At 66.2% G+C, this 57321-nt stretch carries 50 protein-coding genes, 1 tRNA gene and 1 pseudogene (2 of these 52 cut by a window edge); 37 read left to right on the forward strand and 15 right to left on the reverse strand.

All coding sequences use genetic code 11. The annotated features are described in order from the left end of the window. The 3 genes in view from C8261_RS04695 to rpoS are tightly spaced (at most 11 nt apart) and all read left to right on the forward strand, a layout consistent with a single transcriptional unit that may run on beyond the window. On the forward strand, positions 1-31 hold the 3' portion of the coding sequence (locus tag C8261_RS04695; protein ID WP_107492510.1) for a protein-L-isoaspartate(D-aspartate) O-methyltransferase. It extends 626 nt beyond the left edge of the window; 31 of the gene's 657 nt are visible here — the last part of the coding sequence; its start codon lies beyond the left edge, outside the window; its stop codon occupies positions 29-31. Between the two features lie 11 nt (positions 32-42). Continuing rightward, a complete protein-coding gene (locus tag C8261_RS04700; RefSeq protein WP_235864838.1) occupies positions 43-942 on the forward strand; it encodes a M23 family metallopeptidase in 900 nt (299 codons plus the stop codon). Between the two features lie 10 nt (positions 943-952). After that, a complete protein-coding gene (rpoS, locus tag C8261_RS04705; RefSeq protein ID WP_107492512.1) occupies positions 953-1885 on the forward strand; it encodes an RNA polymerase sigma factor RpoS in 933 nt (310 codons plus the stop codon). An 18-nt stretch (positions 1886-1903) separates the two neighbouring features. On the opposite strand, the gene mltB is transcribed toward rpoS, so the two are convergent. The 4 genes from mltB to C8261_RS04725 are packed head-to-tail and all read right to left on the reverse strand — an operon-like array spanning position 1904 to position 6711. After that, positions 1904-2896 (reverse strand): lytic murein transglycosylase B, encoded by a 993-nt coding sequence (gene mltB / locus C8261_RS04710; protein WP_107492513.1) that lies wholly within the window; start codon positions 2894-2896, stop codon positions 1904-1906. Continuing rightward, entirely contained in the window at positions 2893-4833 is a 1941-nt protein-coding gene (locus tag C8261_RS04715) for a transglutaminase TgpA family protein (RefSeq protein WP_107492514.1), read from the reverse strand. The genes mltB and C8261_RS04715 overlap by 4 nt, the downstream gene beginning before the upstream one ends. Next, positions 4823-5794: a DUF58 domain-containing protein gene (locus C8261_RS04720; protein WP_107492515.1), complete on the reverse strand. Its 972-nt coding sequence runs from the start codon at positions 5792-5794 to the stop codon at positions 4823-4825. The genes C8261_RS04715 and C8261_RS04720 overlap by 11 nt, the downstream gene beginning before the upstream one ends. Continuing rightward, positions 5791-6711 (reverse strand): AAA family ATPase, encoded by a 921-nt coding sequence (locus C8261_RS04725; RefSeq protein WP_107492516.1) that lies wholly within the window; start codon positions 6709-6711, stop codon positions 5791-5793. Before C8261_RS04725 ends, C8261_RS04720 begins: the two co-directional genes overlap by 4 nt. A 143-nt stretch (positions 6712-6854) precedes the next feature. Here C8261_RS04725 and C8261_RS04730 point away from each other — a divergent pair, with 143 nt between their 5' ends. The 3 genes from C8261_RS04730 (at position 6855) to bamC (ending at position 9912) form a co-directional block, all read left to right on the forward strand. Continuing rightward, positions 6855-7781 (forward strand): histone deacetylase family protein, encoded by a 927-nt coding sequence (locus C8261_RS04730; protein ID WP_107492517.1) that lies wholly within the window; start codon positions 6855-6857, stop codon positions 7779-7781. Positions 7782-7866: 85 nt separating this feature from the next. Further along, on the forward strand, positions 7867-8745 hold the full coding sequence (dapA, locus tag C8261_RS04735) for a 4-hydroxy-tetrahydrodipicolinate synthase (RefSeq protein WP_107492518.1): 879 nt from the start codon (positions 7867-7869) through the stop codon (positions 8743-8745). A gap of 36 nt (positions 8746-8781) precedes the next feature. Then, positions 8782-9912: an outer membrane protein assembly factor BamC gene (gene bamC, locus C8261_RS04740; protein ID WP_107492519.1), complete on the forward strand. Its 1131-nt coding sequence runs from the start codon at positions 8782-8784 to the stop codon at positions 9910-9912. A 95-nt stretch (positions 9913-10007) separates the two neighbouring features. Here bamC and C8261_RS04745 read toward each other — a convergent pair whose 3' ends face one another. The 3 genes from C8261_RS04745 to C8261_RS04755 all read right to left on the reverse strand — a co-directional run bounded on the left by C8261_RS04745 (position 10008) and on the right by C8261_RS04755 (position 12117). After that, the gene (locus C8261_RS04745; protein WP_107492520.1) at positions 10008-10337 is read right to left on the reverse strand and encodes a hypothetical protein; all 330 of its coding nucleotides are present in this window, start codon (positions 10335-10337) and stop codon (positions 10008-10010) included. A gap of 170 nt (positions 10338-10507) precedes the next feature. Continuing rightward, on the reverse strand, positions 10508-10993 hold the full coding sequence (locus C8261_RS04750; RefSeq protein WP_107492521.1) for a DUF7931 domain-containing protein: 486 nt from the start codon (positions 10991-10993) through the stop codon (positions 10508-10510). A gap of 2 nt (positions 10994-10995) precedes the next feature. Beyond that, on the reverse strand, positions 10996-12117 hold the full coding sequence (locus C8261_RS04755; protein ID WP_107492522.1) for a cupin domain-containing protein: 1122 nt from the start codon (positions 12115-12117) through the stop codon (positions 10996-10998). Positions 12118-12283: 166 nt separating this feature from the next. Here C8261_RS04755 and rlmD point away from each other — a divergent pair, with 166 nt between their 5' ends. From rlmD to C8261_RS04770, 3 genes are all read left to right on the forward strand, one after another. After that, complete coding sequence (gene rlmD, locus C8261_RS04760) at positions 12284-13588, forward strand: 23S rRNA (uracil(1939)-C(5))-methyltransferase RlmD (protein ID WP_107492523.1); 1305 nt, start codon at positions 12284-12286, stop codon at positions 13586-13588. A gap of 144 nt (positions 13589-13732) precedes the next feature. Beyond that, positions 13733-13820: transfer RNA gene (locus C8261_RS04765), tRNA-Ser, on the forward strand. 30 nt (positions 13821-13850) lie between these two features. Beyond that, positions 13851-14741 (forward strand): SIR2 family NAD-dependent protein deacylase, encoded by an 891-nt coding sequence (locus tag C8261_RS04770; RefSeq protein ID WP_107492524.1) that lies wholly within the window; start codon positions 13851-13853, stop codon positions 14739-14741. On the opposite strand, the gene C8261_RS04775 is transcribed toward C8261_RS04770, so the two are convergent. After that, on the reverse strand, positions 14738-15901 hold the full coding sequence (locus C8261_RS04775; RefSeq protein ID WP_107492525.1) for an HD-GYP domain-containing protein: 1164 nt from the start codon (positions 15899-15901) through the stop codon (positions 14738-14740). The genes C8261_RS04770 and C8261_RS04775 overlap by 4 nt on opposite strands. A gap of 73 nt (positions 15902-15974) precedes the next feature. Then, positions 15975-16991, reverse strand: coding sequence for a class I SAM-dependent rRNA methyltransferase (locus C8261_RS04780; protein ID WP_107492526.1), 1017 nt, complete (start codon positions 16989-16991; stop codon positions 15975-15977). 143 nt (positions 16992-17134) lie between these two features. On the opposite strand from C8261_RS04780, the gene C8261_RS04785 reads away from it, so the two are divergent. The 13 genes and pseudogenes from C8261_RS04785 to C8261_RS04850 form a co-directional block, all read left to right on the forward strand. Further along, positions 17135-17740 carry an rRNA large subunit pseudouridine synthase E gene (locus C8261_RS04785; RefSeq protein ID WP_107492527.1) on the forward strand — a complete coding sequence of 202 codons (606 nt, stop codon included), beginning with the start codon at positions 17135-17137 and terminating at the stop codon, positions 17738-17740. 34 nt (positions 17741-17774) lie between these two features. After that, the gene (locus C8261_RS04790) at positions 17775-18233 is read left to right on the forward strand and encodes a DUF192 domain-containing protein (RefSeq protein ID WP_181358845.1); all 459 of its coding nucleotides are present in this window, start codon (positions 17775-17777) and stop codon (positions 18231-18233) included. Between the two features lie 134 nt (positions 18234-18367). After that, the gene (gene flhB / locus C8261_RS04795) at positions 18368-19507 is read left to right on the forward strand and encodes a flagellar biosynthesis protein FlhB (protein ID WP_107492528.1); all 1140 of its coding nucleotides are present in this window, start codon (positions 18368-18370) and stop codon (positions 19505-19507) included. Between the two features lie 19 nt (positions 19508-19526). Continuing rightward, complete coding sequence (gene flhA / locus C8261_RS04800) at positions 19527-21623, forward strand: flagellar biosynthesis protein FlhA (protein WP_107492529.1); 2097 nt, start codon at positions 19527-19529, stop codon at positions 21621-21623. A gap of 196 nt (positions 21624-21819) precedes the next feature. After that, complete coding sequence (gene flhF, locus C8261_RS04805; protein WP_107492530.1) at positions 21820-23304, forward strand: flagellar biosynthesis protein FlhF; 1485 nt, start codon at positions 21820-21822, stop codon at positions 23302-23304. Between the two features lie 2 nt (positions 23305-23306). Further along, the gene (locus C8261_RS04810; protein WP_107492531.1) at positions 23307-24107 is read left to right on the forward strand and encodes a MinD/ParA family ATP-binding protein; all 801 of its coding nucleotides are present in this window, start codon (positions 23307-23309) and stop codon (positions 24105-24107) included. A 128-nt stretch (positions 24108-24235) separates the two neighbouring features. Further along, entirely contained in the window at positions 24236-25009 is a 774-nt protein-coding gene (locus C8261_RS04815; protein ID WP_107492532.1) for an RNA polymerase sigma factor FliA, read from the forward strand. 28 nt (positions 25010-25037) lie between these two features. Beyond that, positions 25038-25778 (forward strand): flagellar motor protein, encoded by a 741-nt coding sequence (locus C8261_RS04820; protein ID WP_107492533.1) that lies wholly within the window; start codon positions 25038-25040, stop codon positions 25776-25778. Positions 25779-25849: 71 nt separating this feature from the next. Continuing rightward, positions 25850-26674, forward strand: a complete 825-nt coding sequence (motD, locus tag C8261_RS04825) for a flagellar motor protein MotD (protein WP_107492534.1) — start codon at positions 25850-25852, stop codon at positions 26672-26674. Positions 26675-26736: 62 nt separating this feature from the next. Next, a complete protein-coding gene (locus tag C8261_RS04830) occupies positions 26737-27207 on the forward strand; it encodes a bacteriohemerythrin (RefSeq protein WP_107492535.1) in 471 nt (156 codons plus the stop codon). 506 nt (positions 27208-27713) lie between these two features. After that, on the forward strand, positions 27714-28262 hold the full coding sequence (locus C8261_RS04840; protein WP_219905142.1) for a helix-turn-helix domain-containing protein: 549 nt from the start codon (positions 27714-27716) through the stop codon (positions 28260-28262). Beyond that, the gene (locus tag C8261_RS04845; protein ID WP_181358846.1) at positions 28225-29022 is read left to right on the forward strand and encodes a nucleotidyl transferase AbiEii/AbiGii toxin family protein; all 798 of its coding nucleotides are present in this window, start codon (positions 28225-28227) and stop codon (positions 29020-29022) included. Before C8261_RS04840 ends, C8261_RS04845 begins: the two co-directional genes overlap by 38 nt. A 185-nt stretch (positions 29023-29207) precedes the next feature. Beyond that, positions 29208-29848: pseudogene (locus C8261_RS04850) on the forward strand (IS3 family transposase); the annotation flags it as partial. Positions 29849-29927: 79 nt separating this feature from the next. Here C8261_RS04850 and parC read toward each other — a convergent pair. Further along, positions 29928-32279, reverse strand: a complete 2352-nt coding sequence (gene parC, locus C8261_RS04855) for a DNA topoisomerase IV subunit A (RefSeq protein WP_107492538.1) — start codon at positions 32277-32279, stop codon at positions 29928-29930. Positions 32280-32389: 110 nt separating this feature from the next. On the opposite strand from parC, the gene C8261_RS04860 reads away from it, so the two are divergent. Further along, complete coding sequence (locus C8261_RS04860; RefSeq protein WP_107492539.1) at positions 32390-32854, forward strand: phosphate-starvation-inducible PsiE family protein; 465 nt, start codon at positions 32390-32392, stop codon at positions 32852-32854. Positions 32855-32906: 52 nt separating this feature from the next. On the opposite strand, the gene C8261_RS04865 is transcribed toward C8261_RS04860, so the two are convergent. The 5 genes from C8261_RS04865 to flgA all read right to left on the reverse strand — a co-directional run bounded on the left by C8261_RS04865 (position 32907) and on the right by flgA (position 36756). Continuing rightward, a complete protein-coding gene (locus tag C8261_RS04865) occupies positions 32907-33116 on the reverse strand; it encodes a hypothetical protein (protein WP_107492540.1) in 210 nt (69 codons plus the stop codon). Then, a complete protein-coding gene (locus C8261_RS04870; RefSeq protein WP_107492541.1) occupies positions 33113-35092 on the reverse strand; it encodes a DNA topoisomerase IV subunit B in 1980 nt (659 codons plus the stop codon). The genes C8261_RS04865 and C8261_RS04870 overlap by 4 nt, the downstream gene beginning before the upstream one ends. A gap of 79 nt (positions 35093-35171) precedes the next feature. After that, entirely contained in the window at positions 35172-35642 is a 471-nt protein-coding gene (locus C8261_RS04875; RefSeq protein WP_268987171.1) for a flagella synthesis protein FlgN, read from the reverse strand. Further along, positions 35639-35953 (reverse strand): flagellar biosynthesis anti-sigma factor FlgM, encoded by a 315-nt coding sequence (gene flgM, locus C8261_RS04880; RefSeq protein WP_107492542.1) that lies wholly within the window; start codon positions 35951-35953, stop codon positions 35639-35641. Before flgM ends, C8261_RS04875 begins: the two co-directional genes overlap by 4 nt. 101 nt (positions 35954-36054) lie before the next feature. Continuing rightward, a complete protein-coding gene (gene flgA, locus C8261_RS04885; RefSeq protein ID WP_107492543.1) occupies positions 36055-36756 on the reverse strand; it encodes a flagellar basal body P-ring formation chaperone FlgA in 702 nt (233 codons plus the stop codon). Between the two features lie 262 nt (positions 36757-37018). Here flgA and flgB point away from each other — a divergent pair, with 262 nt between their 5' ends. The 14 genes from flgB to C8261_RS04955 all read left to right on the forward strand — a co-directional run. Then, a complete protein-coding gene (flgB, locus tag C8261_RS04890) occupies positions 37019-37420 on the forward strand; it encodes a flagellar basal body rod protein FlgB (protein ID WP_107492544.1) in 402 nt (133 codons plus the stop codon). 16 nt (positions 37421-37436) lie between these two features. Further along, a complete protein-coding gene (gene flgC, locus C8261_RS04895; RefSeq protein ID WP_107492545.1) occupies positions 37437-37847 on the forward strand; it encodes a flagellar basal body rod protein FlgC in 411 nt (136 codons plus the stop codon). Between the two features lie 43 nt (positions 37848-37890). Continuing rightward, a complete protein-coding gene (locus tag C8261_RS04900; protein WP_107492546.1) occupies positions 37891-38565 on the forward strand; it encodes a flagellar hook assembly protein FlgD in 675 nt (224 codons plus the stop codon). A gap of 15 nt (positions 38566-38580) precedes the next feature. Further along, positions 38581-39963 (forward strand): flagellar hook protein FlgE, encoded by a 1383-nt coding sequence (gene flgE, locus C8261_RS04905; protein WP_107492547.1) that lies wholly within the window; start codon positions 38581-38583, stop codon positions 39961-39963. A gap of 25 nt (positions 39964-39988) precedes the next feature. Then, positions 39989-40723 carry a flagellar basal-body rod protein FlgF gene (gene flgF, locus C8261_RS04910; RefSeq protein ID WP_107492548.1) on the forward strand — a complete coding sequence of 245 codons (735 nt, stop codon included), beginning with the start codon at positions 39989-39991 and terminating at the stop codon, positions 40721-40723. A 201-nt stretch (positions 40724-40924) separates the two neighbouring features. After that, positions 40925-41707, forward strand: a complete 783-nt coding sequence (gene flgG, locus C8261_RS04915) for a flagellar basal-body rod protein FlgG (RefSeq protein ID WP_107492675.1) — start codon at positions 40925-40927, stop codon at positions 41705-41707. 10 nt (positions 41708-41717) lie between these two features. Then, positions 41718-42416 (forward strand): flagellar basal body L-ring protein FlgH, encoded by a 699-nt coding sequence (locus C8261_RS04920; protein ID WP_107492549.1) that lies wholly within the window; start codon positions 41718-41720, stop codon positions 42414-42416. 23 nt (positions 42417-42439) lie between these two features. After that, a complete protein-coding gene (locus C8261_RS04925; protein WP_107492550.1) occupies positions 42440-43561 on the forward strand; it encodes a flagellar basal body P-ring protein FlgI in 1122 nt (373 codons plus the stop codon). Positions 43562-43571: 10 nt separating this feature from the next. Then, the gene (gene flgJ, locus C8261_RS04930) at positions 43572-44561 is read left to right on the forward strand and encodes a flagellar assembly peptidoglycan hydrolase FlgJ (protein ID WP_107492551.1); all 990 of its coding nucleotides are present in this window, start codon (positions 43572-43574) and stop codon (positions 44559-44561) included. Between the two features lie 85 nt (positions 44562-44646). Further along, entirely contained in the window at positions 44647-46653 is a 2007-nt protein-coding gene (gene flgK, locus C8261_RS04935; protein WP_107492552.1) for a flagellar hook-associated protein FlgK, read from the forward strand. Between the two features lie 11 nt (positions 46654-46664). Beyond that, the gene (gene flgL, locus C8261_RS04940) at positions 46665-48038 is read left to right on the forward strand and encodes a flagellar hook-associated protein FlgL (RefSeq protein ID WP_107492553.1); all 1374 of its coding nucleotides are present in this window, start codon (positions 46665-46667) and stop codon (positions 48036-48038) included. Positions 48039-48249: 211 nt separating this feature from the next. Next, positions 48250-51363, forward strand: a complete 3114-nt coding sequence (locus tag C8261_RS04945) for a hypothetical protein (protein WP_146161645.1) — start codon at positions 48250-48252, stop codon at positions 51361-51363. 765 nt (positions 51364-52128) lie between these two features. Continuing rightward, positions 52129-56628, forward strand: a complete 4500-nt coding sequence (locus tag C8261_RS04950; protein WP_107492555.1) for an O-linked N-acetylglucosamine transferase family protein — start codon at positions 52129-52131, stop codon at positions 56626-56628. After that, positions 56625-57321, forward strand: partial view of a tetratricopeptide repeat protein gene (locus tag C8261_RS04955; protein ID WP_107492556.1) — the 5' portion only. It continues 1436 nt past the right edge of the window; only the first 697 of its 2133 coding nucleotides appear in the window; the start codon lies at positions 56625-56627; the stop codon falls past the right edge of the window. The genes C8261_RS04950 and C8261_RS04955 overlap by 4 nt, the downstream gene beginning before the upstream one ends.

Genomic DNA, 57321 nt, shown 5'->3' on the forward strand with positions numbered 1-57321 from the left:
CTTCGTGCCTTTGCTGACGGGAACGGAATGAAAGGGATGAGGATGTCTGCAAGCGTATGGCGGGTGGCCGCAATGGCTGCCGCAGTGGCGCTGCTCAGTGGGTGCGCGGCGAAGACCGCCGCACCGGTGCGGGATGCAACGCAGCCGCCGCCGGCGGTGCCGACGACCGCTGCCATCAGCGGCACGGTCTATCACGTGGTGCGTCAGGGCGATACGCTGATGGCGCTGTCGCGCATGTACGGTGCCAGTGTGGCCGATCTGGTGGCGTGGAACGGCTTGTCCAATCCCAACCAGATCGTCGTCGGCCAGCAACTGCGGGTGGCCCCGCCTGCCGGTGCGGTGGCACAGGCGATGGCCATCCCCGACACCACCGACCTGCGCCCGCTGGCCCCCGCCGCGGTTGATGCCGGGCCGCCCACCTTCGATGCCCCGCGCGGCGGCCGCCAGCCCTACAGCGATCAGGCCTGGGCAGCGCTGGGCGGACAGGCCCAGCAGCAGGCGGCGCTGCCGCCGCCGTCTGCCCCGGCGACGACACCGGAGGCTGCAGCGGCCAGCGGGGCGTGGTCGTGGCCGGTGGCCAGCGGCCCCATCCTGCTCGGCTTCGACCAGCCCAAGGGTGAAGATGGCAAGCTAACCAACAAGGGCATCGACATCGGCGGCACGCCGGGCACCCCGGTGCTGGCCGCAGCGCCGGGAACCGTGATGTATGCCGGCAGCGGCTTGCGTGGTTTCGGAAAACTGGTCATCATCAGGCACGAGTCGGATTACCAGACCGTGTATGCCCATAACCAGCAGCTGCTGGTCAAGGAGGGCGACACGGTAGCCGGCGGCCAGCAGGTGGCCGAACTGGGCAGTACCGACGCCGACAAGCCGATGCTGCATTTCGAGATCCGTCGTCAGGGCAGGCCGCTGGATCCGCTGCAATACCTGCCCGCACGCTGACGAGGAGGCTATGCACGATCCGGTGATGTCTGAAGACGCAGAGAATACGGAACCGGATCTGCCCCTCGAGGTGGAGGTCTTCGCTGAACCTGCCGCCGTGCCGGAAAGCGAATTCCTCAGCGACGTCACCCAGATCTATCTCAACGAGATCGGCGCCAACCCCCTGCTCAACGCGCAGGAAGAGGCGGCGCTGGCGCGGCGGGTGCGCGCGGGCGATTTCGACGCCCGGCAGATCATGATCGAGCGCAACCTGCGGCTGGTGGTGAATATCGCCAAGCATTACCTCAACCGCGGCATTCCCCTGCTCGATCTGGTCGAGGAGGGCAATCTCGGCCTCATGCACGCGCTCGACAAGTTCGATCCCGAGCGCGGTTTCCGCTTCTCCACCTATGCGACGTGGTGGATCCGCCAGAACATCGAACGCGCGATCATGAACCAGTCGCGCACCATCCGCCTGCCGGTGCATGTGGTCAAGGAACTCAACCAGGTGCTGCGTGCCCAGCGCCACCTGGAGGCGGCCGGCAATGGCGAGTTCTCCCTTGAAGAGGTCGCCCGCCGTCTCGACCGCCCGGTCGAGGAGGTGCGCGCGATCCTCGCCCTCAGCGAACACACCGCCTCGCTCGATGCGCCGCTGGACATCGACCCTTCATTGTCGATCGGCGAATCGCTGGCCGACGAGCACGCCGAAACGCCCGAGGCGCAGATCCATTCCGACGAGGTCGAGGCCCTGGTGCGCGAATGGATAGCCATGCTCAACGACAAGCAGCGTCTGGTCATCCACCACCGCTACGGTATCGATGAATGCGAGGTGATGACGCTGGAGGAGCTCGCCAGCCAGCTCGACCTTACCCGCGAGCGCGTCCGCCAGATCCAGCTCGAGGCGCTCGGCCAGTTGCGCCGCATCCTGCGCCGGCGCGGCATCTCCAAGGACGTGCTGCTGTAGCGGACGGGCGGCGCGCGCTCAGCGCCGCTGGCGTGCCGCGCGCAGCGCCTCGGCGAGTTCGAACACCGACATGGCGTAGAAGCTGCTGCGGTTGTAGCGCGTGATCACGTAGAAGTTGCGGTACCCCAGCCAGTACTCGGTTTCCGCGCCCGGAGTGGGCAGGTCCACCAGAGTGGCGGTATCCGCCGCAGCGCCTCCGTCGACACGGGTAACGCCGGCAGTGGCGAGGGTTTCAGGGCTCAGGCTGGGGTCGATGCCGGCATCGATCAGGGGCCGCGCATCGACACCGGGCTGCAGGCGGGCGCGTTCGGCGATCGGCTGGCCGGGCAGCCAGCCATGCAGGAAGAGGTAGTTGGCGACGCTGCCGATGGCGTCGACGGGGTCGCTGTCGAAATCGATGCGGCCGTTGCCATCGAAATCCACCGCAAAGTTGCGCACGCTGCTGGGCAGGAACTGCGGGTAGCCCACCGCGCCGGCAAATGAGCCGTAATAGCTGAACGGGTCGCGCTGCTGTTCGCGGGCGAGCAGGAGCAGGTTCTCCAGTTCGCGGCGGAACAGCGGTGCACGCGGCGGATAGTCGAAGGCCAGGGTGGCGAGGGCGGAGAAGGTCTCGAAGTTGCCGGTATGGCGGCCGTAGAGGGTTTCCACACCGATGATGGCGACGATGATCTCTTCCGGAACACCGTACTCGGCGCTGGCGCGTGCCAGGCTGTCGCGATGCTGCTGCCAGAACGCCACGCCGCCGTCGACACGGCTGCGGTCGAGGAAGCGCGCGCGGTAGTTGTGCCAGGAGCGCGTGCCGGGCGTTGCCGGCGGGCGGATCAGCTCGATCGCACGGGGCAGGTGGCGGGCCCGTTCGAGCAGGGCGTAGAGCTCGGCATCGTCGAAGCCATGCGCGCGCATGTCGCGGACGAAGTCGTGCGCCTCCTCGCGCTGCGCGAAGGAGGCGGCAGCGCCCAAGGGGAGGCACAGCAGCAGGGTGCAGATCAGACGGCGGGGGAAGGCGCTCATTGCAGTTTCAGTCTCCGGATGCGTTGCGCGAGGGCGCGCACTGCGTCGCCGTCGGCGGGTGGACGATAGCGCAGGCGCGCATACTCGGTGGCGATGGCGTGCACTTCCTGCGCCTGCGCGGGGCAGGCGCCGGCGAGGCGGCGGCCGTAATCGAGCGGCCCTTCCCAGGCCTGGCGGCGGTGCCCGCGGCCCGCACCCTTGGCGCACAGTGCCGCCCACGCGCGGTCGAGGGCGTCGCCGCGGCGCGGGCGGGCGTAGGCCCAGGCGAGCAGGGCGACGACGAGCAGGGCAATGCCGGCGCTCATCAGCAGCGCCAGTCGTTGCCAGCCGGTATCGCCGATGCCGAAGCGCTGCAGCAGTTCGTGCTGGCGTTCGCGGTCGTAGCCCAGCACCCACTGGTTCCAGTGGTTCGAGGCGGCCTCCCAGCGCTGGCGGATCTGGCGCAGCCAGGAAAACTCCGCGCGCATCAGCAGCGGCAGTACGGTGCCGGCGGGCAGGGCCTCCGCCAGGCCGGTACTGATGCGCGCCGGGGCGGCCAGTGCGGTGGGGTCGACACGCCGCCAGCCCTCGCCGGGCAGCCATACTTCCGCCCACGCATGGGCATGCGACTGGCGCACCACCAGCACGCCGTCTACGGGGTTGAGCTCGCCACCCTGGTAGCCGGTGACCACGCGCGCGGCGAGGCCGGCGGCGCGCAGGGTGAACACGAAGGCCGAGGAGAAGTGTTCGCAGAAGCCGGCGCGACTGTCGAAGAGGAAGTCATCGACGCTGTCCGCGGCTGCCAGCGGCGGGTTCAGCGTATACACGTAGCGGGCGTCGCGGAAATGCTCGAGGGTGCGCTGCAGGATCTCTGCGGGGGTGGCACCGGGCGCGGCGAACTGGGCTGCCAGCGCCCGTGCGCGCGGGTTGCCGGTGCTGGGCAGGCGACGGGCGGCGGCGAGCACGGCCGCATCTTCCTGCGCGCCGGGGCGGGTTTGCGGGCGGGCCTGGAGGTCGATACGGATGCGCTCGCGCAGTGGACGGGTACTGAGCAGCTTGTAGTCGCTGGCGTAGCGTGAGCCGGGCGGGGCCTGGTCGGTGTAGTCGAGGGCGAGCAGCCAGTGGCGGTTGTGCGGTTCGAGAGTGAGGCGGTAGCGGTAGGCGGGTCCTGCTGCGACGTAGGGCGGTTGCGCGGCAGTGGAGAAGCGCGCCTCGCGCCAACTGCGGCCGTCGAACTCGCTCAGTACCGGACCGCGCCAGTAGCGCTCCTCGGGCGGCGGCAGGGGGCCGTCGAAAGCGGCCCGGAAGGCGATTGCCTCGGAGAGGATGAGTTCGCTGATCGAGCCCGGCGCCATGGTGTCGGAGAGTCCGCTGAGGCCGCTGTGGGCATCTGCCGGCAGGCCCCACAGCGGCCCCGGGATGCGCGGAAAAAAGATGAACAGCACCACCATCAGCGGCAGGGCCTGGGCGAGCAGCATGGCGCCGCTGCGCAGGCGCACGCGCACTGGCTGGGCGCCGAGGTGCAGGCTCTGCAGGGTCACGGTGGCGGCCAGGGTGCCGCACAGGGCGAGTGCAGCGATGGCGAGGGTCTGGTCGTTGAGGAACAGCCCCAGCTGGAGGAAAAAGGCCAGCAGGATCACCGCACGCGCATCGCGGCTGCTGCGGCTTTCGAGCAGTTTCAGGCACAGCAGGGCGGCGAGCAGGGCGATGCCGGGATCCTTGCCGAAGAAGTGACCGAAGTGCAGTTTGATGGCGGCTGCGGCGGCAAGTGCGATGAACAGCAGCAGCATGCGCGGCAGCGCCCGGCGTGCACGCGCGGCTTGCCACAGCGTGGCGCCGAGCAGGATCGCGCACAGTGCGCTCAGCCACGATGGCAGCCAGAGCGTGTGGGGGGCGACGGTAAGGCAGGCGGTGGCGATCAGCCAGTGCCGCGTGTCACGTTGCAGCTCAGCGCGCATCGCCGCCTCCATGGAGGGCGAGGGCGCGCAGCACGGCGTGCAGGTGGGCGCTGCCGGTGCCGCAGGCGATATGGCTGCCGGGCAGTTGCAGGGCGTAGCTGCGTCCCTCGCCGTGCGCGGCCAGTGCCCAGGCGGCGAGGCGGGCGAGGCGGGCCTCGTCGTCGGCCATGGCGCCGAGTCCGGACCAGTCCAGGCACAACTCGCCGCCCTGGATGCCGGCAAACTGCTTGGTCAGCAAGGGGCCGCCGCGGGCGGCGACCTTCCAGGCGACGTGTCGGGGAGAGTCGGCGTAGTGATGTTCGCGCAGGCCGGCGAAGTCGTCGTCGCCACTGCGGCGCAGCATGCCGCCGCGGTCGCCGGCGCTGGCTGGCGGAAGCGGTGGGGGGGAGGCTTCGGGGCGGGGGAGCACCAGGCAGTCGAGCTGCGGTCGCAGGACCGTCCATGCCCTTACCAGCCCCAGCGGGTAGCGCGTTTCCAGGGTGATGCGACCGAGGGCCAGCCAGCCCCGGCGGGTGGTGGGGCGGTCGAGCAGCACGGTGGCGGTTTCCCCGGCGGCAAGGTCGAACACGCTGGGCTGGCCACCGCCGGCCTTCATGCTGAGCGCCCAGCGCGGGGTGGGGCGGGGATTGTGCACATGGATGGCGAACTGTGCGCTGTCGCCGCGGAACACGGCCTCGGCGTGGCCGGGGCGGATTTCGAGATGGAGGAGGTTGCGAAAGGCGTGGATGAGGCTCACCAGCGCCACGCTGCCAAGCAGGAAGGTAAGTGCGTAACCAAGGCTGAGGCCGTAGTTGATCGACGCCACCAGCATCACCAGCAGGGCGCCGCCGTAGGCCCAGCCTGCGGCACTGGGCAGTACGTAGATGCGCCGCTGACCGAGGCGGATGGGGCCTGCTTCGGCCTGCGCGGTGCGCCACAGGCGGTCGCCGAGGCGCTGGCGCAGCGTTGCGCCGGTGCTCATCCGGGCAGGGCGACCGCCTCGAGGGTGGTACGCAGGTGTTGCGACGAGGCGTTGCGACCGTCTGCGGCCAGATGCAGGCGGTGGCCGGCAACGGCTTCGAACACCGCCTGGACGTCTTCCGGGAGGACGTGATCGCGCCCGTCGATGAGTGCCCAGGCGCGCGCCGCGGCGAGCAGTGCAAGGCCCGCGCGCGGGCTCAGGCCGGCGCTGAAGGCGGGGCTCTGGCGGGTGGCGGCAAGAAGGCGGTGGACGTAATCGGCGAGGCGCTCGGCGACCTGCACCTGGCGGGCGTCGCGCTGCAGGTCGACGAGGTCCTGTGGGGTGATCACCGCGGCGCTGCGCTGCAGCAGCTCACGGCGGTCCTCGCCCATCAGCAGGGCACGCTCCGCGGCCGGGGCGGGGTAGCCGAGGCGGATGCGCATCAGGAAGCGGTCGAGCTGGCTTTCCGGGAGCGGAAAGGTGCCGATCTGGGTGGTCGGGTTCTGCGTCGCGATGACAAAAAAAGGCGCGGGCAGGGTGAAGGTCTGGCCGTCGGCGGTGACCTGCTGCTCCTCCATGGCTTCGAGGAGCGCGCTCTGGGTCTTCGGGGTGGCGCGGTTGATTTCGTCGGCGAGGATGAGCTGGGCGAACACCGGCCCGGGATGAAAGCGGAAGGCGCTGTTGTCGCGGTCGAACACCGAGACGCCGAGGATGTCGGCGGGCAGCAGGTCGCTGGTGAACTGGATGCGTTGATAGTGCAGGCCGATCAGGCGGGCGATGACGTGGGCCAGGGTGGTCTTGCCGACGCCGGGGACATCCTCGATCAGCAGATGGCCGCCGGCTACGGCGCAGGTCAGCGCCAGGCGAAGTTCGTGTTCCTTGCCGAGGATGATCCGGGAGGCCGCTTCGAGCAGCTGCTGGGCGCGTTGGTGGGGCATATTATGGAGCTGTGAAATTCCGCTGGAAGCGGTGATAATAGACGCAAACAGACCATCAGTCCGTGCGCCGCCTTTCAAGCTGCGGGTTTGAAGGCAGGCGACGCGGTAAAGTTCGCGCTCAGGACAGAGAGGGGAGAGGGAGTATGACCACCACAGCGTTCATCACGCATCGCGAATGCTGGCTTCACGACATGGGCACTTTCCATCCGGAGTGCCCTGATCGCCTGGGGGCGATCAACGACCGCCTGATCGCCGCCGGGCTTGATCTCTACCTTTCCTTCTACGATGCGCCCTGTGCCAGCGATGAGCAGATCACCCGTGCGCACCCGGCGACCTATCTCGACGAGCTGAAGGCCAACGTGCCCGAGCACGGCATCCGTCACCTTGACCCCGACACGGCAATGAGCCCCAACACCATGAAGGCGGCGCTGCGTTCGGCGGGCGCCGGCGTGCTGGCCACCGACCTGGTGATGAAGGGCGAGGTCGAGAACGCCTTCTGCGCCGTGCGCCCGCCCGGTCATCATGCCGAGCGCGCGAAGGCCATGGGCTTCTGCTTCCTCAACAACATTGCCATTGCCGCCCACCATGCGCTCGCCGCGCATGGCCTGGAGCGTGTCGCCATCGTGGACTTCGACGTCCACCACGGCAACGGCACCGAGGACATCTTCCGTGACGATCCGCGGGTGATGATGGTGAGCATCTTCCAGCACCCCTTCTACCCCTACAGCGGGGCCGACAATCCACCGGCGCACATGTGCAACGTGCCGGTGCCGGCAGGCACCCGCGGCGACGCCTTCCGCCAGATCGTCAGTGACATGTGGCTGCCCGCGCTGCGCAAGCATCAGCCCCAGGCCATCTTCATCTCCGCCGGTTTCGATGCCCATTACGAGGACGACATGGGTTCCTGCGGACTGGTCGAGGCCGACTATGTGTGGGCGACCGAACAGATCAAGGCGGTGGCCGCTGAATGCGGGCACAAGCGCATCGTCTCGGTGCTCGAGGGCGGCTATTCGCTGTCCTCGCTGGCGCGCTCGGTGGTCTCCCACATCAAGGCCCTGGCCGACCTGTGAACGGCTGCCGCAACGCAGCAGCCTTGCCACTGGCCGTTCACTCGCGATCGGTTAGAATGGCGCTTTTACTGTTGCGGCCAACGCCATGATCAGCGGATCCCTAGTCGCCATCGTCACGCCGATGCATGAGGATGGCAGTCTCGATTTCGACAGCCTGCGCAAGCTCCTCGACTTCCACGTCGCCGAAGGCACGGACGGCGTCGTCGTGGTCGGTACCACCGGCGAGTCGCCCACCGTCGATGTCGATGAGCACTGCGAGCTCATCAAGGTCACCGTCGAACACGTCGGCGGGCGCATTCCGGTGATTGCCGGCACCGGCGCCAACTCCACGGCCGAGGCCATCGAGCTGGCGCGTTTCGCGCAGATCGCCGGCGCCGATGCCCACCTCTCGGTGGTGCCCTACTACAACAAGCCCGGCCAGGAAGGCCTCTACCGCCACTACCGCAGCATTGCGGAGGCGGTCGAACTGCCGCTGATCCTCTACAACGTGCCCGGGCGCACGGTGGCCGACCTGGCCAACGACACGACGCTGCGTCTGGCGCAGATTCCCAACATCGCCGGCATCAAGGATGCCACCGGCAACATCGACCGTGGCAGCGATCTCATTGCCCGCGCCCCCGAGGGTTTTGCGCTCTACAGCGGTGACGACATGAGCGCGGCCTACTTCATGCTGCTCGGCGCCCACGGCAACATCTCGGTCACCGCCAACGTGGCGCCACGCCTGATGCACGACCTGTGTGCCGCCGCGCGCGCCGGCGACGGCCTGCGGGTGCGCGAACTCAATGCCCGTCTGGTCGGTCTGCACCGCCACCTGTTCTGCGAGGCCAATCCCATTCCCGTGAAGTGGGCGGTGGCGCAGATGGGTCTCATCCCCGCCGGCATCCGCCTGCCGCTGACCCCTCTCGACCCGGGCATGCACGAACGCGTACGGCTGGCCATGCGCCAGGCCGGCGTTGAAGTCTGATCCGCATCTCACCGTTTCCAGGATTGCAGGAACTCCATGAACCGCTCCTCGCGTACCGCTGTTTCACTGCTGGCCCTGTCGCTGGCGCTGGCCGGGTGCTCCGCACTCGAAACCAAGAAGATCGACTACAAGAGTGCGAGCAGCCTGCCGCCGCTCGAAATTCCCCCCGACCTCACCGCGCCCACCCGCGATGACCGCTATGCCGTGCCCGATGTCTCGCCGCGCGGTGTGGCGACCTATTCGGCCTATTCGGCCGACCGTGAGGCCGGCCCGCGCGGCAGCGCCGTGGAGGTGATTCCCGCCGTCGAGCAGATGCGCATCGAGCGCGCCGGCACGCAGCGCTGGCTGGTGGTGCCGGGCGATCCGGAGCGGCTGTGGCCGCAGATCAAGGATTTCTGGCTGGAACTGGGCTTCATCCTCAGTATCGACCGCCCCGAGATCGGCGTCATGGAAACGGACTGGGCTGAAGACCGCGCCAAGATCCCTCAGGACTTCGTCCGTCGCACCCTTGGTCGCGTGCTCGATGGCCTGTTCTCGACCCCCGAGCGCGACAAGTTCCGTACCCGTCTGGAAGCGGGTAAGGACAGTGGCACCGTGGAGGTCTACATCAGCCACCGCGGCATGATGGAAATCTATCCCAACGAGGCCAAGGACAGCACCATCTGGCAGCCGCGCCCCGCCGATCCCGAGCTTGAAGCCGAGATGCTCCGTCGCCTGATGGTCCGCCTGGGCGCCGACGAGGCCCGCGCGGCGGCACAGCTGGCCGCTGCGCCGGCAGCCGAACGTGCGCGCATCCAGACCGCTGCCGAAGGTCGTGTGGTGCTGTCGATGGATGAGTCGTTCGATCGTGCCTGGCGGCGCGTCGGCCTTGCTCTAGACCGCATCGGTTTCACCGTCGAGGACCGCGACCGCTCGGAAGGCCTGTACTACGTGCGCTACGTCGATCCGGAGGTGGACAACAACTCCGTCCGCAGCGAGGGATTCTTCTCCCGTCTGGCCTTCTGGCGCAGCAGCGACAAGCCGGCCGCCGGAGGCAGCGAGTACCGCCTGCGCTTGCGCGGCCAGGGTGAAGCGACGGTAGTCACCGTGCTCAGCCGCGAAGGTGGCGAGGACAACTCGGAGACCGCCCGCCGCATGCTCGCGCTGCTGCACGAGCAACTGCGCTGAGATGTCGGCTTGCCTCCTTGCTGCGAACGGGGAGGCAAGCGACAGGCAAACAAAAAGCCGGCCCGCGGGCCGGCTTTTTGTTGCGCGGGGCAAAATTACTGCTGTGCGGCTTCCTTGGCAGCTTCGACGGCGCCCTGGACAGCATCGCCAGCCTGCTCGGCAGCCTCGGTGACAGCCTCGGCAGCAGCTTCGGCTGCGCCTTCGACGGCTTCGACGGCACCTTCGACAGCGGCTTCGGTACCCTCGGCGGCTGCGGTGGCCTCCTCGGCAGCTGCTTCGACGGCGGCTTCGGTGGCCGGTGCCGGAGCGGCCTGTTCAACCGGCGCGGGCGCGGGGGCCGGAGCGGGGGCCGGAGCTTCGGTCTTGCCGCAGGCGCTTACGGCGATGGCCAGCAGGGCGGCGACGAGCAGGGAAGATTGCTTCATTGTGATGGTCCTTATCGATCGGGTGAAATCAGCAGGGGTATCGCGTCGGACAAGCCGGCGTACTTCTATGGCACGCAGCGCAATACGTCCTAAATGTTAACACCCGGGCAGCACGAAAGCTACGTTTCATGCCATCCATTTGTTGCAATGCGATATCCCGGCGTCCCCGCTCAGATGCCTAGTGGCAGGCCGTTCGGGCCGTCCCCGGCGCTTATCCACATTGTTTCAAATTGTGCAAGGAGCGCTGCGCTGCCCACGGGGTCGCCGCTGACGTGCTTGCCACGTGCCCCGTCGCGGTGGAAACGGATGGCGAGGTGCTGGCCGTCGGCGAGCGCGAGGCAGTGCTGTGCGGCATCCGGGCCGTCCTCGGGCAGCACCCGTACGCGGATGCGCGGGGTGTACTGGCCGATCAGGCGCAGCAGGCGCGGGCAGTGGCGTTCGAGGTGATCTGCCGATCCCAGCAGCACGCGTACCGCGAGCGCAGCGCTGCTGCGTTGCAGGAGGGCGCCCAGCGCCGCCACCCCGGCAGCCGTCTCGAGTCCGCAGGCAGACAGGTCACTGTCGAAGATCAGCACTTCGTGCTCGGCGCTGGCGATCACTTCGCCGACTGCGGCCTGCCAGGCCGCGTAGGTGTCGAAGGGCAGCGCTGCGGCCACGCTCAGGCCGCCTCGGCGAGGCTGCCGAAGCCGTCGCAATACCAGCCGTGGAGGAGTTCCACCAGGGCAGGGGGATATTCTCCGGCGGGCAGGCAGCGGCGGTGGCCGAGTTCCGCCAGCGCCGCCGACAGTGCTGGTGCGGCCTCGAGCGCTTCGCCGTTGAGGAAGAAGTCCTCGTCATGGAAGAGCAGTACCGAGCGCGCGTCGAGGCGGAAAGCGCGGCTGCGCAGGGCCTTGGCGAAACGCGCGGGTGACAGCGCATCCTCCGGTGGATCGAAGAACACGTGGGGCTTCGGTTCGGTCAGATAGGCGCCGAGAAACTCCGCGACCATGCCACGATCCCAGCGAATGTCCTGCAGCATGCCCATCACCTGATCGACCATGGCGTCGCCGATGCGGGCAGAGTTGTCCTGCAGCGGCAGGCCCGGATCGGCATAGACCTTGTCGAGGCAGATGCGCTCCTGCAGCCAGCCGAGGAACTCGACTCCGAGTTCCTGCGCGGTGGGGGTGCGGAAGCCCACCGAGTAGGTCATGCACTCACCCACCGCAATGCCGTTATGCGCCCAGTGCGGGGGCAGGTAGAGGAGGTCACCGGGTTCCAGCACCCAGTCGTGGACCGGGCGGAAATCCTTCAGAATGCGCAGCGGCGCGCCCTCGACCAGCGTGTGGTCCTTCTGGTCGCCGATCAGCCAGCGGCGCTTGCCCATGCCCTGCAGCAGGAAGACGTCGTAGTTGTCGAAATGGGGGCCGACCCCGCCGCCGTCGACGGCATAGCTCACCATGAGGTCGTCGAGGCGGGCCTGAGGGATGAAGTCGAAGCTGTGCAGCAGCGCGTCGCCCTCCGGCACCCACAGGTTGAGCCCCTGCACCAGTACCGTCCAAGGTGTGCGCTTGCCGCGCAGCCGGCTGCGGCGCTGGGGGCCGTGTTCGACCTCCCAGGTGTCACTGTCGTGACGCACCCAGCGTGATTCCACGTCGGGGTCGCAGGCCAGGTCGAAGACTTCGTCGCGGCTTACCACACCGTTGAAGCCGGGCAGGGCCTGGCGCACCAGGAGGGGCTTTCTTTGCCAGTATTCCTCAAGGAACTGGCGGGGCGAGAGGCCCCCGAGCAAGGTCGTGATCATGGCGCGGATTATACTAGCCCGCATCTGTCACACCATCCCTGCTGCAGGCGCCGATGCACTCGCCGTGGCACGCCATACTCCCTCGCGAGGTGAGGGGGTGAGAAATGCGGGCTGGCGCAGGAACACGGCAGTAGAATCCGCGCTTTGGCCGCAGTGGAATTACCCCATGCCCCTGACCACCATCGAATCGCTCGACCATGAGGGGCGCGGCGTGGCCCGCGTCGACGGCAAGGCGGTTTTCATCGAAGGCGCCTTGCCCGGCGAGACCGTCGAGTACGCCGTCGATCGCAGCCGCCCCAACTATGCCCAGGGCCATGTGCTGCGGGTGGTGCATGCCAGCGCCCAGCGCGTCGCGCCGCGCTGCCCGCATTTCGGCGTTTGCGGCGGTTGCTCGATGCAGCACCTCGATGCGGTCGCCCAGGCCGCGGTCAAGCAGCGCGTGCTCGAGGATGCGCTGTGGCACGTCGGCCGCGTGCGCGCCGGCATCATCCATGCCGCCATCCATGGGCCTGCCTGGCATTACCGTGATCGCGCGCGTCTCACCGTGCGTGTGGTGCCGAGCAAGGGCGGCGTGCTGCTGGGTTTTCACCAGCGCCGTTCGAGCTATGTTGCCGACATGCGCGAATGCGCGGTGCTGCCGCGCCATGTCGGGGCGATGCTCGATGCCTTGCACGAACTGGTGGCGACGTTCTCCATTGCCGACCGTGTGCCACAGATCGAGATGGCCGTGGGCGAGGACGGCACCGTGCTGGTGTTCCGCCATCTGCTGCCCTTCAGCGCCGCCGACGAGAGCCGCCTGGCCGATTTTGCCGACCGCCACGGTGTGCAGGTCTGGGTGCAGCCGGGTCAGCCCGACAGCGCGCGCCTGCTCCACCCGCAGACTGCGCCGGCGCTGCGCTACACCCTGCCAGAGTTCGACCTTGCACTGGCCTTCCGCCCGACCGATTTCACCCAGGTCAACGTCCACATCAACCGCCTGCTGATCCGCCGCGCCATGCAACTGCTGCAGCCACAGGCCGGCGAGCGTATTGCCGACCTGTTCTGTGGCCTGGGCAACTTCACCCTGCCGATTGCCCGCAGCGGTGCCGCCGTGGTGGGTGTCGAGGGGGCCGACGCCCTCGTCCGGCGGGCGCGCGAAAATGCGCGCAGCAATGGCCTGGAAGCACTGACCGAATTCCACGCCGCCAACCTCTTCGAAACCACCGAAGACAGCCTGGCCGCCCTCGGTCCGCTCGACAAGCTGCTCATCGACCCGCCGCGCGAAGGCGCCATCGCCGTGGTCAAGGCCATATCTGCGCAGCAGCGTCCGCGGCGCATCGTCTACGTCTCCTGCAATCCCGCCACCCTGGCCCGCGATGCCGCAGTACTGGTGCACGAGAAAGGCTACCGCCTCAGCGGCGCCGGCATCGCCAACATGTTCCCGCATACCTCACACGTGGAGTCGGTGGCCGTCTTCGAGCACTGCGGCTGAGTGCCATGAGGGTATAATGCGCGCCGGTCTTGGCGCCGCCGCATCCGCGAGGATGCGGGGCGCTAGCGCAGCGCCGTCAGGCGCGCAGCTAAAACCGGCGGGGCCGTCAGGCCCCTTCAGGCAGTATTGGCAGCACCAGAGTATGGAAGCGTGGCAGAGTGGTCGATTGCACCGGTCTTGAAAACCGGCAACGGGCAACCGTTCGTGAGTTCGAATCTCACCGCTTCCGCCAGTCCTCGAACCGGAGTGCCTGTCCGCGACGATGTCCGACCACCTTTCTTCCCTGCTGCGCGGCGATCACGACGGTGATCCGGTTGCTACCGCGGCGACCTGGATCGCGGCTGCGGATGGTCTGCTGGTTGCTGCGGGGGCGGGAATGGGGGTGGATTCCGGTCTGCCCGACTTTCGCGGTCCGCAGGGTTTCTGGCGTGCCTATCCGGGGCTCGGACGAATCGGTCTGGGCTTCGAGGAGATCGCCAATCCCCGCCATTTCGCCCGCGATCCGGCGCTGGCCTGGGGGTTCTACGGCCATCGTCTCGACCTTTACCGGCGTACCGTTCCGCACCCCGGCTTTGCGCTGCTGCGCGCCATCGGAGCACGTCTGGCGCAGGGCGTCTTCGTGTTCACTTCCAATGTAGATGGCCAGTTCCAGCGCGCCGGTTTCGTGCCCGCGCAGGTGGCCGAGGTGCATGGCTCCATTCACCACCTGCAGTGCCAGCATGGCTGTGCGGGGGCGATCTGGACGGCCGACGACTTCATCCCCGAGGTCGATGCAGCGGCCTGCCGGCTGCTCAACGAGGCGCCCCGCTGCGGCCACTGCGGGGCTGTGGCGCGGCCTAACATCCTGATGTTCGGCGATGCCGGTTGGCTGGAGGCTCGCAGTGCCGCCCAGATGGCACGTCTGCGGACCTGGTATGGCGGGGCCGGACGGGTCGTGGTGATCGAGATCGGTGCCGGTACGCGGGTGGCGACCGTACGTCATTTCAGTGCCAGCCACGGGCAGGCGCTGATCCGCATCAACCCGCAGCCCGAGGCCGCGCCGCCGGGGCCGGCCGTCCAGCTGCGCTGCGGGGCGCTGGACGGCTTGCGGGCCATCTATGCGGCGCTTGCCGCGCGGGGCTTGGTGGATGCCGAGCAGCTGCGTGCGTTTTAGTGCACGCGTCCGCCGTGCTCGCTGTAGCCCCACAGGCGCGGCCAGTCGTAGTCGGGCAGGTGGTGGGGCTGGAGGTCGTGGGCGTAGCCCTGGATGTGATGATCGCGGGCGCCCAGCGGGCGGGGACGCGGTTCGCCGAGGATCCGCCCGCGCGCGTCGGTGAGGGAGAGGGCGCGCTGCGGGCGCAGGCCGGCGCCTGCATCGCGGCGGTTGATGAGGGCGAGCTCGCCGTTCGAGAGGCGCACCATGCTGCCGGGCGGGAAGGGGCCGAGGCGGTCGATGAGAAGGCGGACGATGTGCTTGTCGAGGCGTTCGAGGTCGTCTTCGAAGATGTGGCGGATGAGCTGCTCGCGCTGGGTGGCGTGGGCGATGTTCCAGTAACGCGGGTGGCGCCACTGGCGGCCGCGCAGGCGGGCGGCGAGGACGTCGGCGACGCGCAGCATGCGTGCGCCCAGCGTGATGGCGTTGCGCTCCAGCCCCAGCGGATAGCCGCTGCCGTCCACGTTTTCGTGGTGCTGGGCGACGGCGGCGATCCATTCGGCGGGCAACTCGCCACTGGCGACGAGCAGGCGCGCGGCGCGCTGGGGGTGGTCGGCGAGGGCGAGCTGCTGTTCTTCGTCCGGTGCCGCGCGCGAGGCGTGCATGGTGTCGTGCAGGGCGAGGCTGCCGAGGTTCATGGTGAGGGCGGCGCCGATGAGGTGCTCGACGCGTTGCGCGGGCAGACCGTGGGCGTGACCGATCTCGGCGACGAAGAGGGCGGCGAGCAGCACATGGCCGGCGGCCGCGGCAGGCGGGCGGGCGAGGCGGGCATAGCCGATGCAGGCGTCGGGGTCGAAGCGCCAGGCGGCGTGGCACTGGGCGGCGAGGTCGAGGAGTTCTTCGGCGCGCGGGCCGCTGCCGCTGTCGAGCAGGGTTTCGATCAGGGCGAGGGCCTCGCCGACGTCGCGCAGGGTGCGCAGCGGCGCCTGGCGGGCGAAGTGCGGGACGCGCTGGGCCTGGCAATACACCCGGCGGCTGGCCGAGGCGTTGAGCAGTGCCGTGGCCAGGGGATGGCCGGCGCGCAGCAGCAGGGTGCCGTGGGCGTCGAAGAGATCACAGGGCGCGGGCAGGCCGTCGAGGGTCGGGGGCAGGACGAGGGGGCGCAGCTGCGGGGTGGACATTGTGCGGCTCCTTGAGGGGCGCGGGGTGTTGTCCTTTCCGTAGCGAGTTCCGTGCCAATGCGCGGCGTGGCGGCTACACCGTGAGCTCGACGATCTTCAGCGGCGGCTTGCCGTCGTGGCTGGGAAAGTCCGCCTCGGGGGTGATCCAGCGCACCGCATGTACGATGCGCCCGGCCTTGCGGGCGCTGCGCTGGAGCTGTGCCAGCCAGTCCTCGGCGGCCACTTCGGCGACGTTGTTGCAGCAGATCAGCGTGCCGCCTTCGGCGGTGGCGAGCAGTGCGGGCTTGAACAGCGCAGGGTAGTCGCGGATCAGGTCGACGACGCCGAAGGGGCTGCGGGCGTAGCGCGGGGGGTCAAGAAAGACCAGCTCGAAACGCTGTGCGGCCAGTTCGGGAAAGGGCGGCAGGCGCTTGCCGCGCACCACCTTGGGCTGGCCGATGCCGGCGTACTGGCGCAGGGCGGCAAAGGCGTCGCTGTGGACGAAGCGCACGCGGATGGGCAGTTCGTTGAGGCGGGCGTTGTCCTTGCCGATGGTGAGGCTGGAGGCGGCGAAATCGACGTTCACCACGTGACGTGCGCCGGCCTGCGCGGCGGCGATGCCGACGCCGCAGGTATAGGCGAAGACGTTGAGCACGCTGCGCCCGGCGGCCAGTTCCCTGACGCGTCGGCGTGCGGCGCGCAGGTCGAGGAAGAGCCACGGGTCCTGGCCGTCGTGGCGAGCCTGGAAGTGGTAGCGCACGCCCAGCTCGCTGAAGGTCCGGCGGCTCGCGGCGAGTTCCTGCTGGGCTGCCGGCAGGGGGTTGGCGATGCGCGAATTGCGCGCGCTGCGGTCGTTCCAGAGTAGCGGCAGGGCGGGGAAGGCGCTGGCGTAGAAGGTTTCGAGGATCGTCAGCTGCTCGGCGCTGAGCGGGCGGTGGAAGGTCTGGGCGAGGAGCAGCGGGCCATAGCGGTCCACGGTGAGGCCGGGGTGGCCTTCCACGGTGCCGTGGAACAGGCGGTAGGCGTCGGTGTCTTCGCTGGCGAGCTGGGCGAGCAGCGCGCTGCGGGCGGCAAGTGCGGTGGCGAGCTGGTCGCCGAGGGTGACAGGCATGCTGAGGGATCCGGCGGCGGGGGCGCCAGTATGCCCCACTGCCGGCGCGGGCGACAGCGCCGCCGCTGCAGTGCCGGCGCATTCGCGCTAAGCTTCGCCCTCCCCGCATTGCCTTTGCCGGCCAGGGCGCCGCCCATCGACCGATGTCCTCAGTGATCCTGCTCAACAAACCCTATGGCGTGCTGTGCCAGTTCTCCGCTGCGGACGGGCGCCCCACGCTCAAGGATCACGTACCGGTGCCGGGCGTGTATGCCGCCGGGCGACTCGATACCGACAGCGAAGGACTGCTGCTGCTGACCGACGACGGTGCCCTGCAGCACCGCATCGCCGATCCGCGCCACAAACTGCCGAAGACCTATCTGGTGCAGGTGGAGGGCGAGATCGACGAGGCGGCGCTGGCGGCGCTGCGTGCCGGGGTGGATCTGGGCGATTTCGTCACCCGGCCATGCGCGGCGCGCCGCGTCGGAGAACCGGACTGGCTGTGGCCGCGCGACCCCCCGGTGCGCTTTCGCAAGAGCGTGCCGACGAGCTGGGTGGAGGTGGTGCTGCGCGAAGGCAAGAACCGCCAGGTGCGGCGCATGACCGCGCGGGTAGGCTTTCCCACCCTGCGGCTGATCCGTGTGGCGATTGGCGACTGGCGTGTGGACGGGCTGCTGCCCGGGCAGTGGCGGACGCTGGCGGTGAGCACGCAGGCGCGCGCACGTCCGCGCAGCGGCGGCAGCGCGCGCGCAGGCGGGCGAGGGCGGTAGAATGCGGTTCCCTTTCCGTGTCCGTGCTGCCGCCATGCATCCCGCCCGCTTCTTCCGTCTTTCCGCCGCCCTGCTGCTGGGGGTGTTTGCCGGCGTGCTCGGCGCGCAGCAGCAAGGCCTGCCGCTGGCCGAACTCGGGGTGGGCATGTACCGCATCGAGGCCGAAGTGGCGAATACGCCGCAGAGCCGCCAGATCGGCCTCATGAACCGCCACGCGATGCCGGCGCAGCGCGGCATGGTGTTCGTCTTCACGCAGGCCGCCAGCCACTGCATGTGGATGAAGAACACCTATATCCCGCTGTCGGTGGCTTTCATCGATGACGACGGGCGCATCCTCAACATCGCCGAGATGACCCCGCACAGCGAGGAAAGCCACTGTGCCGCGGGTGCGGCGCGCTATGCCCTGGAGATGAATCAGGGCTGGTTTGCGGCCAAGGGTATCGAGGCCGGAGCGCGCCTGCGCGGCCTCGATCGCCTGCCGCCGCCGCGCTGAACGACGCGATGAATTGAGGGCTTTTCCACCGCCTTATCTGCCGGCAGAACTTGCCGGCAGGCGGCCATAATTGCCGCATGTCAATGTCCGTCCACCGCCCCGCGCGGCGATGACGGCAGACCGGAGAGGCGGCCGTGGCCGAAGAGAACGACCAGGAAAAGACAGAACAGCCATCAGCACGACGATTGCAGCAGGCCCGCGAAGAGGGCCAGGTTCCGCAGTCGCGTGAGCTGTCGACCTTCCTGGTCACCATCACCGGGGTGGCGATGATGTGGATGCTCGGCGGCTGGGTTGCCGAGCGCATGCACATGCTGATCCGCAACGGCTTCATCTTCAGCCGTGACGTCGCCTTCGATCACACCCTGATGCTGTTCCGCCTGCAGGACATCCTCGGCGGTGCGCTGCTGACCCTGCTGCCGCTCTTCCTGGCCCTGATGGTGGCTGCGGTGGCGGGGCCGATCATGCTTGGCGGCATGGTGTTTTCGCCCAAGGCGCTGGGCTTCAAGTTCAACCGCATGGACCCGATCAAGGGCTTAGGGCGGATGTTTTCGGTGCACGCCCTGATGGAGATGGTCAAGGCCATCCTCAAGGCGCTGCTGGTCGGCGGCATCGGCGCGCTGGCGATCTGGGGCGCGCGCGACCACCTCTTCGATCTGATGGTGCAGCCGCTGGAAGTGAGCATGCCGGACTTCGCCAATTCGCTGCTGCTCACCACCTTGCTGATCGCCTCCAGTCTCGGTGTGCTGGCCTTGCTCGACGTTCCCTTCCAGCTCTGGCAGTACCAGAAGAAGCTGCGCATGACCAAGGAAGAGGTCAAGCGCGAGAACAAGGAACAGGAGGGCGACCCCCACGTCAAGGCGCGCATCCGTCAGGTGCAGCGCGAGATGGCGCGCAAGCGCATGATGGCGGCGGTGCCGCAGGCCGACGTGGTGGTGACCAACCCGACGCACTTCTCGGTGGCGCTGAAGTACGACCCCGACCGCATGGGGGCGCCGGTGGTGGTGGCCAAGGGCCGTGGCGAGATCGCCCTGAAGATCCGCGAGCTGGCCCGCGAGCACGACGTACCGCTGCTCGAGGCGCCGCCGCTGGCGCGTGCGCTGTACGCCCACTGCGAGCTCGAGGAGGCCATCCCGGCCGGCCTGTACACCGCGGTGGCCGAGGTGATGGCCTACATCTACCAGCTCAACAACTGGATGGAGAAGGGTGGCCTGCCGCCGCAGGCACCCGCCGACCTGGCGGTGCCGGAAGGCATGGACCCCGGTTCTCCGGACTGACCGAACGACGGCACGCTAAATGAACGACATCCTCAACCTGCGCGAACTCCTCACCTCCGCGCGCCTGCGCCAGCTTGCCGCACCGGTGCTCATCGTCATGATCCTGTCGATGATGGTGCTGCCGCTGCCGGTGTTCCTGCTCGACGTCTTCTTCACCTTCAACATCGCGCTGTCGGTGATGGTGATGATGGTGGCGATGTACGCGCGCAAGCCGCTGGATTTTTCGGTGTTCCCCACCGTGCTGCTGGTCACCACCCTGCTGCGCCTGTCGCTCAACGTCGCCTCCACCCGCATCGTGCTGCTCGAAGGCCATGCCGGCGGCGACGCCGCAGGCAAGGTCATCGAGGCCTTCGGCGCCTTCCTCGTGGGCGGCAACGTCGCCGTCGGCCTGGTGGTGTTCCTCATCCTCACCCTGATCAACTTCGTGGTCATCACCAAGGGTGCCGGGCGCATTGCCGAAGTCAGCGCGCGCTTCACCCTCGATGCCATGCCCGGCAAGCAGATGGCCATCGACGCCGACCTCAACGCCGGCCTCATCGACGAGAAGGAAGCCAAGCGCCGGCGCAAGGAGATCGGCCAGGAGTCGGACTTCTTCGGCGCCATGGACGGTGCCTCGAAGTTCGTCCGCGGCGATGCCATCGCCGGCATCCTGATCCTGCTGGTGAACATCATCGGCGGGCTGTTCGTCGGCGTCATGCAGCATGACATGGGTGCCGGCGAGGCCGCCCAGGTGTATGTGCTGCTGACCATCGGCGACGGCCTGGTGGCGCAGATTCCGGCGCTGATCATCTCGGTGGCCGCGGGCATGGTGGTGTCGCGCGTCGGCGACGATGGCGACATCGGCAGCCTGGTGATCGGCCAGCTCTTCGCCAACCCGCAGGTGATGTTCCTCACCGCCACCATCCTCGGCGTGCTGGGGATGATCCCGGGGATGCCCAACTTCGTCTTCCTGCTCCTTGCCGCGCTGATCGGTGCGTTGGGATGGTATCTGCGCCAGAAGAACCTCGTCGAGGCCGCCGCGGAGGCTGCGCCGACGGCGGCGCAGGCCGCGGCCCAGCCGCAGGGCGAGGCCCAGGAGGCGAGCTGGAACGACGTTGCGCCGGTCGATGTGCTCGGCCTGGAGGTGGGCTACCGCCTCATCCCGATGGTCGACAAGGGCCAGGACGGCGAACTGCTCAAGCGCATCCGCGGGCTGCGCAAGAAGTTCGCCCAGGAGGTCGGCTTCCTGTCGGCGCCGGTGCATATCCGCGACAACCTGGAGTTCAAGCCCAACGCCTACCGCATCTCCCTCAAGGGCGTGGAGATCGGCGGTGGCGAGGCCTATCCCGGCCAGTATCTGGCGATCAACCCGGGGCGCGTCACCGGTCCGCTGCAGGGTCGCGAGACCAAGGATCCCGCCTTCGGCCTGCCGGCCTACTGGATCGACCCCGGCCAGCGCGAACAGGCCCATGCGCTGGGTTATACGGTGGTCGATGCCAGCACCGTGGTGGCCACCCACCTCAACCACCTCATCCTCGACCATGCCGCCGAGCTTCTCGGCCGCCAGGAAACCCAGGCCCTGCTCGACCACATCGGCAAGGACGCGCCCAAGCTCATCGAGGATCTGGTGCCCAAGCTGCTGTCGGTGTCGACGGTGCAGCGCGTGCTGCAGAACCTCCTCGAGGAGGGGGTCAATATCCGCGACATGCGCACCATCGTCGAGGTCCTCGCCGAGCACGCGGCACGCACCCAGGACCCGCTCGATCTCACCGGCAAGGTGCGCGAGGCGCTTGGCCGCGCCATCGTCCAGAGCCTCTTCCCGGGCAGCGCCGAGCTCCAGGTGATGGCGCTCGAACCGGGGCTCGAACGCATCCTCATGCAGGCCATGGCGGCCGGCGGCGAGGGCGGGGCGATCGAGCCCGGGCTGGCCGACACCCTGTTGCGCCAGACCGCACAGATCGCCCAGCGCCAGGAAGACATCGGCCTGCCGCCGGTGCTGCTGGTGCCGGCGCCGCTGCGCATGCTGCTGTCGCGTTTCCTGCGCCGCGCGGTGCCGTCGCTGAAGGTCATCGCCAACTCCGAGGTGCCCGAATCGCGCACCATCCGCGTTACCGCCATGGTTGGCGGCAACGCCTGAGTGTAAATCCTTCCGGATCAAACACTTCTGCGTAGCTTGAAGAGGCCGTGAGCTGTCCGCTGCGGTCTGCCGGCAGCGCCACGGTGGCGCGAATAGGCGGGGGAAAACCGCTTTATTCCACCCTATCCACAGCCGGGTCGGCGTCCATAATCGGAACCATGCTGCGCGAAGGTGCGCGGAAGCCGGGAGAAACACCATGAACGTCAGACGCTATTTTGCCAACACCGCCCGCGAGGCCCTGCGCGCCCTCAAGGAAGAACTCGGCGCCGACGCCATCGTGCTGTCCAACCGTGCGGTTGAAGGCGGCGTCGAGATCCTCGCCCTGCCCGCCGATGCGGTCGGTGCGCTGCCCACCGCCGCGCGTGCGCCCAAGGCGCCGGCGCCGGTGCGCGCGCCCGCCGGCGCTCCCGTCGAGGAGGATGACTACCGCGTCAGCCTGTCGCCGCGTGCCCCCGCCCGGGAAACCGCGCGGCCCGCCGCTGCGGTGGTGAAGGCGTTCTCGCCGCCGCGCGTCGACCATGCCGATTACCCGCCGCGTTCGCGCGCCGCGGCAAGCGCCGCCGACCCCTGGGCGGAAGCGCTCGAAGCTGCGCGCAATGCCCCCGAGCCGGCAGTGCTGCGCCCGCGTCCGGCGGCCCCTGCCGCGCCACAGGAGCGCGTTGCGGCTGAGCGGCCGGCGCCGCGCAGTGCCGCACCCGAACGCAACAACGCCGCCGAGGATGCCCGCGTGCGCGAGCTGCAGGAGGCCAACACCCGCCTGATGGCCGAGCTCAGCGGTATCCGCGGCATGATCGAACGCCAGCTCGCCGGCTTTGCCTGGGGTGAGGCGCGCCGCCATGCCCCGGCCCGTGCCGACGTCGTCGGCGAACTGCTCGAGGCCGGCTTCTCCGCAGTGCTCGCCCGCCGCCTCGCGGAAGCCGTCAGCGAGGAGGAGAACTCCGTCGAGCGTGCGCGCAATGCCGTCAAGTCTGCCCTCAACCGCGAACTGCGGGCGCTGTCCTCCGATGCCGACCTGATCGACCGCGGCGGCGTGTACGCCCTCGTCGGCCCCACCGGCGTCGGCAAGACCACCACCACCGCCAAGCTTGCGGCGCGCTGCGTGGTCCGCCATGGCGCCGAGAAGCTCGCCCTGATCACCACCGACGGCTACCGCATCGGCGCCCAGGAGCAACTGCGCATCTACGGGCGCATCCTCGGCGTGCCGGTGTTCTCGGTGCGCGACGCCGCCGACCTGCGCCAGACCCTGGCCGAGCTGCGCAACAAGCACATGGTGCTGATCGATACCGTCGGTGTCAGCCAGCGCGACCGCATGGTTGCCGAACAGGCGGCGATGCTCCTTGGTGCCGGCAACGTGCGCCGCCTGCTGCTGCTCAACGCCACCTGCCGCGGCGACACCCTCGACGATGTCGTGCGCGCCTACAGCGGCCCGGACCTCGCCGGCTGCATCCTCACCAAGGTCGACGAGGCCGCCTCGCTGGCGCCGGCCATCGACGTCGCGGTGCGCCGCGAGCTGGAGCTGTTCTACGTCGCCAACGGCCAGCGTGTGCCCGAAGACCTGCACCTGCCCAACCGCGCCTACCTGATGCACCGTGCCCTGCGCGAGCAGGCCGAAGGTTCGCCGTGGAAACTGCACGGCGACGAAGCCGGCCTGATGCTGGCCGCCGGCGGGACGGGAGCCTGATCATGATCGACGTCCGTGAAGACCAGGCTGCGGGCCTGCGGCGGCTGTTCCGCCGCGCCCCGCCCACAGTGGTGGCGATGTATGCCACCGGCCGCCATCGTGCGCACAACGCCCTGCGCGCCGCCCACGGCATTGCCGGTCAGGCCGAGCGCGTGATCGTCATCGACGAGGCCCATGGCGAAGCCAGCCTCGCCCACCAGCTGGCCCTGCCGGAAGGCCCCGACCTGCTCAGCGTGGTCGATGGCCGCGCCCATCTCGGCGGTCTCGTGCAGGCCGTGCCGGGGCTCGCCGGGCGGGTGCCGGCCGCCGCCGCCGCGCTGGCCCTGCCGCTGCTCGACGAGAATCGCCGCGATGCCTTGCTGGCGGCCATCCACCAGCTGCAGCGGCGTGCCGGCTTCATGCTCATCCACGCGGCCAGTGCGGGCGCGGACGATCCCTCGCCCTTCGTGTATGCCGCGCCGCGTCGCCTGGTGGTGGCCGAGGCCAGCGCCAGCGGAGCCACCGAGGCCTACCGCGTGATCAAGCAGCTCGCTGCCGCTGGTGCCGGTTCCCTGCACGTCGCCGTGGCGCGTGCGCGCAGCCGCGAGGAGGCCGCAGAGTTCTTCGCCAGCCTGGCCTTGCTGGTCCGTCGCCACGTTGGTGTGGCGCTGGCCTGGCTGGGCGAGGTCGAGCGCGACGACCTTGCCGGCGGGCTCGCCCATCCGGCCGCGGAATCCTCGCCGCGCGAGGCCGAACACGCCTTCCTGCGTCGTCTCGCGGCCCTGGGCTCGCGACAGATGGCGCGGGCGCCGCTGCGGAGGTAAGGATCATGCTAGCCTTGACCTATTCGTCTGGCCATACTGGGCACAGTACGGGACAATGGCGCGATCAGCGCGCTGCGCGGCCTGTGGAAGCCAGGGGCGCGCGCAGGAAGAAAATTCAGGTCAAGTGGATGTACGACGCCGAAGGCAATCTGGACAAGGATCATCTGGTCGAGGGCTACGCCCCGCTGGTCAAGCGCATCGCCTATCACCTGATGGCGAAGCTGCCTGCCAGCGTGGAGGTGGAGGACCTCATCCAGAACGGCATGATGGGCCTGCTCGACGCCATCAACCGCTACGAGGACAACCTCGGCGCGCAGTTCGAGACCTATGCCGTGCAACGCATCCGCGGCGCCATGCTCGATGGCCTGCGCGACAACGACTGGCTGCCGCGCAGTCTGCGCCGCGACATGCGGCGTATCGAGGGTGCGGTGCATGCCCTTGAGCAGGCCCATGGCCGTCCGCCGTCCGAGGCCGAGCTGGCGCAGGCCCTCGACATGGACCTGGCCGAGTACCAGCGCATGCTGCAGGATGCGCGCGGCTACCAGCTGCTGCATTTCGAGGACTTCACCAACGGCGAGGGCGAGGATTACTTCGAGCGCCACCTCGGCGTCCACGAGACCAACCCCGCCGATCTCCTTGAAGATGCCGACATGCGCAGCGTGCTGGTGGCGGCGATCGGCGATCTGCCCGAGCGCGAGAAGCTGGTGATGGCGCTGTATTATGACGAGGAGCTCAACCTGCGCGAGATCGGCGAGGTGCTGGGGGTGACCGAATCACGCGTCTGCCAGCTCCACAGCCAGGCCGTGGCGCGCCTGCGCGCGCGCGTGCTGGGTGGGCAGGAGGCTGCGGCCGTGCCGGTGCGGCGCGGGCGGCCACCGAAGAACCCGGCCCCCGGGTGCTGAGCGCAACGGCGCTGCGGAGAAGCTCTGAATGGATGCCATCAGCCTTGCCGGCCTGATCCTGGGAATTGCCGCCATCGTCGTCGGCCAGATTCTCGAAGGCGGTCATGTCAGTTCGCTGGTGCAGCCCACCGCGGCGCTGATCGTGCTTGGCGGCACCCTCGGCGCGGTGATGCTGCAGAGCCCGCTGCGCGTCTTCGTCGATGGCATGCGCATGGTCAAGTGGGTGTTCGTGCCCCCCAGCATCAACCATGCGGCACTGATCACCATGGTGGTGAGCTGGAGCCACACCGCGCGCAAGGAAGGCCTGCTGGCGCTGGAGAACCAGATCCCGCGCCTGCCCGAACCGTTCATGCAGAAGGGTCTGCAGCTGCTCGTCGACGGGGTCGAGCCGGAGCGTCTGCGCGATGTCATGGATGTCGAGATCGGTGCCTGGGAGAGCCAGATGAAGCTCTCCGCCAAGGTCTGGGAGGCCGCTGGCGGCTATGCACCGACGATCGGCATTCTCGGCGCGGTGATGGGCCTGATCCACGTCATGGAGAATCTTTCCGACCCCTCCAAGCTCGGTGCCGGCATTGCGGTGGCCTTCGTTGCCACCATCTACGGCGTGGGCTCGGCGAACCTGATCTTCCTGCCGGTGGCCAAGAAGCTGATGGCCCACATCGCGGCGATGGTGTCGCAGCGCGAGATGCTCGTCGATGGTCTGGTCGGCATCGCCAACGGCGACAACCCGCGCATCATCGAAGGGCGCATGCAGGGCTACGTCGTCTGAGCGGGCGGACGGCACGGAGCATTTCCTGAGCAGTCCGGCCCGGCGACAGGACAGGACTGCGGAGCGAGTACATGGGACGGCGGCGAAAAGGCGAGGAAGAACACGAAAACCACGAGCGCTGGCTGGTGTCCTATGCGGACTTCATCACCCTGCTGTTCGCCTTCTTCGTGGTCATGTACGCGCTCAGCTCGATCAACGAGGGCAAGTACCGCATCCTCTCCGATTCCCTCGTCCAGGCCTTCCGCAGCGGTGTGGTGCTGGAAGGCGGGGAGCCGCGCATCGAACCGGTGGTGGCGACCACCTCCATCGTCCCCGCCATCGTCCCGCGCCCGCCACCCGACAGCCAGCTTGATGCCCAGCGCCGCGCCGCCGCCCAGCGCATGAACTCGATCGCCGACGAGATCCGCCGCGTGCTTGGCCCGCTGACCCGTGACGGACAGGTGACGGTGACCGAGGGGGCCTTCGGCATTTCCGTCGAGATCAACGCCAGCGCCCTTTTTGCCCCCGGCGAGGCCACCCTGGGCGTGGGGGCGGTGTCCGCCCTGCGCGCGGTGGCCGCGGTGCTGGCGCCAGCCTCCTTCCCGATTACCGTCGAGGGACATACCGACAACCTGCCCATCAACACCTTCCGCTTTCCGTCGAACTGGGAGCTGTCGGCGGTGCGGGCGTCGTCGGTGGTGCGCCTCTTCGTCGAGGCCGGGGTGCACCCCGAGCGCCTCACCGCTGCCGGCTACAGCGACCAGCGCCCGGTGGCCAGCAACGACAACGAGGCGGGGCGGGCGCGCAACCGCCGCGTCACCATCCTCATCGAGTCGATGATCGCCGAGCCGCCACCGGGCGAAGCCCCCGGCACCATCCGTGCCGACGACCAGATGCGCTCCATCCTGCCTGATTGACGCCGGTCAATACCGTCTTCGGCGTCACGGCTCATCATCCCGCGGGTCAGACAGGAGGGGCGATGGCCTTGCTCGAATGGAACGCGGATCTGCACACCGGAGTGCAGGACATCGACGACCAGCATGCGGTACTCGTCGAACTGCTCAATGCCGTCCATGAAGCGGTGCGCGAGCGCCGCGACGCTCTTGCCGGCCTGCGTGCGCTCGATGAGCTGATTGCCTACACCCGCAGCCATTTCGCCATCGAAGAGCGTCTGATGGGGGAGGTTGGCTACCCCGAGCATGCCGAGCACCGCATCTACCACGAGGCGCTGCTCGACCAGATCGGCGCGCTGCGCCAGCGCCTCGATACCGGCGAGGCAACCATCAGCGCCGAATTGCTCGACTTCCTGCGCGTCTGGCTGACCCGCCACATCGGCGAATCAGACCGCCGCTTCGGCGACTGGTACGCCACCCACGGCAGCCGCCCGGCATGGATGCACGAAGTGCAGCATGCCATGGTGGCGCGGCGCTGGTGGCAGTTCAGCAAGTGATCAGCAGGTTTACCGTAAGGCGCAATTGACCGCTTGCTGAGTGTGAACGCGCCACAAACGGGGGAATGCCCCCTATGCTGGGGGGGCTGCGCGCCCGAGGCCGTGTCTCACAAGCGCCGGGAGCATTGCCACCTGCTTTAGGGAGGTACAGATCTATTCAGAGTCGGCAATATACCGAAGTCATGCCCCGCGCTGCCGCCATGAAGCAAACGACCTTCGCCTCGCTGGCCTTCGAGCGAAAGAAGAATCAGACTCGCCAAGAGCGTTTCCCGGGCGAGATGGATATGGTTGTTGTTTTCAGGGGAAAGTCTCACACAGCTCTTTCTGGATGCCGGCGCGAACAAGGCTTCGATCCAGATAATTCCGGATCACATCATCGCGGAGGTCTCGGTGTAAGCAAATTACCCGGACCACGCGGTAAGTGAAGCATCAGATGAGGTTATAACGGGAAACATTCCCGTTGCAATTTCGAGATTTCGGGCTCATAGTATCCCGTACAGGACACGATGGTTGCCACTTCCATGCTCTCACCCTCAGGGCTTACCCACACCCGATCCGCACAGACGGCTGCACAGCTTGGCGCCATCGCCCGCACTCACCGCGAGGCGCGTGGGCTAGGGCTGAGGCAGGCTGCCCCGCTTGGTGGCGTGGGCGTTCGCTTCCTGTCGGAGTTCGAGCGTGGGAAGGAAACCGCTGAACTCGGCAAGGTACTGGCAGCGCTCAATGGCCTGGGCCTGGATCTCGCAGTCATGCCGCGTGAAGATCGCCCGCAGGCGCCTGCGTCCGGGCTGTCACAACGCCTTGGCATGGCTTTTCCGTACGACTGGTCGAACAGCCGGATGGATGAAGCCACCTTTATCCGTCTGGTGCTCGGCGCGCGCCGGTTCGATGACGTACTCAAGTTGGTCGGCCACTTCGGCATCGACAGAGTTAGCCGTGAGGTGCCGCAGTTGGACGACCAGCAGACTATCGCGCGGGCAGCGGAGATGCTTGCACGCATCTACCAAGGCATGCTGCTTGCCCAGTCTGAACCGCGCGATGAGCTTGCGGCTTGACATCCTCCGCCCGGAGGCGGCTCGCCTGTTCGGCATCCTGGCCGCCACGCCCGAACTGGCCCCCTTTACGCTTATTGGCGGCACCGCACTGGCCCTGCAGATCGGCCACCGTGTCAGCCTCGACTTCGACTTTGCGGTGTTCGGCGGCACCCTGCCCGGAGCCCAAATCGATCGTTTGATCGAACGACTCAAGGAACACGGCTGCCAGACCCGGTTCATCACTTCACCGGCGCAGACCTCCGCGTTCAAGATCAATACCGGCCTGCGGTTGCTCGACTATGCAAGGGATTACGTCGTGGATGGCGTCAAGCTCACTTTTTTCGTCCACGGCAAGAACCCAGCACAACAAGCGTACTATCGCGACGCCCCCCGCCACACAGAGCGCGACGTGGCCTTCTCCATCCTCGGCATGGGGGGGGTGCAAACCGCAAAGACGCTTGTCCTGGCCGACCGCGTGCGTTCGCGAGATCTGTACGATCTATTCGTGCTTACGCGCGACCACGGTTTCACGATGGAATCCCTGTTCGACATCGTCACCCGCCTTGGCACGGTGGACGACCCTGAGCACTACAAGGCCGTGATGCGGGGCGAGATTCCCCTCGACCGGGACGACGAGGGCCTCGAGGCGGTCGACCTGTCGACGGACATGTCAGCCCTCTATCAGCACTTCGAGCGGGCCATCGGCGACTACGAGATCCGCCGCAGTCGCGACTACTTTGCCGCCACAAGTCCCCCGGCCGCTCCCAACGCTTCCGGATAGCCCCTTTTTCTGCGAAGTCCGGCTCGTATCCGCTTTGCCAGAATGTGCCCATGGAAGTCACCCACTTCCAGGACGCAAACACTCAGGCAAACGGAGGCGAGCATGAACTACTTCAACAACGGTCTTGGCAACCCGAACTTCGGCGCAAACCTCAATCAGTCGCTCGGCAGGCTCGGAGCCAACATATCGAGCGACTGATGCGCGAGCACGGCATTCGGGCGCGCCACAAGCGGCGCTACAATGCGACAACCGACTCCAAGCATAGCCTGCCGGTGGCGGAGAACGTGCTCGAGCGCCAGTTCGCGCCTGACGCCCCGAATCGGGTATGGACAGGCGACATCACCTACATCGCCACTGCCGAGGGCTGGTTGTATCTGGCCGTCGTGATTGATCTGTTCAACCGCGAGATGACCGGCTGGTCGATCAAGCCACGCATGACGACCGATCTGGTGATCGATGCGCTGTCGATGGCGTGGTTTCGCCGTCAGCCAGCGCCTGGGGTGCTGTTCCATTCCGACCGCGGAAGCCATACGCCAGCCATGCTTACTAGGCCCGCCTGGCCACCTACGGTATGCGCAGATCGATGTCGCGCAAGGGCAACTGCTGGGACAACGCCCCGACCGAGAGCTTCTTCAACAGCCTCAAGAACGAGCGGGTTCATGGCATGCGCTACGCAACCCGTAACGAAGCCGCGAGCGATCTGTTCCAACACATCGCCGTGTTCTACAACCGGAGCCGCCGCCACTCTACCTTGGGATATGTGTCACCGACTACGTTCTTGCAGAACTGGATCGAACGACAGGACCAGCAAGAAATGGCAGCATGAGAACGATCGCTTGGAAGGCGAAGGACGTAGGGCACCTCACCCGGTACCCCGAGCGACATTGACTACGTAGTTCGAATGCTCAGAACAGGCGCTCCGGCCGGATCTTCGGGGTCAGCGGCATGCCCTTGCGGGCGCGCCGGTGGCGCAGGGTTTCGAGCTGGCCGGGCTTCACTTCGACGATGATGGTCTTGCCACCGCGGCCGCCGCCTTCCACCTTGAGCCCCGTCTCGGCCGCCGGCAGTGCCACCGCGGCGAGCGCCTCGCCGGCCTCCAGGGCCATCACGATCACCCCGCGGCCTCCGGCCTGCATCTTCATCTCGCTGCGCGCAAAGACCAGGATGCGGCCGTGCTCGGAGACCGCGGCAATCCACTCGCCGTGGGCCGGCGCGGGCGGCAGCACCTTCTCGCCCTTCTCCAGGGTCATGAAGGCCTTGCCGGCGCGCTGGCGGCTGGTGGCGTCGGCGAGCGTGCAGATGAAGCCGTAGCCGCCGGAGTTGGCGAACATCCAGCTCGAATCCGGGCGCGCCGAGAGCACCTGGGCGAGTTTGCCGCCGTCCTGGAAGTCCGCCAGGGTGGTGATCGGCGTGCCGTCGCCGCGCCCGCCGGGCAGTTCGGCGACCTTCACCGTATAGGCGCGGCCGTTGCTGTCGATGACCACCAGCGGCCAGGTGGTGCGCGTCTCGATGAGGGCGAAGGCGAAGTCGCCGGCCTTGTAGCTGATCGCCGCGGGGTCGATGCCGTGGCCCTGGCGGGCGCGCACCCAGCCGTTCTTGGAAACGATCACGGTGACCGGCTCATCGGCGACGCTGATCTCAGCCGCGGCTACCGGGGCGACGCTTTCGATCAGGGTGCGGCGGGCGTCGCCGTACTTCTTGGCGTCGTCGGTGATCTCACGCAGGATCAGGCGGGTCATCATGCCGCGGCTGTCGAGCAGTTGCTGCAGGCCTTCGCGTTCTGCCTTGAGTTCGGCGAGTTCCTTCTCGATCCTGAAGCCTTCGAGCCGCGCGAGCTGGCGCAGGCGGATCTCGAGGATGTCCTCGGCCTGTGTCTCGGAGAGGCCGAAGGCGGCGATCAGCGCCGGCTTGGGTTCGTCGGATTCGCGGATGACGCGGATCACTTCCTCGATGTTGAGGTACGCAATCATGCGCCCTTCGAGGATGTGGATGCGGCGGTCGACCTCGCTCAGGCGATGGCGGGTGCGGCGCTCGACGGTGACGTAGCGGAAGTCGATCCACTCGCGCAGGATCTGCACCAGGTTCTTCTGCTGCGGACGGCCATCGCGGCCGATCATGGTGAGGTTCACCGAGGTGCTGCTCTCCAGCCCGGTGTGGGCGAGCAGCACGGCCATGAACTCGTCGCGGTCGATGCGGCTGGAGCGTGGCTCCAGCACGATGCGTACCGGTTCGGCTTCGGAGGATTCGTCGCGCACCGTTTCCAGGACACCGAGTACCAGCTGCTTGAGCTGCTTCTGCTCCTGGCTGACTTCCTTCTTGCCCGCGCGCGGCTGGGGGTTGGTGATGGCTTCGATGCCGGCCAGCACCTGGGCGGTGGAGACGCCGTGCGGCAGTTCATGGACGATCACCCGCCACTGCCCGCGGGCCAGCTCTTCCACCCGCCAGCGCGCGCGCAGGCGCAGGCTGCCGCGCCCGCCGGCGTAGGCGTCGCGGATGGCTTCGGGCGGGGAGATGAGCTGACCGCCGCCGGGGAAGTCGGGCCCCGGCAGCAGCGCCAGGATGTCGTCCAGTCCGGCCTCGGGGTGGCGGATCAGGTGGCAGGTGGCTTCGGCCACCTCGCGCAGGTTGTGCGGCGGAATCTCGGTGGCCATGCCCACGGCGATCCCGGAAGCGCCGTTCAACAGCACGAAGGGCAGGCGCGCGGGCAGCAACTTCGGCTCTTCGAAGGCGCCGTCGTAGTTGGGGGCGAAGTCCACCGTGTCGCGGTCAATCTCGGCCAGCAATAGCTCGGCGATCGGGGTCAGGCGGCATTCGGTGTAGCGCATCGCCGCGGCGGAGTCGCCGTCGCGTGAGCCGAAGTTGCCCTGGCCGTCGACCAGCGGGTAACGCAGCGAGAAGTCCTGTGCCACGCGCACCATGGCGTCGTACACGCTGGAGTCGCCGTGCGGGTGGTACTTGCCGATGACGTCGCCGACCACGCGCGCGCTCTTGACGTGCTTGGCGCCGGCGGCCAGGCGCATCTCGTTCATGGCGAAGAGGATGCGGCGCTGCACCGGCTTCATGCCGTCTTCGACCTGCGGCAGGGCGCGCGACTTGACCACGCTCATCGCGTAGGCCAAGTAGGCGCGCTCGGCGTAGCGGTCGAGCGGCAGGCTGCCATCGCCGTTGCCGCCGTCGTTGCCGATGGGGGCGGGCGGTGGCGGCGGTGGGGCATCTGCCGGCGGGGTAGCGAAGAGGTCGAGGGTGTCTTGGCTCATGGGTGGGTCCTGCATTGTTGCGGGCGGCCCGTCGCGGTGGCGGCAGGCGCGATTGTCAGGGCGTGCCGGGCGCGGTACGCTGAAGGTCTGGCAAACGAGGGGAACGGGCGATGGCAGGGCGCGACGACGACGATCCGCACAGCAACTTTTCCGCCGGACACCAGGACCGCCTGCTCGACGGCCTGCACGCGATCATCCGCCAGGCTGTGCGGGCGCTGTCCATCCTGATGGTGCTGGTGATCCTGTGGGGCATCGTAGACGTGGTCTGGGTGCTGTACCAGAAGCTCACCGCACCGCCTTTCCTGCTGCTCGGCATCAGCGACATCTTCGCCATCTTCGGCGCCTTTCTGGTGGTGCTGATCGCCATCGAGATCTTCGTGAACATCTCGCTCTACCTGCGTGACGATGTCATTCACGTCAAGCTGGTGGTGGCCACCGCGCTGATGGCCATCGCGCGCAAGGTCATCGTGCTCGACTACAACACGGTTGAGCCGGCCTACGTTTATGCGACTGCCGCCACGGTGCTGGCGCTGGGCGTCACCTACTGGCTGGTGAGCAAGCAGGCGCGCACCTGAGTAGTGACCGTGCGGGGAGGCGGGCAGGGCCAGGCTCATACGGGCGCTCGTCTCAGGACGCCGTGCCGGCCTGCTCGGTCGGCCTCCTGGGGCTTTCCGGCCAAGCCATCCGTCGTTCAAGCACCAGGGTCTGATCGCGGCTCAGGCTGAGGCCGGGTTCGAGCTGCGCCGGCGCACCGAACAGCCCGTCCCAGTGGGACTGTGGCGATGCAGTGACCGGACGGCCGGCCTTGCGGCGGTGTCTTTCGCCATCGGCGCTCATACGTCTGCCTCCACGCTGTCGCCGTTTTCCTCCATCCAGGCACGCCGTCCCGACGCTTCGCCCTTGCCCATCAGCAGGGTGAACATGCGCAGGGTGTCTTCCAGCGCCTCGGGGCGCACCGCCACCGGCAGCACGCGGCGGGTGGTCGGGTCCATGGTGGTTTCGCGCAGCTGGTCGGGGTTCATCTCGCCCAAGCCCTTGAAGCGGCCGACTTCGATGGCTTCGGGGCGGAAACCTTCCTGCACCATGCGGTCGCGGATCGCGGTGAGTTCGCCTTCGTCGAGCGCATAGAGGCGGCGCGCCGGGCGTTTCTTGCCCTGGGCGGGCACGTCGATGCGGTACAGCGGCGGCTGGGCGACGTAGATGTGGCCGCGCTCGATGAGCTTCGGGAAGTGGCGGAAGAACAGGGTCAGCAGCAGGGTCTGGATGTGGGCGCCGTCCACGTCGGCGTCCGACATGATGATGATCTTGCCGTAGCGCAGGCCGGACAGATCCGGCGCGCTGTCGGCGCTGTGCGCATCGACGCCCAGGGCCACCGCGATGTCGTGGATTTCGGCGTTGGCCAGCAGGCGGTCGGGGTCGATCTCCCAGGCGTTCTGCACCTTGCCGCGCAGCGGCAGGATGGCCTGGGTTTCCTTGTTGCGCGCCATCTTTGCCGAACCGCCGGCGGAATCTCCTTCCACCAGGAAGAGTTCGTTGTCGGCGATGTCCTCGGATTCGCAGTCGGAGAGCTTGCCGGGCAGCACCGCGACGCCCGAGCTCTTCTTGCGCTCGACCTTCTGCGCGCTCTTCTGCCGCGCCTGGGCCTGGCGGATGGAGAGTTCGGCGATCGCCTTGCCGGCCTCCACATGGTTGTTGAGCCAGATCTCGAAGGGGTCGCGCACCTGGCCGGAAACCAGCTTCACCGCCTCGCGCGAGTTGAGCTTCTCCTTCACCTGGCCCTGGAACTGCGGGTCGAGCAGGCGCGCCGAGAGCACGAAGCTCATGCGTCCGCACACGTCTTCCTGCTGCAGTTTGACGCCGCGCGGCAGCAGCGCGTGATGTTCGATGAAGGACTTCACCGCCTCGAACACCCCGGCGCGCAGGCCGGATTCGTGGGTGCCGCCGGCCACCGTGGGGATGAGGTTCACATAGGATTCGCTGGGTACTGCGGACTCGAACCAGGCAATCGCCCAGGCCGCGCCTTCGCCCTTGGCGAAGTTGGCGTCGTCCGCGCCGGCATAGCCTTCGGCGGTGTAGATCGGCGCCACCGGCTCGAGATCGCCGGCCTGCTCCTTGAGGTAGCCGGCGAGGCCTTCCGGGTAGCTCCAGCGTTTGCTCAGCGCGGGGCCGGCGGCCTGCTCGATGTCGAGCTGCACGCCAACGCCGGGCAGCAGCACTGCCTTGGAGCGCAGCAGACGCTCGATCTCGCTCAGCGGGACCTTGGGGGTGTCGAAATACTTGGGATCCGGCCATACCCGCACCCGGGTGCCACTCTGGCGGCCGCAGTCGCCCACCGTCTGCAGGGCGCCGATGTGCTCGCCGCCCGCGCTGAATTCGATGGCGTACTGCTTGCCCTCGCGCTTGACCTCGACCTCGATGCGCGTCGACAGCGCATTGGTGACCGCCACGCCGACACCGTGCAGGCCGCCGGAGAAGGCGTAGGCGCTGTTGCCTTCGCGCTTGTTGAACTTGCCGCCGGCGTGCAGCCGGGTGTAGGCCAGCACCACCACCGGCACACCTTCCTCGGGATGCAGGCCGACCGGGATGCCGCGACCGTCGTCGGCCACCGACACCGAGCCGTCCAGGTGCAGGGTGACATGGATCTTCTTCGCAAAGCCGGCCAGTGCTTCGTCGGCGGCGTTGTCGATGACTTCCTGGATGATGTGCGCCGGGCTGTCGGTGCGGGTGTACATGCCGGGGCGCTCGCGCACCGGCTCCAGCCCCTTCAGTACGCGGAAGGAGGATTCGTCGTATTGCTGCTGCTTGCCAGTCATCGCGGACCCGTCGGTGTAGGACGGGCGCAAGGATAAGGCGGGAGCGGGGGGAAGGGAAGGGGCGCGCGCCGGCAGGCGCTCAGGCGCTGCCGAGGATGCGGCCGCCGCCGCTGGGGCGGGTGTTGCCGGCGGCGTCGTAGAGCGGCGGGCGATCGGCGGCGCTTTGCAGGATCGCCAGCGCACGCTGGTTGTGCTGCATGCGCTCGATCAGCAGCTTGCCGTTGACGCTGTTGCGCTCACGGGCCTGACGGGCGAGTTCGATGACTTCCTGCCAGCGCGCAAGCGCGGCGGGCATGCCCTCGCAGGCGCGGACGATGCTGTCGGCGGAGCTGTCGAGGCCGTTGCGGCCGAGCAGAAGGGCACGGGCATCGTGCAGGCGCTGCAGGGTGTGGTAGAGATCGGTCTTGTCCTTGGCGAGGCTCACCAGGGCATCGACGTCGCCGGCGACCAGCAGGGCTTCCTCGCGGTCGAGCAGGGCGACGAAAGTGCGCAACTGCGCCACCTCCATGTCGAGGAGGTTGGCAAACTGCAGCTGTTCGGTCTGCTTCACCCGCCAGCGCCGCTACGGGCGTCGCCGAGGAATTCGCGGACGCTGTCGAGCAGGCCGTCGGCGATGCGGTCGGCGTCGACCTTGAAGCGTCCTTCGCTGATCGCCTGGCGGATCTCGGCAACACGCTGGCTATCCACCACCGGCGCGGCGGATATTGCCGCCTCGGCCTTCTGCAGGCTGGATGAGAGCGAGGAGATCTGTACCTTGTCGCCCGCGGCCGGGGCTGCCTGGCCCTGGCCGGACTGCGGGCGCGGTTTGCTGTCGTTGGCGGCCAGGCCGCCGAGCGACTTCACGGCACCTTCGATTTTCACGGTCGTACTCCGGATGAGTTCTGTCTGTATGTTACTTCGGCAGCCGGCCGCAAAACTTTAACGAATTCGAAAAACTTTTTTTGCGCGCTTGCGCTCATGCCCTAAAACCCCACCTCTACGACCCCGCCGGCGCGCGCGATGCCGCTGATCACCTGCCCTCCCGGCATGCGCACGCGCACGGGCTCGCCTTCCGCGGCGCCGTTGATCGCCCGTCCTTCGCTGGAGACGCGAAACCCCGGACCGCTGCTGACCACCTGTACGGTCTGCCCCTGGCGCACTGCCGGCGGCAGGCGCAGGTGGTCGGCACGCAGCGGCGCACCGGCGGCGACAGCGATGCGGGCGTGGTGGCCGATGGCCTGGGCGGGGTCGGTGAGCGTGTTGGCCGGCAGTGCGGCCAGATCGCCGTTGACCCGCCGCAGGTCGGCAAGGCCGACGATCTGGCCGGGGCGCAGCGGGCGTGCGAGCACGAGGTAGTCGGTATGCACTTCGACGCGTGCAGGCAGATAGACGGTCCACGTTACCGGCGATTCGCAGCGTACGCCGACGTTGGTCTGCCCCCAGGCGCGCGCACCGGCAGGAAAGAAAGCCTGAAGTTCGGCACAGGGGGGCAGGCGGTTGTTGGCGTCCATCTCGCCGACGGTGATCCGCAAGTCGCCGGCAAGGCCGCTCGTTTCGGCTTCCAGCAGAGCCTGCGCGGCCGCCCGCACAGGCTCCGTGGCTTGCTGGGCAAGCGCGGGGAGCACGCACAGGGCACCGGCGAGGACGCCGGTCATGAGGCGGGCGTGAGCAGTGAAGGGCAGCATGGGTTCATTGCAACACGAGCGTGGCCGCGGGGCAAGCCCTTGCGGCGGCGGCCGTGGGTACGGCCTCGAAGGGCGGCAGGCCCTGCCGGCAAGGATTGCCGTGGGCTTGCGGCAAGGGGCCAAATTGGCCGGTTTTTTCACCTTTGTTCGGCTCAAGGGCAGTGCTGTCAGGCGCCTAAGATGGCTGGCATGGAAGCTGCAATGACCTTGTTGCCGACCCGCCGGGATACCGCGGGACGGCACGTAACGAAGAGGTGATGCCATGAAGACCCTGCTCGACAACAGCCTGCGCAACCACCAGACCGCACTCAATGTGCAGGCCTACCGGCAGCAGCTGCTGGCCTCCAACATCGCCAACGCCGATACCCCTCACTACAAGGCACGCGACATCGATTTCCGCGGTGCGCTGCAGACTGCCATGAACAAGATCACGCCGCTTGCGCTGTCCACGACCTCCAGCGCGCATCTCACCGGGGTCAATGCCTTGCCGCTGGAGCGTTACACGCTGTATCGCACCGAGCTGCAATCGGCTGTCGATGGCAATACCGTCAACATGGACGTCGAGCGCGCGGCATTTGCCGAGAACTCGATCCATTACGAGGCCAGCGTGACCTTCATCAATGGTTTGCTGAGCGGCATGCAGCGCGCAATCTCGGGCCAGTAAGGGAGGGCAGGCGATCATGAGCATGCTCAATGTCTTCGGCATCGCCGGTTCGGCGCTCAGTGCGCAGTCGGTGCGCCTCAATACCACCGCCTCCAACCTCGCCAACGCGGACAGCGTGATTGCCGAGGACGGGCAGCCCTACAAGGCCAAGCAGGTGGTTTTTGCCGCCCGTCAGGTAGAGGGTGCCGGCAAGGGCTCGGTGGGCGTGCAGGTTACCCAGATTGTCGAGAGCGCGGCGCCGATGCGCCTGGTGTACGAGCCCAACAACCCGGCGGCAAATGCCGAGGGCTATGTCGAGATGCCAAACGTGAACGTCGTCGAGGAGATGGTGAACATGATTTCCGCCTCCCGCGCCTACCAGAATAACGCCGAGGTCATGAGTACGGCACGAACCTTGCTGCAGCGGACCTTGCAGATCGGTCAGTAAGCACCGACCGGAAAACCATGCTGCTGACAGCCGGAGAACGAGAATGAGCACCGTAAGCGACGCCACCCAAAGCGCACAGGACATCCTGGCCAGCCTTGCGCGCAAGGACACCCAGGACACCAGCGCCGCAAATCGGGACAAGACGCAGTTCCTGAAGCTGCTGACCACCCAGCTGCAGAATCAAGACCCGATGAATCCGATGGAGAACGCCGAGATCACCTCGCAGCTCGCGCAACTGTCCACGGTCGAGGGTATCGAGAAGCTCAACGCCATGATGAGCAAGCTGGTCAGCGCGCAGGAAAGCTCGGACGGTCTGGCCGCCGCCGCCCTGGTCGGGCGCGGGGTGCTGGTCGAGGGCAAGAATCTGATGCTTACCGAGGCCGGTGCCGTGGGCGGCTTCGAGCTCGATGGTCCGGCTGACCAGGTGGTGCTGTCGATCCGCGACGCCAACGGCATCGAGGTATCCACCGTCGAGCTTGCCGGTGTCGATGCCGGCAGTCACAACTACATCTGGGACGGTTCCGCCAAGGATGGCAGCCGCGCTGCCGACGGCCTGTATACCGTCTCCGTCACCGCTACCCAGGGCAATGACAGCGTGGTCTCGCGCGCGCTGCAGTTCGGTGCGGTGACCAGCGTCATCCGCGGTGCCAGCAGCACCGACCTTCAAGTAGGCGATCTCGGCATCTTCAAGATGGCCGACATCAAGCAGATTCTCTGATCCGGAGCAGCGATCATGGCATTCCAGCAAGGTTTGAGTGGACTCAACTCATCGGCCAAGGCGCTCGACGTCATCTCCAACAATGTCGCCAACGCCAGTACGGTGGGCTTCAAGGCCAGCAACACCATTTTCGCCGACATGTACGCCACGGCAATGACCGGTGGCGTGTCCTCACTGCAGATCGGTATCGGTGCGCGGGTTGCGGCGGTGACGCAGAGCTTTACCCAGGGCAATGTCACCGCTACCAACAACCCGCTCGACATGGCGATCAACGGCAATGGCTTCTTCCGTCTCGAGCGCAGCGACGGCACCGTTGCCTACTCGCGCAACGGCCAGTTCGACGTCAGTCGTGACGGCTTCATCATCAATGCCACCGGCGACCGGCTTACCGGCTACGCGGCGATCGACAGCAACGTCACCCCGACGGTGTTCGCCGGTGAGCCGACGGCGATCTACATCGACACCAGCAACATCCAGCCGCGCGAGACCACCACCGGTTCGCTGGGCGTCAACCTCGACTCCAAGCTGCGCAACCCGCTCAATCAGGATCCGGTCGGCACCGACATCACCAACTTTCTTGCCACCGGTATCTCCAATCCGGTGAGCATCCCGGTCGATGCCTACAACTACACCACCACGATGACGGTGTATGACAGCCTGGGCAATGCCTCGCTGCTCAACCTCTACTACGTGCGCAACCAGAACGACCCGCTTACCGGCGTGGCGCCCAACACCTGGTCGGTGTACGGCCGCCTCAGCAATGACGTGGTCCCCGATCCGCTCAACCCCGCGGAGTCGACCGGTGAGCCGCTGGAGCGTCTGGGCAGCATCGAGTTCAACGCCTTCGGGGTGCCGGTTGCCTCCTTCGAGGCCGATGGCGTTACTCCCACCGCGCAGCTTGCCCAGTTCGGTTTCAGCCGCACCGCGGCACAACTGCAGACCGGCGCCGACGACTTCGACATGACCCTCGACATGAGGGCCTCCACACAGTGGAACACCGCTTCGGCGGTGACCACCGCGCCGCGTCAGGATGGCTACACCACCGGTTCGCTGACCGGCCTGTCGGTGAGTTCCAACGGCATCGTCCAGGGCACCTTCTCGAACGGACAGGTGAAGGATCTGGCCATGCTCTCGCTGGCCAATTTCGCCAGCGCTCAGGGGCTGACCTCGCTGGGCAACAACCTGTGGGCGGAGTCCTACGACTCCGGTCAGGCCATTCTCGGCGCTCCGGGCACCGGGGTGCTGGGCATCGTCAGTTCGGGCCAGATCGAGGAGTCCAACGTCGACCTCACCCAGGAACTGGTCAACATGATCATCCAGCAGCGCAACTACCAGGCCAACGCACAGTCGATCAAGACGCAGGACTCCATCCTGCAGACGATCGTCAACATCCGCTGAGTCCTGATTTCGCAGAGGCCATCTCATGGACCGCCTGATCTATACCGCAATGACCGGTGCCAAGGGCACCATGGACCAGCAGGCGGCGGTGGCGCACAACCTCGCCAATGCCACCTCCACCGGTTTTCGTACCGAGATGCACAAGCTGCGCGCGGTGGAAGTGCAGACCGAGGCGCTGCGCAGCCGCGCCTTCGTCGTCGATGCCAGCGTCGCCACCGACTTCACCGCGGGGCCGCTGCAGTTTACCGGCCGCCAGTACGACGTCGCGGTGGAAGGCAAGGGCTGGCTGAGCGTGCAGATGCCCGACGGCAGCGAGGCCTATACCCGCGACGGCAGTCTGGAGGTCAGTGCCAACGGCGTGCTGCAGACGCGCAGCGGCCTGCCGCTGATCGGCGAGGGCGGGCCCATCACCCTGCCGCCGGACGCCGAGATCAGCATCGGCGCGGACGGTACCATTTCTGCCAAGGAAGCCGGGCAGAACGTCATCAACGTGGTTGACCGGCTGAAGCTCGTGAACCCGCCGGAGAGCGAACTGGTGCGTGGCGACGACGGCCTCTTCCGCACCCGCGACGGGGCGGCACAGCCTGCCGATGAAGCGGTAAAAGTTGCCGGCGGCTACCTCGAAGGCAGTAACGTCAACGTCGTCGAGCAGATGGTGACGATGATCTCGCTCGGCCGCCAGTTCGAGATGCAGACCCGCATGCTGCAGAGCGCGGAGGAGAACGATCGCGCCGCCACGCAGGTGCTTTCGGTGCGCTGAGCGCGCCCTTGCGCGAGCCAAAGAAGGGCGGCCCCGTGGGGCCGCCCTCGTCGTTGACGCCGGGGGAGTTGCGCAGTCGCGTGATTAGCACGGTTTTTGCAAGGTTAATCGCAGGATGGCCGCAAGCCCTGCCGGCCTAGAGTGAACACCATGCTACCCACGCCGGCGCCCTGCGACGGCATTGCGAACGAGGAACCCATCATGATCCGCTCACTGTGGTCCGCCCGTACCGGGCTGGAAGCCCAGCAAACCTCGCTGGACGTGATCTCCAACAACCTCGCCAACGTCTCCACCAACGGCTTCAAGCGCCAGCGTGCAGTGTTCGAGGATCTGCTCTACCAGACCATCCGCCAGCCTGGCGCGCAGACCACCCAGCAGACCCAGGTCGGCTCCGGACTGCAGATCGGTACCGGCGTGCGCGCGGTGGCCACCGAACGCATCTTCACCCAGGGCAGCCTGCAGCAGACCGGTGGCTCGCTCGATGTCGCCATCCAGGGCAACGGCTTCTTCCAGATCGCCATGCCCGACGGCACCACCGCCTACACCCGCGACGGCGCCTTCCAGCTCGACAACCAGGGCAATGTGGTCACCGCCAGCGGCTACCCGCTTGCCGACAACATCAACATTCCCGCCGACGCAGTGACCATCACCGTCGGCAAGGATGGCACGGTGAGCGTGCTGCAGGCCGGGCAGGTGACGCCGGTAGAGGTGGGGGCCATTCAGCTGGCCACTTTCGTGAATTCAGGTGGGCTGCAGAGCGCCGGGGAGAACCTCTTCCTGGAAACCGCCTCCAGCGGCGTGGCTACGCCCAACCAGCCGGGCACCAATGGCGCCGGGGTGATCAATCAGGGTTACGTGGAAACATCCAACGTCAATGTGGCCGAGGAACTGGTGAACATGATCGTCACCCAGCGCGCCTACGAGATGAATTCGCGTGCCATCCAGACCTCGGATTCCATGCTCGGCCGCCTGACCCAGCTTTGAGGAGGCGATCATGAAACTGTCCGTCCCGTTTGCCTGTGCCGCGCTGCTCCTGCTCTCCGGCTGCGCCGCGATGTACGACAAGCCTCCCACCATCGTTCATCAGCCCACCTCCGTGCGCCCCGAGGCGCCGCTGCAGACTGCGGGCATGAACGGCTCGATCTACCAGGCGGCGCAGTCGCGGCCGTTGTTCGAGGATCGTCGCGCGCGCATGGTCGGCGACATCATCACCATCAACCTGGTCGAACGCACCACCGCGCAGAAGAGCGCGAACGCCTCGGCAGGGCGCAACTCCGGCATGACCGGTGGCATCACCACGGTACCGGTGATCCCGCGCCTGAACTCGGTCAACAAGCTGCTCGGCGAACTGCAGGGCCTCAACGTCGAGGCCGGGGCGGATTCGAGCTTCTCGGGCTCCGGTGCGGCAGCGGCCAACAACGTCTTCAACGGCACCATCACCGTCACCGTCATCGACGTCTATCCCAACGGCAACCTGCTGGTTTCCGGCGAGAAACAGATCGCCATCAACCAGGGCGACGAATTCATCCGCTTCTCCGGGGTGGTCAATCCCAGCGTGGTGACCGCAGCCAACACCGTGCAGTCCACCCAGGTGGCCGACGCGCGCATCGAATACAAGGGCAGCGGCTTCATCGACGAACACAACACCATGGGCTGGCTGCACCGCTTCTTCGTGGCCATCTTCCCGTTCTGAACACCGCGCACAGGAGCTTCATCATGAACCGGCTCAGCTTCCGTTCCGCAGTGCTGGCCTGCTGCCTGGGCAGCCTGCTGTTTGCCGCCGGCGCGCAGGCCGCTCCCGAGCGTATCAAGGATCTGACCTCGATCGCCGGGGTGCGCAACAATCAGCTTGTCGGCTACGGCATCGTCGTCGGCCTCGACGGCAGCGGCGACCAGACCACGCAGACGCCGTTCACCGTGCAGAGCATCATCAACATGCTCGGCAACATGGGCGTGCAGTTGCCCGCTGGCACCAACCTGCAGCTGAAGAACGTTGCTGCGGTGATGGTTACCGCCAACCTGCCGCCCTTTGCCCGTCCGGGCCAGCAGATCGACGTCACCGTGTCGTCGATCGGCAACGCCAAGAGCCTGCGCGGCGGCACCCTGATCATGACCCCGCTGAAGGGTGCCGATGGCCAGGTGTATGCCGTCGCCCAGGGCAACATGCTGGTCGGCGGTGCCGGTGCGCAGGCCGGCGGCGCGGCGCAGACCATCAACCACCTGCTGGCAGGGCGCATTCCCGGCGGAGCGACGGTGGAGCGCGGCGTGCCGACCATGGTCGGTCACGGTGACTTTGTCACCCTGGAGCTCAATGAAACCGACTTTGGCACGGCCCGCCGCGTGGTCGATGCCATCAACCTTGCCACCGCGCCGGGCACTGCACATGCGCTCGACGGCCGGACCGTGCAGGTGCGCGCGCCGATCGATCCTTCCGAGCGCGTGGCCTTTCTCGGCAAGCTCGAGGCGCTCACCGTCACTCCGGTGCAGCAGGCCGCGCGTGTGGTGGTCAATTCGCGCACCGGCTCGGTGGTGATGAACCAGCGCGTGATGCTGCAGAACGTCGCCGTTGCCCATGGCAACCTCACCGTCAGCGTGATCAACGACCAGCAGGTGAACCAGCCGCCGCCGTTCTCGCAGGGACAGACGGTGATCACCGACCGCGGTGAGGTCGTCATCGAACAGGTGCCCGGCAAGCTGGTCAATGTGCAGGCCGGCAGCAACCTCGCCGACGTCATCAAGGCCCTCAATGCCCTTGGTGCGACGCCGATGGACCTGGTCAGCATCCTGCAGGCGATGAAGTCCGCCGGTGCGCTGCGCGCCGAACTTGAGGTGATCTGAGGGCGCTGCGATGAGCAACGGTTTCCAGCTCAACGCCCTCGATCCCAACTCACTGGGCGATCTGAAACGGCTGGCGCGCGAGAATCCCAACTCGCCGGAAGCCCTGCGTGCCGCCTCGCGCCAGTTCGAGGCCCTGTTCATGCAGATGGTGCTCAAGTCGATGCGCGAAGCCTCGCTGGGCACCGGCATGTTCGACAGCGAGCAGAGCAAGACCTACCAGTCCCTGCTTGACCAGCAACTGGCCTTGAACATGGCGCACAGTGGCAACAACGGCCTCGGCGAGGCCCTGTTCCGCCAGCTCGGAGGGCTGAACGCCGCACGTCAGGGTGCCGATGCCGCATTGTCGGCGAGCGGGCCGGGAACAGAACGCGGTTTCGACCTCTCCGGGGTGATCCGCCAGAGTGGCAATGCCGCTGCGCTGGCCCGCCAGGCCGCAGCACGCAGCAGCAGCGAGGACGATCCGGTCGGCGCCCTCATTGGCCAGCTCGAAGCGGCCGCGCAGGTGCGCAACGCTGACGGCAGCCGGGCCAGCGGTGCAGGCGCCTTCGTCGCCGAGCTGTGGCCGCATGCCGAAGCAGCGAGCCGGCGCACCGGCATCCCGGCGCACTTCATGGTCGCCCAGGCGGCGCTGGAAACCGGTTGGGGCGAGAAGGTGCTGCGCCACGCCGACGGCCGCTCCAGCCACAACCTCTTCAACATCAAGGCCGGCGCCGGCTGGCAGGGCGAGACGGTCAGCCGCCGGGTCACCGAGTACGCCAATGGCCGCCCCTACACTGAAGAGGCGCGCTTCCGCAGCTATGCCTCGTACGCCGAGGCCTTCGACGACTACGCCCGCCTGCTCGCCAACAGCCCGCGCTACAGCGCAGTGCTCGGCCAGACCACTGCCGGCGGCTTTGCGCGCAGCCTGCAGCAGGCCGGCTATGCCACCGATCCGCTGTACGCCGACAAGCTCACCCGCGTCATCGGCGGCCCCACCCTGCGCAATGCCCTGGGCGCCTGAGCGGGCGCGGCTGAAATTGCCGCTTTCAGGCTGGCAAGGATCTTGCTGATATCTGCCTGAACCATCGCGAATCAGGGGAATCATCATGTCGGGCCTGCTATCCATCGGACTTACCGGTCTGAATGCCGCCCAGGCGCAGTTGCTGACCACCGGGCACAACATCACCAATGCCGGGGTCGAGGGCTATCACCGCCAGACGGTGATCCAGAAGAACGCCACGCCGCAATTCACCGGCGCGGGCTTCTTCGGCAAGGGTACCCAGATTGCCGCCGTCACCCGTTCGTACAATGAATTCCTCGAAGGCCAGGTGCTCAATGCCAGCACCAAGGTGGCCGAATACACCGCCTACAACCAGCAGATCAACCAGATCAACAACCTGCTCGCCGATGCCTCGTCGGGCCTCTCCTCGGTGATGGAGGGCTTTTTTGCCGGCGTGCAAGAGGTGGCTTCCAACCCCACCAGCGTGGCTGCCCGCCAGGCCCTGATCTCTTCCGCCGAAGCGCTGGTGTCGCGCTTCAAGACCATGGATGCGCGGCTCACCGAGGTGCGCGAGGGCGTCGAGGGCGAGATCAAGTCCACGGTGGCGCAGATCAACATGATGGCGGGCGCCATCGCCGAGATGAACCGCCGCATCGCGCAGTCGCAGGTTGCCGGCCCCAGCGTGGCGGCCAACGACCTGCTCGACCAGCGCGAACAACTGGTTGCCGAACTCAACAAGCTGGTCAAGACCAGCACCGTGACGGAAACCGACGGCTCGCTGAGCGTCTTCATCGGCACCGGCCAGGGCCTGGTGGTGGGCAACACCGCCAACACCCTGGGCGCGGTGCAGAACCCCAACGACCCGCAGCGCACGGCCATCGCCCTGGTGGCGCAAAACGGCATTGCCGCCATCCTGCCGGAGAGCCTGATCACCGGCGGCACCCTCGGCGGACTGCTGGGTTTCCGTGCAGAAACCCTCGACACGGCGCAGAATACCCTTGGCCAGATCGCCATCGGTCTGGCTGTGGCCTTCAATTCTCAGCACACCCTGGGTGTGGATCTGTCCGGCGTGCTGGGCAAGGATTTCTTCGCCGTGCCCGAGGCCGCCGTGATGCCGCTGGGGGCGGCAAGCGTGAGCTACGATGCGGCAAACATTGCCGGCCTGACTTCCAGCGACTACGAGCTGCGCAACGTCGGCGGCGTGTTCACCCTCAAGCGTCTTGCCGATGGCGCCGAGTTTGCCGCCACGCCGCCGGTGGCCCCGGCGACCGACTATACCTTTGCTCAGGACGGACTCAACATCGCGGTCAGCGCGGCGACGCTGGCCGACGGGCGCACCGCGCTCATCCAGCCCACGCGCTATGCCGCCCGCGACATCGGCGTGGCGATCTCAGATCCGCGCGAGATCGCCGCCGGCGGGCCGGTGTCGGCGGAGGCGCCGCTGTCCAATCTCGGCAACGGCGCGATCAGCAACATCCGTGTCGTCGACGTCAGCGGCATGCCGGTGACCACCGCCGGGGTGCCGGACTTCGGCGATCTCACCCTCAGCTTCGCCGGCGTCAACGACTACACCCTGTCGCTGACCAGCTCCGGCGGCGCTACCGTCGCCCTGACGCCGGCGACCTATTCGCTCGGCAGCGATACCCAGGGGCGCACCTTCACCGCCACGGTGACCCCCGATCCGCTCGACCCGGCCACCACCTACACTTTCGAATTCACCCTGTCGGGCTCGCCCACCGGGACCGATACCTTCCGCTTCAGCCCCACCGAGGCGGGGACTGCCGACAACCGTAATGCCGTCGCCCTGGGCGCGCTGCAGACCTCCAAGCAGATGCTCGCCAGTGCCGACGGCACGCCGACGGCAACCTTCCAGTCGGTGTATGCGCAGATGGTGACCCAGGTCGGCAACAAGACCCGCGAGGTGCAGGTGAACCTGAAGGCGCAGGAATCCCTGTTCAACCAGGCCATGGATGCGCGGGACTCCCTCTCCGGGGTCAACCTCGACGAAGAGGCCGCCAACCTGATCCGCTACCAGCAGGCCTATCAGGCCGCAGCCAAGGTGATGTCGGTGGCCCAGACCATGTTCGACGAAGTCCTGTCGATCGCGCGTTAAGGAGAAGCATCATGCGCATCTCGACCAGCATGATCTACGACAAGGGCGTCAATTCGCTGCAGCAGCAGTGGGGCGACCTGCTCAAGACCCAGCAGCAGCTGTCCACCGGACGGCGTGTGCTGACTCCGGCCGAAGACCCCATCGCCGCCGCGCGCGCGCTCGAAGTCGGCCAGTCCAAGGGCGTCAACACCCAGTTCATGACCAACATCGGCTATGCCGATGACGCCATGAAGATGTTCGAGTCTACCCTTACCGGTGTTGGCGACATCCTCCACTACAGCCGCGAGCGTGCAGTGCAGGCTGGCAACGGGGCGATGACCCAGACCGACCTCAACTACATTGCCAGCGACATGAAGTCGCAGTTCGAGGCGCTGGTGGCGCTCGCCAATACCAAGGACGGCATGGGTGACTACCTCTTCGCCGGCTACCGCGCGCAGACCCAGCCCTACACCGGCAACCTCGCCGGCATCAGCTACGAGGGCGACCAGGGCGAACGCACCATCCAGGTCTCCGCCTCGCGCTACATGCCGGTCAGCCTGCCGGGCTCGGAAGTTTTCGACCGCACCCTGGCGATCGACGAGCAGAGCGTGCTGCTCTACGGCAACGCCGACAACGGTGGCAGCGAGACCCTCGCGGTGAGCGCGGTCGATCCGCTTGCCGCACGCCAGGCCACGCGCTACCAGATCTCCTACAGCCAGCCCGATCCGGCGCTGCCCGGCACCTACAGCATCGAACGCCTCGGCCAGGACAGCAAGGATGTGCCGTGGACCGACGCCGAGCTCGAACAGATGTGGCCCGCCACGCCGCCGGCCACCGGCTTTGTCGTGCCCGACGGCTATACCCTTTCCGCAGACCGCAAGACCATCACCTACACCCCGGACCCCACCGCCGCGCCGCCGCTGCCCTACCAGATCAGCGTCGATGGGCTCACCATCGCGCTACCCAGCGACCCCGAGCCCGTGCCTCTCGATGCCCCCCAGGAGGCGCGTACGGTGAAGGACGAAGTGGCCGACGGCGACCGCTTCGAGATCTTCGTGCCATCGACCAACCTGCTCAACAACGTCGCCATGTTTGCCGGCGCCTTGGAAAGACCGGGCGCCTCGGGCGTCAACGGCGTGGTCGCCTTCGCGCTGCAGACCATGGACGCCGGGCAGGAGAACGTTCTCAAGGTGCGCGCGCAGATCGGTTCGCAGATGACCGAGACGCAGAACCTCGCCAACCTCGGCAGCGACCTCAACCTGCAGTACGCCGAGGTGATCTCTGGCCTGATGGACGTCGACTACGTCGAGGCCATCTCCCGCCTCACCCAGCAGCAGACCTACCTGCAGGCCGCCCAGCAGTCCTTCATGAAGGTCTCCAACATGTCGCTGTTCAACTACATCTGAGGCCTCGTGCCCGCACGGCGTGGGGCAAAGTGTGTCACTGCCGTTCGCCCGTTGAAAGGGGCAAGGGGCCCATGTCCAGCCCTTGAATTGACCGGTAAAAACACCTTTTATCGAGCTCTTCTCCTTGCGCTCTGCGTTACACAATGCAATCAGGCAAGAGTGCCTTGTCCGGACACAGTGCCGTCACCGCGCGGGCGGGTGGGAGAAGAGGATGGACAATATATTGTCATTGCTGGGATCGCAGGCGGGGTACCTGCACAGGCCGGGCCGGGTATGTCGTGCCGCGGTGCTGGCGTGCGCTTTGCTCGTCGCGACTCCACCCGTGTACGCCGCGCCGCTTGATGAAGACAACCTGCTGCTGCTTGACGTCATGCTTGAACGCCAGCGTCTGGCATCTTCCATTACTGCTTACCGCCACCAGGGGAAAGTGCTGGTGTCGCTCGCCGAGCTTGGCGGTGCGCTGGAGTTTCCCATTGATGTGAACTCAGCCACTGGTTTGGCCAGCGGCTGGTTCCTGTCGCAGGATCGTCGTTTCGAACTTGACTTGGCAACGCGTCAGGTGACGATCAACGGGCAGGTGCGGAGCTTTACCGCTGATGAAGTGGTCGCCAGCAGTGACGGCATTTTCGTGGCCATGGATACCCTGGCGCGCTGGTTTCCGACCGATCTCGAACTGCAGATGAGCACTTTGTCGATTGCTGTCAAGCCACGAGAGATGTTGCCGGTGCAGGCGCGTGAGGCACGGCGCCGCCAGGGTGCGCAGGTCAGTGCCGTGGGGCCGGCAAGTCTGCCGCCGGTGGACAACTCCTATAGAGCGCTTGGTCCGCATGCGCTTGATCTCGGTATCGGTTACTCCGTCCATCGTAGTGAGGACAGCGGACGTCCGCGCACCGGCATCAACTACTCAGCCCTTCTGGCTGGTGATGTCGCCTACATGGATTCGCGGGTGTATTTCAGCGGTAACAAAGATGATGCGCTGAGTGATTTTCGTGCCAGCCTTTCACGCGATGGTCTGAATGGGCCATTGGGTCTGCGCTATGTCGAGGTTGGCGATATCGTCCCTCCACAAGTGGCGGGCGTGGCGGGGAGTGCTGCGGAGCGGGGCATCCTGATCCAGGGGGGCGGGTCGGCGGTCGGTCGTGACGATCTTATCGACGGTGATACCATCCGCATCGTCGGCGATGCGCTCACAGGCTGGGATGTTGAACTGTTCCAGAACGGCATGCGAGTGGGATTTCAGACCGTCGGGCCTGATGGGCGCTATGTTTTTGAGAACATTGAGCCATTGTTTGGAGAAAACCAGTTTGAACTCGTTTTCTATGGCCCGAATGGTGAGGAGCGTCGTGAGAAGGTGAGCCGCTTCAGCGGTCTTACTCCAGATCAGCCCGGTAGCGTACGCTATCAACTTGCCGTTTCGCAAAAGGGCGAGCAACTCTACGACGCCAGCCCGACCGAACACGAGTCAGGAATTGACCCGGTGAGCAATCGTGGCAGCCTGCGCTACGCGGCGGGGGTTGACCTGCGTGTGCTGCAGCAGATGTCTGTGCGTGCGGCCTGGAACAGCGTCGTTATTGATGATCAAAGGCGCAACTACCTCATGTTGGGTACCCGTCTGGGGCTTGGTCCGGCTACGCTTGGTCTCGACGGCACGCGGGGACCAAGCGGAGGGACGCGTTGGGACGCCTCATTGCATCTCCCCGGAGGGGTCAGGTTGTGGGGCTTTGATACGCGCTTCGTACACTCTCACTTCGCCAACTACATTCCTCAGAATGAGAGCGATGAAGAGGTGCGCAATCTCAGCAGCCGCACGAGTGTGATTGTCACTGGCCCGGTGGGAACCGTGAATACGAGGTTTGCGGTCAGCCACAATCGCAGCAATGACTCCCGCTACAACTCTTACTCGGCGGGTTTTACCAGTTTTGCTGCGGGCGTGCACTTTGGCAGCAACTTAGTCTATGACCAGTACGAACAGGGCTCCGGAGCGGTTCAACGCGAAAATGCCTTGTACGGCGACGTATTCTTCACTACTCGCACCGGTCCATTGTCCATCCGCGGGGGCTCAAACTACATGTTGCGTCCTGATCGTGACATCACCCGCTATTACATCGACAGCAATTTGCGCGTAGCGCAAGACATGACGATGAACTTTGGCCTCAGTCACGATCCCTTGCGCGACCTGACGCGCTTCACTGCGGGCTTCAACTGGCGCTTGCCACAGTTCACCCTCAGTCCGCGCCTGAGCTACGACAGTGATGGGGAATACAGTGGCTTCGTCTACCTGACCATGTCCATGGGACCAAGGCCGGATCGACCGAGTGTGCTCTTTAGTGGTCGCTCTCTGGCGGGCAACGGGACGGTCATCGCACGGGTCTTTCTCGACCGGGATGGCAGCGGAACTTTCACGGAAGGTGATACGCCGCTACCTGGCGTCAAGGTCGTCGCTCCGCAAGCAGTGCGCAACGTAGAGACTGATCGAGAGGGCGTCGCCCAGCTTACCGGCCTGTTCTCCGACCGGCCTACTGATGTGTTGGTTGACGAGAAGACGTTGCCTCACCCATCCATGAGGGCGTTGCATGGAGGAAACTCCGTGCTCGCCCGTCCAGCGACTACAACGCTGATCGACTTCCCGGTCGTGCTTACCGGTGAGATCGAGGGGCGGGTCCATGCGCAGCGTGGCAGTAGCCGTTCAGCACTTGCCGGCGCTCTCGTGGAGTTGATTGATGCCAAGGGGTCTGTTTACGCTTTCAAGGCCAGTGCGCATGATGGCTTCTTCGCCTTTGACGGCATTCCATTCGGAACCTATCAGCTGAGGTTTGGGGGCGCGCGTGGCGCAAATAGCGAGTCTCTTTCCGTGGTGATTAGTGAAGCGTCCCCTTACAGGAGCGGTTTGCAGTTGATCGCGAGGGAAAACGGTGTTGCCGCAAGCTCGCTGGCTCCCATTGCGCAGCTCTCCCCACTGGTAAGCGCTGATGTATCCGCCGAACAACCACTTGTTCCTGCCCAGGTTGCACAGACTGCCGCAGTTCGGCCTGCTGCTCACACGGCGCAGACCCGGGGCAGGATGCCTGCGGTGGGCAGTGATGGGCGTATTGTTCAACTCGGCGCCTACAGTAGCGTCGATAACGCAGAGAATGCCCTGCGACTCATGCGCTCCCGTACTCTCGTCGGAAGTGAAGATGTCCAGATCATCGCGTTGGCCACTGATGCGCGCGGCGTCCTGCATCGCATATTGATGTCTCCAGGACGCCTCTCGGCTGAGGCCTCCTGCCGGTCAATCAAGGCGCGAGGCGGCAGTTGCATCACCGTCGATCCCGCCAGACGATGAGGGAGGGGCAAATGTCATGCGATCATTCCTCGGTGAAGTCATGCGCCAGACCAGTCACCGTGCGATTACGGCATGCTCGGGGGCGTGTCGGTAGCCTCTGGTTCCTGACCCTGATATCCGTAACACCGGCCTATGGGGCCGACGACGGTTCATTGCTGGACTCCGTCGGGGTGTTCGCCAGCGAGTACCTTGCTGATCGCAAGCGCGCGGGCTCTTTGGTGGGAGGGTTGCTCGGTGGGGCTTTGACGGCTCACCCTGCAGGCCCTATCGTAGGCAGTCTGCTCGGGTTCTGGATTGGAAAATCCACGATGCATGAGGACAAGGGGGGGGGTGCGGTTCAGCATCGTTCCAGTGCAGTTGATCCACGGCGCCCGATCATTCCAACTGGCGGTGCAGTGGTGGCAGCAATGTCGTTTGATGGGCAGACGACACTGAACTTCGAACCCGCTGCTGTAGTGCCGGGTCCGATCGATCAGTCCGGAGCACCGCAGCCCGGCGCTGTACAGGCTCCTCAGCCTGCACCTCCATTACTTGCGGCGCCTGCCCTGGCAGTATTGCCGGGTGCCGCGCCGGCCTCGCCGTTCTCACCTCTCGGTGGACGACTGCCCGTGCCGCCAAGCCGGGATCAGCTTGCATCCCTGTGCGGTGGCGGGGGGGAGGGAGGGGGCGATCCACGTCTGCGCAACGCGTGCTTCTATTATCAGGGGCGTTGAGTAGTCGTGCAGGCTTGAATTTCATCAACTTGATAGCTGAGTTTTGATAGCCATGACCACTGCAAGAAGAGATGAGGGCCAACTTGTCCAGGCTTTCAAGGAGGCTGTCGCCCATCATCAGGCGGGTCGACTGGACGAGGCTGCGCAGGCTTATCAGTCATTGTTGGTGGAGTGGCCTGCAAACCCCGGAGTCAGCTACAACTTCGGTCTGCTGCTGTTCGGAAAGGGAGATGTCGATGCCGGCTTGAGCTTGCTGAAAGCCGCTTGTGAGGCAGCACCCGATGGACAGCCATATTGGTTGGTCTATATCGACGCACTGCTCCACGTCGGGCGTAGCAGTCTGGCTGAGAGTGTTCTCGCCCATGCCCGCAAGCGTGGTTTTGCAGAGGAGGTGCTGGCACCACGTGTGCGTCAGCTTGAACGGATGCGCGATGAAGTCGGCCGCACGCCGGCTGAGTCAGAGGTTCAGCGCCTAACGCAGTTGTACAACCAGAATCGCCATCAAGAATTCGAAGCACATGCCCGCCATCTGCTTCAGCACTTTCCCAGTTTTGCTGTTGCCTGGAAAGCGCTGGGCGTAGCGCTTCTGGTCGGTGATCGCGCTGAGGAAGCGATTCCGGTCCTGCAGCGTTGCATCGAGCTTCTTCCCGATGACGCCGAGGCCCACAACAACCTGGGCTCCATGCTGCACAAGGTGCGGCGCCATCGTGAGGCGGAGGACTGCTTTCGTCGGGCACTGCGGCTGCAGCCTGGTTTTGCTGCGGCACAGCGTAATCTGGCTATCGTTCTGCGTGACCTGGGACGCTACGTTGAGGCCGAGACACAGTTGCGCGAACTCATCAAGCGCCAACCAGAAGATCCCCTCCTGCACAGCAACCTGGGGTTGGTCTTTGTCAAGCAGGAGCGAATGCCCGAAGCCGAGGTTTGCTACCGGAAGGCGCTGGCGCTACGTCCGGACTTTGCAGAGTGCATGGCGCAACTTGCCAGTGTCCATCAAGAGATGGGGCGCTTGGGAGAGGCCGAGGCGGGCTATCAGCGTGCGTTGGAACTGGCCCCGCGATTGCCTGGGGCGCACGAGGGCTTGGGCAGGCTGGCTCTGCTTGACGGTCGCCCCGGAGAGGCTGCGACGTTTTACGAGCGGGCGATGGTACTTGCTCCGGAGAGCCTCGACGTACACAGCAGTCTGCTCTATACCTTGAACTACGCCGCCATCCGAAACGAGGCGCGAATGGTTGAGAGCGCCCGTGCATTCGGGCGCAAGCTCGCTGCTCGCCATCGCGGGCCTTATAAGGAATGGGCAGTCAATCCGCAGGCTCAGCGGCTGAGGATCGGATTTGTCTCGGGCGATCTGCGTAAGCACCCGGTTGGCTACTTTCTCGAAGGCATCCTGCCGGTCTTGGATCGTGAACGGTTCGAGCTTGTCGCCTACCCGACCAGTCGTGACAGCGATGTGTTAACCGAACAGCTCAAGGCGAGCTTTGCGGCCTGGCACCCGCTTTACGGGTTAGATGACGAGCAGGCTGCTGCTCGTATTCATGCTGATGGCGTTCATGTGCTGATCGACCTGTCGGGGCACACTGCTCACCACCGGCTGGGTGTGTTCTCACGCAAGCCGGCGCCGGTGCAGTTGACTTGGCCGGGCTACTTTGCGACCACTGGGCTTGAGGAGATAGACTGGTTTCTTGCCGATCCGGTCACGGCGCCTGCAGAGGATGAGGGCTACTTTACCGAGCGCGTCTGGCGTCTCCCGGACACCCGGCTATGCTTTACACCACCTGTTGATGCACCGCCGGTTGCGCCGCTTCCGCTGCTCGTCAACGGCTACCCCACTTATGGTTGCTTCCAGAATCTCAACAAACTGACCGACGATGTCCTGCAACTGTGGTCGCGTGTTCTATCGACGATTCCTCAGGCCCGACTTCGGGTGCAGTCACATCAGTTGCGCAATGAAGGGGCAATGGAGCGCTTGCGCAAGCGTCTAGTTGCAGCAGGGATTGCCACTGAACGTGTTGATCTTCACCCACCCTCCGGGCGTCAGAGTTATCTGCGGGCACATGCCGAGGTCGATGCGATCCTCGATACCTTTCCCTACACAGGTGGTACCACTACCTGCGAAGCACTGTGGATGGGGGTGCCGACGCTGACCCTGCAGGGCGGGACGCTTATTGGCCGGCAGGGCGCCAGTATACTGGAGGCCGCAGGTCTGCCCGATTGGGTCGCGCAGTCCGAAGAAGACTACGTTGCCAAGGCTGCTACTTTGATTGCCGACTCAGAGGTGCTGTCGCGCCTTCGCGGCAGCCTCAGGGAGCAGTTGCTTCGTACCGCATTGTTCGATACCCCCCGTTTTGCGCGCAACCTCGAACAGGCACTCATGGAAATGTGGGAGGCGGCCGGTGAGATAGCCCTGTGTTCGTCTCCCCTTGCCATGGAATGCGTCGCCGACCAGCACGCCCATGCTGAAACAGACATGCCAAGTGAAGCGGAGATCGCCGAGATGGTGGCGCTGTTTCGCGATGAGCGGCACGAGCCATTGGTCGATTTCGCTCGACTGTTGACCGAACGATTTCCTGCCTATGGAATTGGTTGGAAGGTGCTCGGCGTGGCCTGCAAAACGCTGCAGCGGCATGACGAAGCTCTGGCAGCAATGCTGCGTGCCGTTGAGCTGCTGCCCGAAGACGTGGAATCAGTAAGTAATCTTGGCTTGGTTTACTTTGAACTGGAACGTTACGAGGAAGCCGTCGTCTGCCATCGCCAGGCACTTGAGATTGATCCGGCCGATGTAGATGCTGTAGTCAATCTGGCCGCCGCGTTGTTTCGGTTGGATCGCCTGGATGAGGCCATTGCTGCCTTGCAGGACGCCTTGGCGTTACATCCGCAGCATTTCGATCTCCACCTGCGGCTTGCCGAGGCTCTGTGGAAGCAGAAGAAGCTTGCCGAAGCGCAAGTGCATTTCGAGCGTGCGGCAGAGCTGGGTTTAAACAATGTCGAGGCCCATTATCGGCTCGGGAATTTGCTCTATGAGCGACGGCGCCACGAAGAGGCGGAAAAGGCCCTGCGTTACGCACTCAGCCTGGATCCTGCCCACCAACGTGCAAAGGGAGTACTGGGCTTGGTGCTGCTGGCGTGCAATCGCCATATTGAAGCCGAGCAGCTCTACCGTGAAGCCATCTCCGAGCAACCGGAGATGGCCGAGCACTACTGCAATCTTGGCACCGCAGTGCAGGGTCAAGGGCGCCTGCACGAGGGGCTTGATTGCATCCGACGTGCCTTGGAACTGCGCCCAGAGTGGGTTGAGATAAATAGCAATCTATTGTTTTCAATGAATTACGCTGCTGAGGACGATCCACAACGCCTGCTCGAAGAGGCGCTCGCCTACGGCGAGCGGGTCGCACACCAAGCTGGTCACCCCTTCAGCGATTGGGATCTCGACGACCGTCCGCGCCGCTTGCGGGTTGGCTTTGTTTCCGGTGATCTGTGTGCCCACCCGGTGGGCTATTTTCTCGAGGGTATCCTGCCGGTGCTTGACCGCGAACGTCTCGAGTTGATCGCCTATCCGACGGTCGACCGCAGCGATGTGTTTACTGAGCAGCTAAAGAGCAGCTTTGAGGCTTGGCGACCATTGTGGGCGTTGAGTGACGATGCGGCCGCCGAGCGCATTCGCAAGGACGGCGTACATCTGTTGATCGATCTCTCCGGGCATACGGCGTACAACCGGCTGGGGGTGTTTGCGCGTAAGCCTTCACCGGTTCAGGTAAGTTGGCCGGGATACTTCGCTACCACCGGGGTTGCGCAGATCGATTGGTTCATTGCCGACCGCGTTACGGTGCCGGAGTCGCATCAGTGCTATTTCAGCGAGCGCATCTGGTATCTCCCCGATACCAGGCTGTGCTTTACTCCGCCGCTCAACGCTCCGTCCGTTTCCCCTTTGCCGGCGTTGACCGAAGGCGTCATCACCTTTGGCTGTTTTCAGAATCTAAGCAAGGTTAATGATGAGGTGTTGCGTGTCTGGGCAAGAGTGATGGAGGCCTTGCCTGGAAGCCGACTTCGCCTGCAGACCCGCCACTTCAACGATCCGGAAGGCAGGCAGCAGATGCGCCAGCGGCTTGCTGCTTGCGGCATTGACCCCGAGAGAGCGGCGCTGCACCCCGGGACTAGCCGGAAGGACTATCTGGCGGCCCATGCCGAAGTCGATATGATCCTTGACACGTTCCCGTATACAGGTGGCACAACCACCTGTGAGGCCTTGTGGATGGGCGTGCCAACGCTGACCTTGTGTGGCGATACGCTGATCGCCCGGCAAGGGGCCAGCATGATGGCAGCGGCAGGATTGCACGACTGGGTTGTAGAAGACGTTGATACCTACGTCGTGCGTGCGCTGGCGCTGGCGCGTGATGTCAACGGTCTGGCAGCGTTGCGTGCAAACATGCGTCAGCGGCTGGTGAGGACAGCACTGTTTGATACGCCAAAATTTGCCCGCCAGCTTGAAGATGCTTTGTGGAACATGTGGGCTGAGTATGCCCGTAGCCGGAACTATCAGGAGATGTCCGCATGACGGAAAGTGAGATGAAGGCACTGCCTGATGGCAATGCGGACGAGGAGCTCATCGCGCTGTTCTCGCAAGGCCAGATGCAAAGTTTGCTTGAACGCAGTGCAATACTGCTCGAGAAGTATCCTGCCTACGCTTTTGGCTGGAAGGCGCATGGGCTCGCGCAGTTGGCACTGGGGCGGCGCGGCGAGGCCATGCCGGCATTACGGCGGGCACTTGATCTGCAACCCCGGGATGCGGAGGGGTGGACCAACCTGGGCATCCTCCTGCTGGAGCAAGAGAAGGCCCAGGAGGCAGAAGAGGCTTTGCGTCGCGCGCTGGCAATCGATCGGGATCTGTCCGCAGCGCTGAGTGCCTTGGGCGTTTACTTGGTACGTTCGCGTCGTGAGGGTGAGGCCGAGCCCCTGTTGTTGAGGGCGCTTAGCCTGCAGCCAGGGTCGCCGCGTATCCACCGTGGGCTTGGAGAGATCCAACTGCGCCGTGGAGAGCTTGAACAGGCAGAGCGTTCTTTCAAACAAGAGTTGGCTGTGCAACCGGATGATCTCGAAGTCAAGCTTCTGCTGGGCCAGGTCTTTCATCGCCAAGGGCGCCTGGGTGATGCGGCGAAGGTATTCGTCCATATCACGCAGCAGTGTCCCGACCATGTCGATGCTTTCAGCAGTCTTGGGCTGGTGTTGCAACAAGGGGGGAACCTGCCCG

The sequence above is a fragment of the Pseudothauera lacus genome (assembly GCF_003034845.1).
Lineage (GTDB): Bacteria > Pseudomonadota > Gammaproteobacteria > Burkholderiales > Rhodocyclaceae > Pseudothauera > Pseudothauera lacus.

Excerpts from the sequence above, each read along its gene's own strand:
- C8261_RS04950 (WP_107492555.1), top strand. The coding sequence starts at position 52,129 with ATGACCACTGCAAGAAGAGATGAGGGCCAACTTGTCCAGGCTTTCAAG.
- flhF (WP_107492530.1), top strand. The coding sequence starts at position 21,820 with ATGAACGTCAGACGCTATTTTGCCAACACCGCCCGCGAGGCCCTGCGC.
- flhA (WP_107492529.1), top strand. The coding sequence starts at position 19,527 with ATGAACGACATCCTCAACCTGCGCGAACTCCTCACCTCCGCGCGCCTG.
- dapA (WP_107492518.1), top strand. The coding sequence starts at position 7,867 with ATGATCAGCGGATCCCTAGTCGCCATCGTCACGCCGATGCATGAGGAT.
- C8261_RS04780 (WP_107492526.1), bottom strand. The coding sequence starts at position 16,991 with ATGCCTGTCACCCTCGGCGACCAGCTCGCCACCGCACTTGCCGCCCGC.
- C8261_RS04770 (WP_107492524.1), top strand. The coding sequence starts at position 13,851 with ATGTCCGACCACCTTTCTTCCCTGCTGCGCGGCGATCACGACGGTGAT.
- flgJ (WP_107492551.1), top strand. The coding sequence starts at position 43,572 with ATGAGCAACGGTTTCCAGCTCAACGCCCTCGATCCCAACTCACTGGGC.
- C8261_RS04785 (WP_107492527.1), top strand. The coding sequence starts at position 17,135 with ATGTCCTCAGTGATCCTGCTCAACAAACCCTATGGCGTGCTGTGCCAG.
- C8261_RS04720 (WP_107492515.1), bottom strand. The coding sequence starts at position 5,794 with ATGAGCACCGGCGCAACGCTGCGCCAGCGCCTCGGCGACCGCCTGTGG.
- C8261_RS04815 (WP_107492532.1), top strand. The coding sequence starts at position 24,236 with ATGTACGACGCCGAAGGCAATCTGGACAAGGATCATCTGGTCGAGGGC.
- C8261_RS04860 (WP_107492539.1), top strand. The coding sequence starts at position 32,390 with ATGGCAGGGCGCGACGACGACGATCCGCACAGCAACTTTTCCGCCGGA.
- C8261_RS04920 (WP_107492549.1), top strand. The coding sequence starts at position 41,718 with ATGAAACTGTCCGTCCCGTTTGCCTGTGCCGCGCTGCTCCTGCTCTCC.
- C8261_RS04755 (WP_107492522.1), bottom strand. The coding sequence starts at position 12,117 with ATGATCACGACCTTGCTCGGGGGCCTCTCGCCCCGCCAGTTCCTTGAG.
- C8261_RS04870 (WP_107492541.1), bottom strand. The coding sequence starts at position 35,092 with ATGACTGGCAAGCAGCAGCAATACGACGAATCCTCCTTCCGCGTACTG.
- flgB (WP_107492544.1), top strand. The coding sequence starts at position 37,019 with ATGAAGACCCTGCTCGACAACAGCCTGCGCAACCACCAGACCGCACTC.
- rpoS (WP_107492512.1), top strand. The coding sequence starts at position 953 with ATGCACGATCCGGTGATGTCTGAAGACGCAGAGAATACGGAACCGGAT.
- parC (WP_107492538.1), bottom strand. The coding sequence starts at position 32,279 with ATGAGCCAAGACACCCTCGACCTCTTCGCTACCCCGCCGGCAGATGCC.
- C8261_RS04730 (WP_107492517.1), top strand. The coding sequence starts at position 6,855 with ATGACCACCACAGCGTTCATCACGCATCGCGAATGCTGGCTTCACGAC.
- C8261_RS04810 (WP_107492531.1), top strand. The coding sequence starts at position 23,307 with ATGATCGACGTCCGTGAAGACCAGGCTGCGGGCCTGCGGCGGCTGTTC.
- bamC (WP_107492519.1), top strand. The coding sequence starts at position 8,782 with ATGAACCGCTCCTCGCGTACCGCTGTTTCACTGCTGGCCCTGTCGCTG.
- flgA (WP_107492543.1), bottom strand. The coding sequence starts at position 36,756 with ATGCTGCCCTTCACTGCTCACGCCCGCCTCATGACCGGCGTCCTCGCC.
- C8261_RS04725 (WP_107492516.1), bottom strand. The coding sequence starts at position 6,711 with ATGCCCCACCAACGCGCCCAGCAGCTGCTCGAAGCGGCCTCCCGGATC.
- motD (WP_107492534.1), top strand. The coding sequence starts at position 25,850 with ATGGGACGGCGGCGAAAAGGCGAGGAAGAACACGAAAACCACGAGCGC.
- C8261_RS04745 (WP_107492520.1), bottom strand. The coding sequence starts at position 10,337 with ATGAAGCAATCTTCCCTGCTCGTCGCCGCCCTGCTGGCCATCGCCGTA.
- flgG (WP_107492675.1), top strand. The coding sequence starts at position 40,925 with ATGATCCGCTCACTGTGGTCCGCCCGTACCGGGCTGGAAGCCCAGCAA.
- C8261_RS04900 (WP_107492546.1), top strand. The coding sequence starts at position 37,891 with ATGAGCACCGTAAGCGACGCCACCCAAAGCGCACAGGACATCCTGGCC.
- C8261_RS04820 (WP_107492533.1), top strand. The coding sequence starts at position 25,038 with ATGGATGCCATCAGCCTTGCCGGCCTGATCCTGGGAATTGCCGCCATC.
- rlmD (WP_107492523.1), top strand. The coding sequence starts at position 12,284 with ATGCCCCTGACCACCATCGAATCGCTCGACCATGAGGGGCGCGGCGTG.
- C8261_RS04945 (WP_146161645.1), top strand. The coding sequence starts at position 48,250 with ATGGACAATATATTGTCATTGCTGGGATCGCAGGCGGGGTACCTGCAC.
- C8261_RS04925 (WP_107492550.1), top strand. The coding sequence starts at position 42,440 with ATGAACCGGCTCAGCTTCCGTTCCGCAGTGCTGGCCTGCTGCCTGGGC.
- C8261_RS04830 (WP_107492535.1), top strand. The coding sequence starts at position 26,737 with ATGGCCTTGCTCGAATGGAACGCGGATCTGCACACCGGAGTGCAGGAC.
- flgE (WP_107492547.1), top strand. The coding sequence starts at position 38,581 with ATGGCATTCCAGCAAGGTTTGAGTGGACTCAACTCATCGGCCAAGGCG.
- C8261_RS04700 (WP_235864838.1), top strand. The coding sequence starts at position 43 with ATGTCTGCAAGCGTATGGCGGGTGGCCGCAATGGCTGCCGCAGTGGCG.
- flgL (WP_107492553.1), top strand. The coding sequence starts at position 46,665 with ATGCGCATCTCGACCAGCATGATCTACGACAAGGGCGTCAATTCGCTG.
- C8261_RS04775 (WP_107492525.1), bottom strand. The coding sequence starts at position 15,901 with ATGTCCACCCCGCAGCTGCGCCCCCTCGTCCTGCCCCCGACCCTCGAC.
- mltB (WP_107492513.1), bottom strand. The coding sequence starts at position 2,896 with ATGAGCGCCTTCCCCCGCCGTCTGATCTGCACCCTGCTGCTGTGCCTC.
- flgK (WP_107492552.1), top strand. The coding sequence starts at position 44,647 with ATGTCGGGCCTGCTATCCATCGGACTTACCGGTCTGAATGCCGCCCAG.
- C8261_RS04715 (WP_107492514.1), bottom strand. The coding sequence starts at position 4,833 with ATGCGCGCTGAGCTGCAACGTGACACGCGGCACTGGCTGATCGCCACC.
- C8261_RS04840 (WP_219905142.1), top strand. The coding sequence starts at position 27,714 with ATGGTTGCCACTTCCATGCTCTCACCCTCAGGGCTTACCCACACCCGA.
- flgC (WP_107492545.1), top strand. The coding sequence starts at position 37,437 with ATGAGCATGCTCAATGTCTTCGGCATCGCCGGTTCGGCGCTCAGTGCG.
- C8261_RS04865 (WP_107492540.1), bottom strand. The coding sequence starts at position 33,116 with ATGAGCGCCGATGGCGAAAGACACCGCCGCAAGGCCGGCCGTCCGGTC.
- flgF (WP_107492548.1), top strand. The coding sequence starts at position 39,989 with ATGGACCGCCTGATCTATACCGCAATGACCGGTGCCAAGGGCACCATG.
- C8261_RS04790 (WP_181358845.1), top strand. The coding sequence starts at position 17,775 with ATGCATCCCGCCCGCTTCTTCCGTCTTTCCGCCGCCCTGCTGCTGGGG.